The 57,671-nt window shown below is 45.3% G+C and carries 53 protein-coding genes, 3 tRNA genes and 1 pseudogene (1 of these 57 running past the window's edge); 32 read left to right on the forward strand and 25 right to left on the reverse strand.

Annotated elements, in window-relative coordinates:
- Positions 1-739 precede the first annotated feature (739 nt).
- Positions 740-1,591, reverse strand: coding sequence for a CDP-diacylglycerol--serine O-phosphatidyltransferase (pssA, locus tag L5L94_RS16715; RefSeq protein ID WP_219235150.1), 852 nt, complete (start codon positions 1,589-1,591; stop codon positions 740-742).
- 94 nt (positions 1,592-1,685) lie between these two features.
- Between pssA and L5L94_RS16720 the strand changes: the two genes are divergently transcribed.
- Entirely contained in the window at positions 1,686-2,153 is a 468-nt protein-coding gene (locus tag L5L94_RS16720) for a DUF4124 domain-containing protein (RefSeq protein ID WP_263164165.1), read from the forward strand.
- 277 nt (positions 2,154-2,430) lie between these two features.
- Here the strand turns inward: L5L94_RS16720 and clpB are convergent, their stop codons facing one another.
- The 3 genes from clpB to rluD all read right to left on the reverse strand — a co-directional run bounded on the left by clpB (position 2,431) and on the right by rluD (position 6,913).
- Positions 2,431-5,004 carry an ATP-dependent chaperone ClpB gene (clpB, locus tag L5L94_RS16725; protein WP_173246329.1) on the reverse strand — a complete coding sequence of 858 codons (2,574 nt, stop codon included), beginning with the start codon at positions 5,002-5,004 and terminating at the stop codon, positions 2,431-2,433.
- A 199-nt stretch (positions 5,005-5,203) separates the two neighbouring features.
- Entirely contained in the window at positions 5,204-5,938 is a 735-nt protein-coding gene (gene pgeF / locus L5L94_RS16730) for a peptidoglycan editing factor PgeF (RefSeq protein WP_263164166.1), read from the reverse strand.
- Positions 5,939-6,913, reverse strand: coding sequence for a 23S rRNA pseudouridine(1911/1915/1917) synthase RluD (gene rluD, locus L5L94_RS16735; RefSeq protein ID WP_105249966.1), 975 nt, complete (start codon positions 6,911-6,913; stop codon positions 5,939-5,941).
- 122 nt (positions 6,914-7,035) lie between these two features.
- On the opposite strand from rluD, the gene L5L94_RS16740 reads away from it, so the two are divergent.
- From L5L94_RS16740 to hmpA, 6 genes are all read left to right on the forward strand, one after another.
- Positions 7,036-7,797, forward strand: a complete 762-nt coding sequence (locus tag L5L94_RS16740; RefSeq protein ID WP_105249967.1) for an outer membrane protein assembly factor BamD — start codon at positions 7,036-7,038, stop codon at positions 7,795-7,797.
- Positions 7,798-8,026: 229 nt separating this feature from the next.
- Positions 8,027-8,102 (forward strand) — tRNA-Phe (locus L5L94_RS16745).
- A 54-nt stretch (positions 8,103-8,156) separates the two neighbouring features.
- Positions 8,157-8,243 (forward strand) — tRNA-Leu (locus L5L94_RS16750).
- 68 nt (positions 8,244-8,311) lie between these two features.
- Positions 8,312-8,398: transfer RNA gene (locus tag L5L94_RS16755), tRNA-Leu, on the forward strand.
- A gap of 165 nt (positions 8,399-8,563) precedes the next feature.
- A complete protein-coding gene (locus tag L5L94_RS16760; RefSeq protein WP_173496965.1) occupies positions 8,564-10,189 on the forward strand; it encodes a methyl-accepting chemotaxis protein in 1,626 nt (541 codons plus the stop codon).
- A gap of 250 nt (positions 10,190-10,439) precedes the next feature.
- Positions 10,440-11,633: an NO-inducible flavohemoprotein gene (gene hmpA, locus L5L94_RS16765; protein WP_263164168.1), complete on the forward strand. Its 1,194-nt coding sequence runs from the start codon at positions 10,440-10,442 to the stop codon at positions 11,631-11,633.
- Positions 11,634-11,729: 96 nt separating this feature from the next.
- On the opposite strand, the gene L5L94_RS16770 is transcribed toward hmpA, so the two are convergent.
- On the reverse strand, positions 11,730-12,452 hold the full coding sequence (locus L5L94_RS16770) for a pseudouridine synthase (RefSeq protein WP_263164169.1): 723 nt from the start codon (positions 12,450-12,452) through the stop codon (positions 11,730-11,732).
- A 160-nt stretch (positions 12,453-12,612) separates the two neighbouring features.
- On the opposite strand from L5L94_RS16770, the gene L5L94_RS16775 reads away from it, so the two are divergent.
- Positions 12,613-13,539, forward strand: coding sequence for a TPR end-of-group domain-containing protein (locus L5L94_RS16775; RefSeq protein WP_212601711.1), 927 nt, complete (start codon positions 12,613-12,615; stop codon positions 13,537-13,539).
- A gap of 106 nt (positions 13,540-13,645) precedes the next feature.
- Here the strand turns inward: L5L94_RS16775 and L5L94_RS16780 are convergent, their stop codons facing one another.
- Positions 13,646-14,281: a helix-turn-helix transcriptional regulator gene (locus tag L5L94_RS16780; protein ID WP_113939922.1), complete on the reverse strand. Its 636-nt coding sequence runs from the start codon at positions 14,279-14,281 to the stop codon at positions 13,646-13,648.
- Positions 14,282-14,428: 147 nt separating this feature from the next.
- On the opposite strand from L5L94_RS16780, the gene L5L94_RS16785 reads away from it, so the two are divergent.
- Complete coding sequence (locus L5L94_RS16785) at positions 14,429-15,043, forward strand: NADPH-dependent FMN reductase (protein ID WP_028759265.1); 615 nt, start codon at positions 14,429-14,431, stop codon at positions 15,041-15,043.
- Between the two features lie 56 nt (positions 15,044-15,099).
- Positions 15,100-15,516, forward strand: coding sequence for a VOC family protein (locus tag L5L94_RS16790; RefSeq protein WP_113939921.1), 417 nt, complete (start codon positions 15,100-15,102; stop codon positions 15,514-15,516).
- Positions 15,517-15,583: 67 nt separating this feature from the next.
- Here the strand turns inward: L5L94_RS16790 and L5L94_RS16795 are convergent, their stop codons facing one another.
- Positions 15,584-15,922: a DUF1971 domain-containing protein gene (locus tag L5L94_RS16795; protein WP_168825047.1), complete on the reverse strand. Its 339-nt coding sequence runs from the start codon at positions 15,920-15,922 to the stop codon at positions 15,584-15,586.
- A gap of 241 nt (positions 15,923-16,163) precedes the next feature.
- Here L5L94_RS16795 and L5L94_RS16800 point away from each other — a divergent pair, with 241 nt between their 5' ends.
- Positions 16,164-16,634, forward strand: coding sequence for a YcxB family protein (locus L5L94_RS16800; RefSeq protein ID WP_219250433.1), 471 nt, complete (start codon positions 16,164-16,166; stop codon positions 16,632-16,634).
- Positions 16,635-16,705: 71 nt separating this feature from the next.
- On the opposite strand, the gene L5L94_RS16805 is transcribed toward L5L94_RS16800, so the two are convergent.
- The gene (locus tag L5L94_RS16805; RefSeq protein WP_113939919.1) at positions 16,706-17,269 is read right to left on the reverse strand and encodes an acetate uptake transporter; all 564 of its coding nucleotides are present in this window, start codon (positions 17,267-17,269) and stop codon (positions 16,706-16,708) included.
- An 806-nt stretch (positions 17,270-18,075) separates the two neighbouring features.
- On the opposite strand from L5L94_RS16805, the gene L5L94_RS16810 reads away from it, so the two are divergent.
- The 5 genes from L5L94_RS16810 to L5L94_RS16830 all read left to right on the forward strand — a co-directional run bounded on the left by L5L94_RS16810 (position 18,076) and on the right by L5L94_RS16830 (position 21,947).
- The gene (locus tag L5L94_RS16810) at positions 18,076-18,312 is read left to right on the forward strand and encodes a hypothetical protein (protein ID WP_028759260.1); all 237 of its coding nucleotides are present in this window, start codon (positions 18,076-18,078) and stop codon (positions 18,310-18,312) included.
- Positions 18,313-18,674: 362 nt separating this feature from the next.
- On the forward strand, positions 18,675-19,538 hold the full coding sequence (locus L5L94_RS16815) for a MipA/OmpV family protein (protein WP_263164172.1): 864 nt from the start codon (positions 18,675-18,677) through the stop codon (positions 19,536-19,538).
- Positions 19,539-19,543: 5 nt separating this feature from the next.
- Positions 19,544-19,954 carry a DUF3019 domain-containing protein gene (locus L5L94_RS16820; RefSeq protein ID WP_263164174.1) on the forward strand — a complete coding sequence of 137 codons (411 nt, stop codon included), beginning with the start codon at positions 19,544-19,546 and terminating at the stop codon, positions 19,952-19,954.
- Positions 19,954-20,667, forward strand: a complete 714-nt coding sequence (locus L5L94_RS16825; RefSeq protein WP_006080570.1) for a response regulator — start codon at positions 19,954-19,956, stop codon at positions 20,665-20,667. The genes L5L94_RS16820 and L5L94_RS16825 overlap by 1 nt, the downstream gene beginning before the upstream one ends.
- Before the next feature lie 11 nt (positions 20,668-20,678).
- On the forward strand, positions 20,679-21,947 hold the full coding sequence (locus tag L5L94_RS16830; RefSeq protein WP_263164175.1) for an ATP-binding protein: 1,269 nt from the start codon (positions 20,679-20,681) through the stop codon (positions 21,945-21,947).
- An 86-nt stretch (positions 21,948-22,033) separates the two neighbouring features.
- Here the strand turns inward: L5L94_RS16830 and L5L94_RS16835 are convergent, their stop codons facing one another.
- Entirely contained in the window at positions 22,034-22,339 is a 306-nt protein-coding gene (locus L5L94_RS16835) for a DUF1289 domain-containing protein (RefSeq protein WP_028759256.1), read from the reverse strand.
- Positions 22,340-22,515: 176 nt separating this feature from the next.
- Between L5L94_RS16835 and L5L94_RS16840 the strand changes: the two genes are divergently transcribed.
- Positions 22,516-23,052 (forward strand): DUF4136 domain-containing protein, encoded by a 537-nt coding sequence (locus L5L94_RS16840; RefSeq protein ID WP_198573002.1) that lies wholly within the window; start codon positions 22,516-22,518, stop codon positions 23,050-23,052.
- Positions 23,053-23,146: 94 nt separating this feature from the next.
- Here L5L94_RS16840 and cysM read toward each other — a convergent pair whose 3' ends face one another.
- Positions 23,147-24,025: a cysteine synthase CysM gene (gene cysM, locus L5L94_RS16845; RefSeq protein WP_263164178.1), complete on the reverse strand. Its 879-nt coding sequence runs from the start codon at positions 24,023-24,025 to the stop codon at positions 23,147-23,149.
- Between the two features lie 212 nt (positions 24,026-24,237).
- Here cysM and cysP point away from each other — a divergent pair, with 212 nt between their 5' ends.
- The 4 genes from cysP to L5L94_RS16865 all read left to right on the forward strand — a co-directional run bounded on the left by cysP (position 24,238) and on the right by L5L94_RS16865 (position 28,268).
- On the forward strand, positions 24,238-25,245 hold the full coding sequence (gene cysP, locus L5L94_RS16850) for a thiosulfate ABC transporter substrate-binding protein CysP (RefSeq protein WP_263164180.1): 1,008 nt from the start codon (positions 24,238-24,240) through the stop codon (positions 25,243-25,245).
- Positions 25,246-25,419: 174 nt separating this feature from the next.
- Positions 25,420-26,265 (forward strand): sulfate/thiosulfate ABC transporter permease CysT, encoded by an 846-nt coding sequence (gene cysT / locus L5L94_RS16855; protein ID WP_105249982.1) that lies wholly within the window; start codon positions 25,420-25,422, stop codon positions 26,263-26,265.
- A 9-nt stretch (positions 26,266-26,274) separates the two neighbouring features.
- Positions 26,275-27,141, forward strand: coding sequence for a sulfate ABC transporter permease subunit CysW (cysW, locus tag L5L94_RS16860; protein ID WP_263164181.1), 867 nt, complete (start codon positions 26,275-26,277; stop codon positions 27,139-27,141).
- Positions 27,138-28,268 (forward strand): sulfate/molybdate ABC transporter ATP-binding protein, encoded by a 1,131-nt coding sequence (locus L5L94_RS16865; RefSeq protein WP_131523841.1) that lies wholly within the window; start codon positions 27,138-27,140, stop codon positions 28,266-28,268. The genes cysW and L5L94_RS16865 overlap by 4 nt, the downstream gene beginning before the upstream one ends.
- Positions 28,269-28,869: 601 nt before the next feature.
- On the opposite strand, the gene L5L94_RS16870 is transcribed toward L5L94_RS16865, so the two are convergent.
- The 4 genes and pseudogenes from L5L94_RS16870 to L5L94_RS16890 form a co-directional block, all read right to left on the reverse strand.
- On the reverse strand, positions 28,870-29,505 hold the full coding sequence (locus tag L5L94_RS16870) for a DUF2625 domain-containing protein (RefSeq protein ID WP_263141545.1): 636 nt from the start codon (positions 29,503-29,505) through the stop codon (positions 28,870-28,872).
- 135 nt (positions 29,506-29,640) lie between these two features.
- Positions 29,641-31,150 (reverse strand): annotated as a pseudogene (locus L5L94_RS21835) (AAA family ATPase).
- Between the two features lie 95 nt (positions 31,151-31,245).
- Complete coding sequence (locus L5L94_RS16885; RefSeq protein ID WP_263164186.1) at positions 31,246-32,391, reverse strand: HlyD family secretion protein; 1,146 nt, start codon at positions 32,389-32,391, stop codon at positions 31,246-31,248.
- A 1-nt stretch (position 32,392) separates the two neighbouring features.
- The gene (locus tag L5L94_RS16890; protein WP_028759246.1) at positions 32,393-32,785 is read right to left on the reverse strand and encodes a DUF3302 domain-containing protein; all 393 of its coding nucleotides are present in this window, start codon (positions 32,783-32,785) and stop codon (positions 32,393-32,395) included.
- Positions 32,786-33,066: 281 nt separating this feature from the next.
- On the opposite strand from L5L94_RS16890, the gene purT reads away from it, so the two are divergent.
- The 4 genes from purT (at position 33,067) to L5L94_RS16910 (ending at position 40,059) form a co-directional block, all read left to right on the forward strand.
- Complete coding sequence (purT, locus tag L5L94_RS16895; protein ID WP_263164187.1) at positions 33,067-34,242, forward strand: formate-dependent phosphoribosylglycinamide formyltransferase; 1,176 nt, start codon at positions 33,067-33,069, stop codon at positions 34,240-34,242.
- 210 nt (positions 34,243-34,452) lie between these two features.
- Entirely contained in the window at positions 34,453-36,177 is a 1,725-nt protein-coding gene (locus tag L5L94_RS16900) for an RluA family pseudouridine synthase (protein WP_263164189.1), read from the forward strand.
- A 143-nt stretch (positions 36,178-36,320) separates the two neighbouring features.
- Positions 36,321-37,787, forward strand: coding sequence for a DUF3142 domain-containing protein (locus L5L94_RS16905; protein ID WP_263164190.1), 1,467 nt, complete (start codon positions 36,321-36,323; stop codon positions 37,785-37,787).
- Complete coding sequence (locus L5L94_RS16910; RefSeq protein ID WP_263164191.1) at positions 37,777-40,059, forward strand: hypothetical protein; 2,283 nt, start codon at positions 37,777-37,779, stop codon at positions 40,057-40,059. Before L5L94_RS16905 ends, L5L94_RS16910 begins: the two co-directional genes overlap by 11 nt.
- A gap of 68 nt (positions 40,060-40,127) precedes the next feature.
- Here L5L94_RS16910 and L5L94_RS16915 read toward each other — a convergent pair whose 3' ends face one another.
- From L5L94_RS16915 to L5L94_RS16935, 5 genes are all read right to left on the reverse strand, one after another.
- Complete coding sequence (locus L5L94_RS16915) at positions 40,128-41,081, reverse strand: D-2-hydroxyacid dehydrogenase (RefSeq protein ID WP_219250290.1); 954 nt, start codon at positions 41,079-41,081, stop codon at positions 40,128-40,130.
- A gap of 35 nt (positions 41,082-41,116) precedes the next feature.
- Complete coding sequence (locus tag L5L94_RS16920; RefSeq protein WP_198572993.1) at positions 41,117-41,749, reverse strand: outer membrane beta-barrel protein; 633 nt, start codon at positions 41,747-41,749, stop codon at positions 41,117-41,119.
- A 41-nt stretch (positions 41,750-41,790) separates the two neighbouring features.
- Positions 41,791-42,579 carry a co-chaperone DjlA gene (gene djlA, locus L5L94_RS16925; protein WP_113939902.1) on the reverse strand — a complete coding sequence of 263 codons (789 nt, stop codon included), beginning with the start codon at positions 42,577-42,579 and terminating at the stop codon, positions 41,791-41,793.
- A gap of 69 nt (positions 42,580-42,648) precedes the next feature.
- A complete protein-coding gene (murU, locus tag L5L94_RS16930) occupies positions 42,649-43,326 on the reverse strand; it encodes an N-acetylmuramate alpha-1-phosphate uridylyltransferase MurU (protein ID WP_219250291.1) in 678 nt (225 codons plus the stop codon).
- Positions 43,323-44,408, reverse strand: a complete 1,086-nt coding sequence (locus L5L94_RS16935; protein ID WP_263164196.1) for an aminoglycoside phosphotransferase family protein — start codon at positions 44,406-44,408, stop codon at positions 43,323-43,325. The genes murU and L5L94_RS16935 overlap by 4 nt, the downstream gene beginning before the upstream one ends.
- 117 nt (positions 44,409-44,525) lie before the next feature.
- Between L5L94_RS16935 and lptD the strand changes: the two genes are divergently transcribed.
- The 7 genes from lptD (at position 44,526) to L5L94_RS16970 (ending at position 53,579) form a co-directional block, all read left to right on the forward strand.
- Positions 44,526-46,823 (forward strand): LPS assembly protein LptD, encoded by a 2,298-nt coding sequence (gene lptD, locus L5L94_RS16940; RefSeq protein ID WP_263164198.1) that lies wholly within the window; start codon positions 44,526-44,528, stop codon positions 46,821-46,823.
- Positions 46,824-47,065: 242 nt separating this feature from the next.
- Complete coding sequence (gene surA / locus L5L94_RS16945; protein ID WP_105249993.1) at positions 47,066-48,370, forward strand: peptidylprolyl isomerase SurA; 1,305 nt, start codon at positions 47,066-47,068, stop codon at positions 48,368-48,370.
- Between the two features lie 6 nt (positions 48,371-48,376).
- Entirely contained in the window at positions 48,377-49,363 is a 987-nt protein-coding gene (gene pdxA / locus L5L94_RS16950) for a 4-hydroxythreonine-4-phosphate dehydrogenase PdxA (RefSeq protein WP_105249994.1), read from the forward strand.
- 15 nt (positions 49,364-49,378) lie between these two features.
- Complete coding sequence (gene rsmA / locus L5L94_RS16955) at positions 49,379-50,185, forward strand: 16S rRNA (adenine(1518)-N(6)/adenine(1519)-N(6))-dimethyltransferase RsmA (RefSeq protein ID WP_263164199.1); 807 nt, start codon at positions 49,379-49,381, stop codon at positions 50,183-50,185.
- 48 nt (positions 50,186-50,233) lie between these two features.
- Entirely contained in the window at positions 50,234-50,614 is a 381-nt protein-coding gene (apaG, locus tag L5L94_RS16960; protein ID WP_263164201.1) for a Co2+/Mg2+ efflux protein ApaG, read from the forward strand.
- A 21-nt stretch (positions 50,615-50,635) separates the two neighbouring features.
- Positions 50,636-51,460, forward strand: coding sequence for a symmetrical bis(5'-nucleosyl)-tetraphosphatase (locus L5L94_RS16965; protein ID WP_263164203.1), 825 nt, complete (start codon positions 50,636-50,638; stop codon positions 51,458-51,460).
- A 97-nt stretch (positions 51,461-51,557) separates the two neighbouring features.
- Positions 51,558-53,579, forward strand: a complete 2,022-nt coding sequence (locus L5L94_RS16970; protein ID WP_263164205.1) for a methyl-accepting chemotaxis protein — start codon at positions 51,558-51,560, stop codon at positions 53,577-53,579.
- A 235-nt stretch (positions 53,580-53,814) separates the two neighbouring features.
- On the opposite strand, the gene L5L94_RS16975 is transcribed toward L5L94_RS16970, so the two are convergent.
- The 6 genes from L5L94_RS16975 to rpmA all read right to left on the reverse strand — a co-directional run.
- Entirely contained in the window at positions 53,815-54,228 is a 414-nt protein-coding gene (locus L5L94_RS16975) for a DUF3718 domain-containing protein (RefSeq protein ID WP_105249997.1), read from the reverse strand.
- A 219-nt stretch (positions 54,229-54,447) separates the two neighbouring features.
- Positions 54,448-54,930, reverse strand: coding sequence for a type 3 dihydrofolate reductase (folA, locus tag L5L94_RS16980; protein ID WP_028761532.1), 483 nt, complete (start codon positions 54,928-54,930; stop codon positions 54,448-54,450).
- A 27-nt stretch (positions 54,931-54,957) separates the two neighbouring features.
- Complete coding sequence (locus L5L94_RS16985) at positions 54,958-55,431, reverse strand: threonine/serine exporter family protein (RefSeq protein ID WP_113939894.1); 474 nt, start codon at positions 55,429-55,431, stop codon at positions 54,958-54,960.
- A complete protein-coding gene (locus L5L94_RS16990) occupies positions 55,428-56,189 on the reverse strand; it encodes a threonine/serine exporter family protein (RefSeq protein ID WP_113939893.1) in 762 nt (253 codons plus the stop codon). Before L5L94_RS16990 ends, L5L94_RS16985 begins: the two co-directional genes overlap by 4 nt.
- A 27-nt stretch (positions 56,190-56,216) precedes the next feature.
- Complete coding sequence (gene cgtA / locus L5L94_RS16995; RefSeq protein WP_105250000.1) at positions 56,217-57,386, reverse strand: Obg family GTPase CgtA; 1,170 nt, start codon at positions 57,384-57,386, stop codon at positions 56,217-56,219.
- Positions 57,387-57,600: 214 nt separating this feature from the next.
- Positions 57,601-57,671, reverse strand: partial view of a 50S ribosomal protein L27 gene (gene rpmA / locus L5L94_RS17000; RefSeq protein WP_006080527.1) — the final stretch only. 184 nt of this gene lie beyond the right edge of the window; the window shows 71 of its 255 coding nt (coding positions 185-255); the start codon falls outside the window, past its right edge; the stop codon is at positions 57,601-57,603.

Raw genomic sequence — 57,671 nt, forward strand, 5'->3', positions numbered from 1 at the left:
GAGCCATGATCAAACTCTTCAATTAAAGTTTTGTTGCTTCCGTCTTGCGACTTCAGCGGCTCAATGAATTCTGATTTTTTTGTTTCTCGCTAAAGAAACAAACTGTACATATTGCTATGAACACTCATTGTTACATTGATTTAAATTTTTGACTGCCAACCCGAAGGCTAAGCAGTTTCGATTAACTCAACACCTGTGAGTGTCCACACAGATTTCTTGTTTTATCTTGTTAAAGAGCAACTCAACCTCATAAGAGAAGGTGAGTACCACACTGAGCGTCGAACGCTTCCAGTTGGCTAGGGCTGCGTATTCTACGCATTTTCCGTTTCACGTCAAGGAGTTTTTGCAAACTTTCTTAACACTCATCAATCAGTAAACTTATCGATGAACTGTCACACCAGGCTGCTTAACGCTGTCTGCCGTGTCAGTGGATGCGCATTATAGGCAGCAGAGGATTTTGTGCAAGGGCTTTTTTAACAATCTCCGCCAAGCGAATAAATAACCACCAAACTGCAGAAATATACTGCAATACTGAGCAATATCGCAGTTTGGGTTGATAAGTTTGGCAAAAGAAATCGCCTATTGCAGGGATTTTAATAGATTGAATGGGCATAAACAGAAGTTGATAGCTATTTTTCGCTATATCTATCAGCAAACCTCTAAAAACGTTATGCCCTGTGTGATGTCTTACTCTTATTTACACCTAGCTAATGATAAGCAATGCTCAAAAGAACGAGCCCTAAGATTTATGCTCTTCTTGTTTCTCTTTCTCGAGATCTGTAACGACTTGAGTTTGTGCAGCGGCTTGGGCCGAGGGAACCGTTTCGACATTCGCCACGACATCATCTCCTACAACATGTGCGACTTTGAGTTTTCTCACGGTTCGAATCGTAATGATTGGGCCTGAAATCGCATATAAGTAGAAGCCGACACATAAGATCAATGCAGGTTGAACTGACACCACCACAAATACACCAACGACCAGTAAGATCACGATAAAGTTAACCTTGCCACGCCAGTCAATTTCTTTAAAGGAGTGATAGCGGAAATTGCTGACCATCAGTAAACCGGTTGCTGCAGTAACAAGGGCCGCAATCCAACTGATGTTTCTTCCATCGAGACTGTATTGATTACCAAGCCAAATACTGCCAGCAATAACAGCGGCGGCGGCCGGACTAGCGAGACCTTGAAAGTAACGCTTATCGGCGACGCCAACTTGCGTATTAAATCGAGCGAGCCTGAGTGCCGCACCTGCACAATAAATAAATGCCGCCAACCAACCAATTTTACCTAAGTCCGCTAATGCCCAATTGTAGGCGAGTAGTGCTGGCGCCATTCCGAAGGACACCATATCGGCCATACTGTCGTATTCGGCACCAAAATCACTTTGGGTATTAGTCAGTCTTGCCACTCGGCCATCGAGCCCATCACAAATCATGGCAATAAAAATGGCTATTGCAGCAGCTTCAAAGTTAGCATTCATGGAAGCTATCACAGCATAAAAGCCAGAAAACAATCCTGCTGTCGTAAAAAGATTAGGCAGTAAATAGATACCTTTATTCTTTACTGTTTGATTTGAAGAATTTTGCATACACTTATTACGCTAGTTCAGTGAAGAGAAGTTAGCTTTCAAGATAACATATTTTATTATCATGTCGATGAGAGACCAGTTAGGGATAATTTCGATGTTAAAAGTGAACATGTTCAGAATAATACTGTATCGATGGCTCTGGCTCGGCCTTTTCATTGGCCCCGTTTCTGCGGGCGTTATCTATACTTGGGTCGACGAAAATGGGGTGACGCATTACAGCCAACAAGCCCCGCAACAAGAAAACATCAAAGCAGAAAAGCTCTACAGTGAAGATTTAGAGCAGGCGAAAGTGGGTTTTATCGCACCGGTAAAGAAAGCGGAAGCCACTTCTGAAGCCAATGAATTAGAAAAGTCAGCGGCGCAGATCAAAGAAAAAGACGCCAAACAGGCTAAATCCATTTGTGAGAGTGCAAAACACAATTTAGAAATACTCACAACGCATACTAAGCTTATCCGCCAAACTTCCGATTCGGATGAATCTGTCGCTATGACTGAAGAAGATCGCCAAGCCTCGATTGCCCAGCAGCAGGAAAGAATCAAACTCTTCTGTGATAAGAAGTAGCCAAATTCACTATGCCACTACATTAATGAAGAACGATTAAGCTGATGCAATAAAAAAGGAGCCGAGTTAAAAACTCGGCTCCTTTCGTTTTAGTGCTTGAAGCGGGAGAGATACTGACTAAGGAAGCGCTATCTCTTATTGCAAGATAGTTTATTTCAAGCTCGTTCATTCAAGAACGCTTATTTCAGTTCGCCTATTTCAACATATCCAACTTCAAGCTTGCGATTAACGTATCGCATTCAAACAACACACTAAGTTACTAGCTACTGGTCACAGGTTATTGCTCGAACACTAACTCGCCACCCGCACAGCTGACCTTGATCGGTTTACCCGGTAACAAGTCACCACGCAGTAATTTCTGCGCCAGCGGGTTTTCGACTTCTTGCTGCAATGCCCGTTTCAACGGTCTTGCACCATACACAGGATCGAAACCAATTTCCGCAATCAGTGATAATGCGTCGTCGGTGATCTCCAATGTATAGTCCTTTTCAGCCAAACGTTGGCGTAAGGAAGCAATTTGTATCGAAGCAATACGCTTGATATTGGCAGCATCCAATGGATGGAACACCACAGATTCATCGATACGGTTTAAAAACTCGGGTCTGAAACTGTGAGTGACCACATTCATTACCGCCGCTTTCATCTCTGCATAGGTCACTTGACCAAATCCTTCTTGGATAATGTCGGAGCCTAAGTTCGAGGTCATGATGATCACTGTATTTCTAAAATCGACAGTACGACCTTGACCATCGGTTAAGCGTCCATCATCAAGCACTTGCAGTAAAATGTTAAACACATCGGGATGCGCTTTCTCGACTTCGTCGAGCAATATCACCGAATAAGGTTTACGACGAACGGCTTCCGTTAAATAACCGCCCTCTTCATAACCCACGTATCCTGGAGGCGCACCCACTAAACGCGATACTGAGTGTTTCTCCATAAACTCAGACATATCAATGCGCACTAAAGCCGATTCGGTATCAAATAAGAACCTCGCCAGTGATTTACACAGCTCAGTTTTACCTACACCCGTTGGGCCTAAGAACAGGAACGAGCCAATCGGGCGATTTGGATCCGCCAGACCCGCGCGGCTACGACGAATCGCATTCGCGACCGCATCGACGGCTTCGTTTTGGCCGATCACTCGTTCATGCAGCGCCACTTCCATTTGCAGTAATTTTTCGCGCTCGCCTTCAAGCATTTTCGATACGGGTATTCCCGTCGCTTTTGACAATACTTCGGCGATTTCGAACTCAGTAACCTTGTTACGCAATAACGTCATGTCCTGCATTTCGGCTTGCGATGCCAAATCGAGCTGTTTTTCAAGCTCAGGTATACGACCGTATTGCAGCTCAGACATCCGAGTTAAATCACCCGCACGACGCGCCACTTCTAAGTCCATTCGAGCCTGTTCGAGATCGGCTTTTATGTGCTGAGTGCCCGCTAATGCGGCTTTTTCAGTACGCCAGATTTCGTTCAACTCTGAAGCTTTCGCTTCAACGTCACGTAATTCCTCTTGCAGATGGTCAAGCCTGCGACGACTCGCCTCATCATTTTCTTTGGCTAACGCCTGCTCCTCCAGTTTGAGCTGGATAGCACGACGTTCGAGCCTGTCGAGTGACTCAGGTTTTGAATCCATCTGCATACGGATGCTTGATGCCGCTTCGTCAATCAAATCGATCGCTTTATCGGGCAACTTACGATCCGACACATAACGGTGCGACATGGTCGCTGCCGCCACTATCGCCGGATCGGTAATTTCCACATGGTGATGCAGCTCGTAACGTTCTTTCAGTCCACGCAAAATGGCGATGGTATCTTCAACGCTTGGTTCATCCACCAGCACTTTTTGGAAACGACGTTCAAGCGCCGCATCTTTTTCAATATACTGACGATACTCATCAAGTGTGGTCGCGCCCACACAGTGCAAGTCACCACGCGCTAACGCAGGTTTGAGCATGTTACCCGCATCCATTGCGCCTTCACCTTTACCGGCGCCGACCATAGTATGCAGTTCGTCGATGAAGAGGATCACTTGACCTTCTTCCTGCGCTAACTCATTCAATACCGCTTTTAAACGTTCTTCGAACTCACCGCGATATTTAGCGCCCGCAATCAATGAGCCCATATCGAGGGATAAGACACGCTTATTTTTAATGCCCTCGGGGACTTCACCATTAACGATACGCTGGGCAAGTCCTTCAACAATCGCCGTTTTACCCACACCCGGTTCACCGATAAGGACGGGGTTGTTTTTACTGCGACGTTGTAATACTTGGATCGTGCGGCGAATTTCATCGTCACGGCCGATCACAGGATCTAACTTGCCTTGTTCAGCTCGCTCGGTGAGATCGATAGTAAACTTCTTCAACGCTTGGCGTTGATCTTCAGCGTTCGGATCATCCACTTTTTGGCCGCCACGCATTTGTTCAATGGTTTGCTCCATCAACTCTTTGGTCGCGCCGGCTTTTTTCAACGCTTGCGCAAGAGCATCGACACCTTCTAACGCAGCTAATACAAATAATTCACTAGAGATATATTTGTCTTTACGCTTTTGCGCCAATTTATCGCACAGATTTAATAAACGGATTAAACCTTGGGATAATTGTACATCGCCGCCCGTACCTTCGACTTGAGGTAAGCGTTCCAGCTCTTGACTCAAGAGCGATCGCAGCGCACTCACTCGAATGCCAGCTTGGGTCAATAAGGGATGGATTGAACCTGAATCTTGGTTCAACAATGCCATCATCAAATGCAGCGGTTCAATAAACTGATGATCACGCCCAAGTGCGAGTGACTGGGCATCAGAGATGGCAAGCTGAAATTTATTGGTCATACGATCGAGTCGCATACAGCCTCCTAACACTCATATAGTAGAGATATGCCAATCCATAAGACATCTTGCCAATTTAGTGGCTTTAAAATCAGTACCGCTAATGAAGAGATCTAAATAGGATTGGTATTACATTTCGTTAGTTAAAAGATGGGGGCTATTTAGCCAAATTCAAGAGAATAACGCGCAAATAAATACAAACTGTAGGGGAATTAGCTTAAGACTTAAGCCAGATCAATGAAGCCATGCGTCCCGTCACCTTATCGCGACGATAAGAGAAGTAATCCGTGTCGCTGACTGTGCAGATATCTGCGCTATAAATATGGTTTATACCGAGTAAACTCAAGCGTAATTTAGCCAAGCCAATAATATCGGCAAGATACTTGTTACCACTTGGAATAAAACACGCTGCCGACTGCGGATGTAAAGTACAAAAGGCTTGCTGTACTTCAACACCGACTTCAAATTTTTGTGGACCAATAGCCGGGCCGAGGTAGGCAATCAACTCATCCATAGGTGAACTAAACTGCGCCGCGGTGGCCTCAATCACGCCATCACATAAACCACGCCAACCGGCATGGGCTGCAGCCACTTCGGTTCCCGCTTGATTACACAACAACACAGGTAAACAATCGGCAGTCATTATAGCGCAAACTAGGCTCGCGGTTCGGCTGTAACAGGCATCGGCAATCGGTGTATCCACAGCAGGAGCTAAGCTCAGCGCATCTAAATTAAGCACATGAGTACCATGCACTTGCTCGAGCCAGACAGGCTCAGCGGTTAACGCTAATTGTTTGCAGAGTAATTCACGATTAGCCATCACCAACTCTGGCGCATCACCGACATGCAGTCCAAGATTCAGACTGTCATAAGGATGCACGCTCACACCGCCATGACGATTTGTCATAGCGATGCTGACATTAGCGGGAACAGGCCAATCGTGATGAAACACTTACAAATACTCGATCGGATGCTCGACTGTGTCTTGACGCAGTGCTTTCGTCAAAATCACCATGTCTTCAGGAATTGGCGCGTGCCAGCTCATGATTTCACAACTCACAGGGTGCGCTAATTCAAGACGCACAGCGTGCAGCGCTTGGCGCTTGAAGTTTTTCAGAATATCAAAAAACTCTGGGCTGGCCCATTTCGGCGGTTTTGGACGACCACCATACACAGGATCGCCCACTAATACGTGGCCTATGTATTCCATGTGCACACGAATTTGGTGAGTACGACCAGATTCAAGGCGCAATCTTAGACGAGTGTGGTTACGAAATTTTTCCGCCACACGATAATGCGTCACTGCAGGTTTACCTGAGTGATGCACCGCCATATGAGTACGTTTCGTTGGATGACGACCAATCGGCTCATCAACAGTACCGCCACCTGTCATAGTCCCCATCACAATCGCTTCGTATTCACGAGTGATTTCACGGGCCTGCAAGGCGGCCACTAAATGGGTTTGCGCTTCAACGGTTTTGGCTACAACCATTAAACCTGTAGTATCCTTGTCCAGACGGTGCACAATACCAGCACGTGGTACATGCTCAATATCAGGACAATGGTGCAACAGAGCATTCATCAAAGTGCCATCGGCATTGCCAGCACCAGGGTGAACCACGAGTCCCGCTTGCTTGTTGATCACAATAATGTCGTCATCTTCATAGACGATATCCAGATCAATGGCCTGTGCCGCTGCGTGAACTTCTTCTTCAAGAGTGGCATCTATGAGTATCTGTTGCAGCTCATAAACTTTCTCTCGGGGCTTATTAACGACAACGCCGTCAACATAAACTGCATCAGATAGGATCCATTCCTTGATGCGCGTGCGCGAGTAATCTGGGAACAACTCTGCTAGGGCCTGATCTAATCTCAGTCCAGTTTGTGTTGCCGAAATCTCGCTTTTTAGATTAATCTCTTGTGTCATAGGAACCGTATCCCCATTTAGGGGTCAAAAAATGTGTGCTATCTGTTACAATCGGATGTTTTCTATTTTATAGTGAAATGGAAAAATTCTTAACTACAACTTAAAAAGAATTGAATTCAAGTATGTATAAATTTTCCAAAGGCGTTACCTTAGTCCTATTTTCACTAGCGTTATCAGCCTGTAGCAGCAGCCCTGATGATAACGATATTGCCGCCAAAACGTCACCTGATGTACTTTATACTCAGGCAAGAACCTCTATGGAGCTTGGCAATTACTCTAAAGCTGTCCGTTCTTTGGAAGCGTTAGACTCACGCTTCCCCTTCGGACCTCACAAAACTCAAGTCCAGTTAGACCTGATATATGCTTACTATAAAATGGACGATGTCGCTTCTGGTATTGCGAACATAGACAGATTTATCCGTCTTAATCCAACTCATCCAGATGTAGACTATGTGTTCTATATGCGCGGTTTAGTGAACATGCAAGCCGACAATTACATGTTCCACGACATGCTTAATATCGACCGAACCGATCGTGACCCTAAAAATGCTCAAGATGCTTTCAAAGATTTTGATCGTCTAATCAAAACCTACCCTAACAGCAAATATGCCGCCGATGCGCAAAAACGCATGTTAGCGTTGAAGAATCGCTTAGCAAAATATTCAATTCAAGTTGCCGAGTATTATCTCAAGATGAATGCATGGAGCGCCGCAGCAATCCGAGCACAATCTGTAATGGAAACATACCCTGGCACCCCTTCAAATGAACGGGCATTAGAGATAATGATAGAAGCTTATGGCGAATTAGGTCAGAGCAAGCTGAAGCAAAACGTGCTCATGGTAATGCAAGCTAACTTCCCAAACAATGAAATCTTATCAAACTAACCGAGAATGCCCCTTTAATAGGGGCATTTTTTTGCTTGGTGACCCTAGATAAGCCATAAATAGATAACGCTAAGTTCTCAGTGTGGATAGTGGTTTGGCTATTTTTACATTCTCAATACCAACACAAATGACACTTTCGTGTAAATCTTATCCAACTGAGTCACTTTTTCCGTTATTTAGTAAAAATCTATTGACTCAAAACCCGAAAAGCCTTTAAATTGCGCCCGTCGCCCGAATAGCTCAGTCGGTAGAGCAGAGGATTGAAAATCCTCGTGTCCCTGGTTCGATTCCGGGTTCGGGCACCATCTTTAAATGGGTTGCGATAGCGACTTATTTTAGAGAACTGCGATAGGTACAGTGCAGGTGTGGTGGAATTGGTAGACACGCCAGCTTCAGGTGCTGGTGCTCGCAAGGGCGTGGAGGTTCAAGTCCTCTCACCTGTACCAAATTGCAGTTCAAAAGTTAAGATTCACAGTGTTAAGATTGTCAATTCGATGAAATATCGAATAGCCATGCAGATGTGGTGGAATTGGTAGACACGCCAGCTTCAGGTGCTGGTGCTCGCAAGGGCGTGGAGGTTCAAGTCCTCTCATCTGTACCAACATTTAAACCTCGCCAAGCGAGGTTTTTTTGTATCTAAAGCAAAATAAATTTTCTGTAACTCTCCCCTCTTTCCTCAGATTTGCTATACCTATTGTTACAGACTCATCATAGGGATAGATAGAGTTCTGCCTAAAGGACTCTTTAGTTCACTGAGGCTATCCATATGAACGGTTTACAAATAAAACAAAAAATGTTTATCGGCATTCTGGTTCCCCTTGTAATGCTAATGACGATTGGCTTTCTCGCCATTAATATGATGGGTAAAATTGAATCGGGTGTTGAACGTATCTATGGCGATAGAGTTGTGCCACTAGACGATTTAAAAGTGATTGCTGATAAATACGCGGTCGATGTTATCGATGCGGTCAATAAGGCGAACGCGGGTGGTTTCACCGCCTCTCAAGCAGCTGAAGCGCTAGACAGTGCCAAATCTACCATTACCCAGCATTGGCAAAAATACTTAGCCACTGAACTTACCTCAGAAGAATCCCGACTCGTAAAACAAGCCGAAGTGCTGTTCTCACCCGCAAATCAACAGATTGACACTCTGGTCTCACGCTTAAGAGGATTAAATGGTGATGTATCAAGCCAATTATCGGCCAATATCCTGCCGCTTTACCAAGTCATAGACCCCATCAGTAACCAAATATCTGAACTGATTGCACTGCAAATTCGCGTGGCAGGCGAAGAAAAAGATCGTGTGAATGCCATTTACCAATCTTCAATCACTATTTTTGTAGCATTAGCCTGTGCCGCCATGATTATCAGTATTGTGATTGGGCTCTGGGTCAATCGCAGCGTGATGAATCCTATTAATGACATTCTCAGTAAACTTAAGCTGATCCATCAAGACTCTGATCTTACCGTCAAATTCACTACTTTTAATCACGATGAACTAGGACAAATATCCACTAGCCTCACCCAAGTTATTGAACACTTGCGGGGCATTCTTCATTCGATTGCCGAAGCGGCAAATACCGTTAATAGTTCAGCAAATGAGTTAAGTAGCTTCACGCAGGCAACCAATAAACGTATGCAACAGCAGCAAGCCGAAACGGAGCAAACTGCAACGGCCATGAATGAGATGACGGCAACGGTCGCAGAAGTCGCCCAAAGCGCATCTGCAGCGGCAGATTCAGCCAAAGATGCCGATACCTATGCCGCCAATGGCAATAATATTGTGATGCAATCGATTAGCAGTATGTCGCAATTATCTGATCAAATTCAAAAAACGGCACAAGTCATTGGATTTCTGTCTAATGAAAGCCAAAATATCGGCCGCGTACTCGATGTGATAAAAAGCATTGCCGAGCAAACCAATCTATTGGCATTAAATGCCGCCATTGAAGCGGCCCGCGCGGGGGAACAAGGCCGCGGCTTTGCAGTCGTTGCGGATGAAGTGCGGACCCTTGCGCAGCGCACCCAAAAGTCTACCCAAGAAATTGAGGCCATGATTGCCACACTACAACAAGGCGTTAAAGAAGCAGTTAACGCTATGGAAATAGGTATAAATCAAGTAGATGATGCTAATGATAAAGCGAATCAAGCAGGCCAAGCACTGAAAGAAATCGTCTCCTCAGTAGATAGCATCACAGAACTTAATACTCATATTGCGACCGCTGCCGAAGAACAAAGTAGCGTTGCCGAAAGCATTAATCGCAGTATTATTGCCATCAGCGATATTGCCGAACATTCCACCGCATCGGCGGCTGAATTAAGTGAATCTGTGGTTAATTTAACTAAACTCGCCAACAGTATGCGCAATCAAGTGAGTGCATTTAAACTCTAAGTCAAAAAACCACACTATGACTGCAATAAGCTTTGCTGTTGCAGTTAACCTCCCTTAAACCATCTGTAATGTATTGAAATAATACGTTTATTTACCCCCCCCCTATCTCGTACCCGCTTTGATAAAGCACTTCAAATGACCTTAATCACGCTTATCGGTAGCACGAATTGCGATCATCACTATTGATCCAAATCAAATAGATCTTTAAACTCATTTAACATTCATAATATTTGCACGTTAAGGATTTTCTATGTTGGACAGCCGTACAATCCAAGTTATCAAGAGCACTATCCCCTTACTCGAATCCGCAGGCCCTGCGCTGACGACCCATTTTTATGAACGTATGTTCAAACATAATCCTGAATTAAAAGATGTATTTAACTTGGCACACCAGCATTCTGGTGGCCAGCCTGTTGCCCTGTTCAACGCCGTCGCGGCTTATGCTAAAAATATTGAAAACTTAGCGGTGCTAAGTTCGACTGTCGAGCGCATTGCCCAAAAACATACAGGATTTCTGATCAAGCCTGAGCAATATGCGATCGTCGGCAGCCACTTATTAGCCACCCTTAAAGAGTTAGGCGGTGATGCAGTAACAGAAGAAGTATTAGAAGCTTGGGCGCAGGCCTATGGATTTTTAGCAGATATCTTTATTCAACGAGAAGCTCAAATTTATCAGGCACATGCAGAACAAGATGGCGGTTGGTTGGGTGAGCGTCAGTTTATCATTAGCGCGAAAAAGACTGAGTCCACAGTCATTACCTCCTTCATATTGACGCCCGAAGATGGTAAACCAGTTAAAGATTTCATTCCCGGTCAGTACTTAAGTTTGAAGCTAAAACATCCCAATTTAGCATATGAAGAAATCCGCCAATATTCCCTATCCGATGCACCGAATGGCAACAGCTACCGCATCAGTGTGAAACGTGAATTAGGTGGCCAAGTATCTAATCTGCTACACGATACCATGCATATCGGTGACAAAATTGCAGTTATGCCGCCGGCGGGAGATTTTATCTTAGAAGTTGGGGCGGACATCCCCGTAGTGCTCATTTCGGCAGGAGTGGGTCAAACACCGATGAAAAGCATGTTGAATCAATTGATCAAGTTGCAACATCCAAGTGCTATTACTTGGCTACATGCCTGTGAGCAAGGTGATGTACATGGTTTCAAACAGGCTATTCACACCAAGCGCCAGCAACATCATAATCTGAAGAGCCATGTTTGGTATCGCAAGCCGAGTTCAACCGATGTGGTGGGTACAGATTATGATTTTGAAGGACAAATGGAATTAAGCAAAGTCGCAGAGCAACTGCTTCCCCATGCACGTTACTATTTCTGCGGACCTATTGGATTCATGTCAGCCATCAAGCAACAATTACTCGTTCTGGGTGTCTCAGCTGAAAACATGCACTATGAAGTATTCGGCCCCCACGCCGATCTCTAATCCCATATCACGGGCTTGGGACACCTGATTCTCAAGTCCATTTTTATATTTAGAATACGCAGAATAATGGCTGATAAATTGAATTGCCCTATGTCTCTAAGCTACCGGTTTGCAGCGGATACAAGCCACTTCTGCGGCAGTCAGCACACGACTTTCGCCCGACGCCAGAGCTTCATCCAACACAATATCACCTATTGATAATCTATGTAGACCAACAACTGGGTTTCGAAAGCGGCCAAACATCCGCTTAATTTGATGGTACTTACCTTCCTTTAAAGTCACTTCAGCAACATGGTCAGCAATGATCACCAATTTAGCGGGCTGAGTCATTATATCTTCAAAGCTGAAATACATGCCTTCGGCAAATGCGGCTATATATTCTTCAGTTAATGGATTAGCTAAGGTGACGCGATACACTTTATCGACCTTATGCGTCGGTGACATTAGTGCATCAGACCAGCGGCTGTCATTGGTCAGTAATAACAAACCCGAAGAATTTAAATCTAGCCTACCCGCGATATGTAACTCATCACGGGCTTCGCAATCGAGCAAATCAATCACAGTTTTATGCTGAGTATCTTTAGTCGCGCTCACCACGCCAATCGGCTTATGCAACATCAAGTAAACTGGCGTGTTGGCCTGTAATATTTGCCCATCGAGTTGGATGTGAGAAAACTCATCCACTTGCCTATCCATGTCCTTCACTATCAATCCATCGACACGAACTCGGCCCAAGAGTAACAGTTCACGCACCGCTTTACGGTGAGTGTGTAACTGGGTACAAAGATAACGATCGAGTCGGCCGCGCTTAGACTGCATAACACCACAAATGACGAAATATGAATGGGATAGCCATTCTAGCAGGATGCGAGTTCAGGTCATAGCGAGCCAATACAGTAAGCATCACAGAGGTTATTTAGAGCAAAATTAGATCAAACTAAGCAAAATTTGTTAAGCTAGGCGTTCAATTCATCTTATTGTGAGTGGTTACCGCATCAAAAACTTATCTGCAAGTCCCGTTATGATACGTTCGAACCTGCTATTTTTAGCCTTGTTTTTAGTGATACTCGCGAGCTCATTCTTCACTCAAGCGAGCGATGCAGTAAATCCCCCTGAAGCGCCTCAACCTTTCGCCATCCATGATAAACCGCTGATAGAGCGCTACGTCTTCGATGAACTCAAATCTCTCAGATACGATCAACAGGATCTTGAGCGGCGCCTCACCATAGATATCACAGATCGCGAACTGGCCGTTGCCGACAAGTCGATGAATTACGCCAATGTCACTGTCACTTACTTCTTTTATATGATCGCCGGCGTCGCCTCTTTAGTCGCCTTTATCGGCTGGCAATCCCTACGGGAAATCAAGACACATACCGCCAAACTGGCCGCGAATCAGCTACAGAGTATTGCCGAACAATACGAAGAAAAGTTCAAATTACTCGAGCAAGAACTCAAGCATAAGAGTCGTACTATCACAGACAATAATCGTGAAATAGAAGTGATTAATGAAATTCATAATCTGTGGCTACGTGCCCAAAGTGCCCAGACTCCCGAACAAAAAATTGAAGTCTACGATGAAATCCTCACGATTCGACCTGGAGACTTGGAAGCGCTGACCTATAAGGCCGATGCCGCAATGGAAATGCGCGAATTTAATTGGGCACAAAGCCTATGTAATCGTGTTTTGGAAGTTGACCCAACTAACGCCCATGCTTTTTATCAAAGAGCCTGCGCCTTTGCGTGTTTAGGTGTTGAAGATAGGGCAATTTCTGATTTGGAACGCGCCATCCATAACAGCGCATCCTTCAAAGAGCTAGCGTTGGATGAAGCTGATTTCTCACAACTTAAAGGGCATCCTCGTTTCGAAACCTTATTGGCCTATCACGAACCTGATAAGCCCTAAGCTCCGAGGTTTAAGCCCAGAACGAATGCTTAATATATAGCGTTAGCTTTCAGTGACGTTTTATCCCACAGATAAAACGCCTCAAGCGAACAACTTAAGTGCACTACTAAACTATCGTCGCAACTTTAATTGCCGCAATCTTATATGCACAGCGGCGAGCACCTTCGATGATATGTTCTTCGCGGCTCACCACGGCAATATCAGCGAATAACTGCTGGAAAAGTTGCAACTCAGAGCGGCAAAAGTTCAAACACTTAGTCGCTGCAGCGCAGATTGGACAATGATTTTCGAGTAAAAAATACACGCCATCGATGTGTTCCATGGTCGCCATATAACCTTCGTTCGAGCGTAATTTCGCAAGGATGGCCAAACGTGTCGGAATATCAGTAGCACCTTCCATTGCCGCACGATATTGGACTAACGCACTTTGCTCCCTGTGACCGATAAGCTTATCCAAGCCTTGGTCGCCAAAGATCATTTTTACCGAGTCAATCAGCTGTACCGTCAATTCCTCATGGCGATCGGCAAAGTGAGTACGGCTTTGTTCAGTCAATCCCCAGTAACGTGTTGGGCGACCGCGGCCTTCAACTCGATCCTCAATATCCACATCGCCCATATCTTCCAAAGCTTGCAGATGTTGACGCACCCCCATAGTCGTTAACGCCAATTCCTCCGCTAAGGTTTTAGCAGTAAGCGGGCCATGCAACTTGAGTAATTGAATAATCTTATCAGTAGTTTTCATTGAGTCTCCCCGATTTCAGCCGAAGCATTATCTCCCAATCTCCGCTGCTTTAACAGATTAAATAAACTTTTTTATTTACTTTATCCTTTACAATATTAAATAAAGCAATTACCTTACAAATAATTTATAAACAAATAGGTTTACTTAATGAAATTACTCATCATCAGCACCAGCCAAAGACCCGATTCACAAAGTGCTAAAGTCGGTCGTTATATCGCGGAAAGCAGTTTCTCATCTCCCCACAACATGGGTTACGACACGATACATCACTTAGAACTATGCCTGTTTAATCTGCCCTTTTGGGATGGAGAAGAAGACAACAAAGGTGAACACTGGCCCGAAATAGAACACAGAGTCGATGAAGCCGATGCGCTAGTGCTGATCACCCCGGAATGGGGCGGCATGGCATCACCATTACTGAAGAACTTTTTGTTGATGTGTACTCGCGAAGAAACCGCCCATAAACCCGCCTTATTAGTTTCAATATCGGATGGTATTAGCGGTACCTACCCTATCGTTGAAGTGAAGATGAATGCCCTTAAAAACAATAAATTAGTGCCCATACCCGATCACTTAATCATCCGAAATGTCAGCCATGTACTCAATGCAATCCCTGAGAGTGCCCGCGATATCGCGCTTAGGGAAAGAGTGCAATACAGCTTATATATGCTGCATCAATACGCCCAAGCATTAGCCCCCATTCGTGAACAACATGCCAATCAAGCGTACCCAAAACAGCAGGAGTACTGTTACGGTATGTAAGCGGCTTGAGATTTTAACCACCAGCAACAGACTAAAATCATTACAAGGAACGCATTATGATTCATTTAGAGCATATCAATTTAGTGGTAGACGACATCCCCGCAGCACTGCGCTTTTATCAAGCGGCTTTCCCCCATTGGCGTGTTCGCGGTGGCGATAAAGGCACTTGGTACGGCAAACCCCGTAATTGGATTCATTTTGGTGATGATTATCAATACATTGCTTTTAGTGACAATGGTGAAGGTGAAAACCGCGATTTGGCTGGTCATCAAATTGGACTGGCGCATTTTGCCTTTGTGACCGACAACTTAGATGCTGTGATAGCAAGACTGACCCAAGCAGGTTTCCCTATTGCCAAAGATGGCATGGACGATCCCTATCGACGCAATATTTACTTCTTCGATGCCCATGGTTTTGAAGTGGAATTTGTGGAGTATTTAACTGATATTCCAACGGAACGAAATCGCTATTAGCGTAAATCGTTATTAAAAAGAAGTAGCCAAGAACCGCATGTAGTGAATAGGGTATAGGAGCCAGGTACTATTCGCTTCGCTCGGATTGTTGCTGCGCCACTATGGCCGAATCCTTATGGGCATAAAAGTGGAGTCTAAACTGAGTATCTTCGGTCAGTAGCTCCACTTTATGCCAATATTCAGGATGTGAAATGGCGGTTTCACCTGCGCGAATAATAATTTCTTTATCTAATTCGCCCCTGCTACCCGTATAGCCATAAAACTTTAAGCTGCCCGTTAACACTTGGATCTGCCCATATACGCCAGCCTTAGTATTGTGCATGTGCAGCAACATTTTAGGAACGTTGTCATGGTTGAAAACCGGCGTTGATTTGTAATTTACAAAATCTTTGGGGACTAAGGCCATGATGTTTTGCACTCCTTGTGTCAAATCACGAAAATCGAGTAATGCTTACGGCAAGACTAATATAGCCGTTGCCGTATTTCTGTCCAACTCATATCTTGACCTGTATTAACGAGCGGGTTTGAACGTCGAATTTGAAAACACCAAAGTGCTCATTCATGCTTGCAATAGCAAGGTTAGTTACTTTCATCACTGTAATCGCTACACTAGCCCGCATTAAGTGCCACCTCAATTAGATGACATGATGCCAACGCCCTATTCATATTCCACAACGTATATTTTAGATAAAGCCCATTTCGATGAATGCTATACGCAATCAGTGGTACCAGATCCCACGCTCAAACCTTACTACAAAGCCATTGGATTAACCCTGATAGGTATCGCGCTTATTTTCACCGATATTAGCCTTTATTTAGCTTACTTTTTTGTTGGGTTAGGTGTTATAGAAGCGCTAAATGTGAAGTATCACAAAGCATGGTGGTTGATGCGTCAGATGATGAGTAAAGCGGCCAGCAATGAGGTCACACTCACCATTGATGAGCAAGGGATTCACACTCAATCCATGTCTGTGACCAGCCAAATTTTATGGACCGACATTTACCGGATTAAAGAAACTGAAAAAGGCTTCTTGATCACCCACAAAGCAGGCACGAGTTATGTTTCTCTCCGTAGCTTAGATGAAGCAGCTGTGGCCTATATTAAAACTAAAATCTAGTACAGCTAAAAACACCCATAAAAAAGGCTGATCTTCATCAGCCTTTTTTACAACTCTGCATTGCTGAATCGTTACTTTTTCAATTCACCAACCGGTAAAATCGTACGGCCATACTCATTATTAAGCACCTGCGCCATCGCAAAATAAATCGCACTCGCACCGCAAAGTATCCCTTCAAAGCCCGCAATAGTGCCAATCAAGGCGCTACCCGTAAAATCACGCGCCGCCAGCAGGAAAAATAAGATAGTTAAAGAAGCAAACACAAACTGTTTGGCTCTTGGATAACGCAAAGAACCCACAAACATGAATGCCGTGAATATGCCCCAAAGCGTTAAATACCAGCCCATAAAATACGTTGGACTCGCCGCAATGCCAGCATTAGGCATTAAAATGAGGCCCACTAGCGTTAACCAAAACAAACCGTATGAGGTAAATGCCGTCGTACCGAAAGTATCGCCGCGCATGAAACACATAATCCCCACAATCACTTGACCAATGCCACCGTAAAAAATCCCCATGGCTAAGATCATAGAATCAATAGGGAAATATCCCGCATTATGAATGTTTAACAAAATTGTTGTCATACCAAAGCCCATTAAACCTAATGGCGCTGGATTAGCCAGTTTTGTAGACACAGAGTTCCCCTAGAGAAAAATCAACAATTCAATAAAAATCAATAGCATTTGCCATTAATCTTATGCACGCGCACCTGCGAGAGCGGCGCATTCTAGAGGATAGCTATAATCTTAGCAATGTAATCATCAAAAACAAACGAACACATAAAAATAAACAATAAAAACATAAAGTTAAAATAATAAACTGTAAAATAAAATTTAAACTAAAAAACACATAAAAATTAATTCTTTTTAATTCAATATTCTAGAAAAAAACGGCCTACAACATGCGTCATATCTCATTTTATATGACTTCTTATAACTACCGCATAATTCAGTTAACAGCGGCGATTAAACCTTCATTAAAAATCGACCATAAACAGTGATAATAATGCACTTTATCGCAAATAAGTCCTTAAAGTGATGTAAGCAGCATTTTTGAAAGAAATCCAAGTTCTACTGTACACACAATTAAGCGCATAAGTTAAGCACATAAGTTTATGTGCAGAGTTTCATCAATTAATTTCAAGCACAAGTTCAGAAGAGCCAACTTAGCACGCATGAGTTCAGAGGGGGGGGTGTGAACCTAACTCAAGCAGCAAAAGATGCTGAGAATGAATCAAACTAGAGCAAATAAAGTACACTCAGCCAGCCCATTTACTTGAAGCGAATCAAGGGAAAACAAGGTAAAAAACCTTAATCAAGAAAGGTAAAAATTATTTATATCTAAAACAGAATAGCAGTGATAAATTGCTGATGTTGGCACAGTGGAATTAAGAGAATGCATCTTAATCTGTGGTTAACAATACATAACTAAAGGAAATAAAATGAATAAGTTATCAGCTGTTTTTACTCTATTGGCATTAGTAAGTTTCACTTCCTTTGCTGACGACTCCTCTTTACCGCCTGCACCAGCAGCCGATCTCGCTCAGCTGAAAGAAGTGTGCCAGCAGATGGCCTCTGAAGATCAAGTCGAAAATGCTGAGCTAAAACAATATGTGCTTGATTGTGTAAACGATCAATTGACAGAAATGGGCTACAAGTCAGTTACTGAGGTCAATTAATCTTCATTCTAATCTCTGTGTTATTACCGCAAAGTAGGTTATTCGGCTTCAGTCTGTGCCATTCACACTTGCGAATGGCATTATTATTTCCAAGCAACACAGCTTTTACATCATAATTAACATCATTTCAGTTACACTCGAAACTTATAAAACACAAAATTTAACATCCACAATTAACCGTACGAAAGCTGCCAAGATAAGCTTTTAGCATGACTATCAACATATTGTGCAATCCATAAATTTATTATTTAATTGATAGCTGTATCATTTTGCATCTCCGTGAATGAAACCACTGTTGAATTGAGCATAAAATGCTAATCTGTTTTCCTGTATTGTTAACCTCAGCCCTTAATCGTTAAATCATGTATCGTATTCTTTTTGTCCTCATTACAAGTTTAAGTATTTTGCCTGCAATCGGAATGGCGAAAGAAGCCTGTGCACCAGAAAATCAATGTATTGAGATGAACAACTGGGATCTAGGCATCGCCATAGGCTGGGGACAAAAAAGCAATCCACTCAGGGATTTTGACGATATTCCATTGTTCTTTATTCCAACAGTGGCCTATTACGGCGAACACTGGTTCTTCGACAATGGTAATTTAGGTTATACCTTAGCCGAGCAAGAAAGCTTTACAATTAACTTAGTAACAAGTTATAGCTTAGATAGAGCCTACTTCTATCAATGGGACCCATCAAATATCTTTTTGAATCGTGGCACTCAAGTTGAAGCCAAAGCCATAAATAGTATGTATTTATCGACTGAGCCCGAGCCTGAGTTTAATTCCTTAGAGACTCGGAACTTCACCTTACTTGGCGGTGCCGAAGCATTCATCTATACGCGGCTCGGTATTATTAGATTGGCGTACACTCATGATATGTTTAATGTGCATCAAGGTTCAGAAGCACAAATAAAATGGACCTATGGTTGGGATTACGATCGTTTCATTTTTGAGTTTGCGCTGGTATTTGATTGGAAGAGCCAAGCCGTAGTGGATTATTATTACAGCGTTAGACCCAGTGAAAACGCCTATTGGAGCGAAAAATATCAAGCAAAATCAGGTTGGGATAAAGGTGCGGAAATGACGGCCCGTTACATATTAACTGACAATTGGGATCTACTGTTGGCAGTTCGTTACACTCTAATTGCCGATGAGATTGCCGCCAGTCCCTTGTTAGACCAAGACTATAGCAGCACCTACTTTATCGGCGCTGCCTATAGGTTCTAACGTTAGTGACACTGCCTCAGTTAAGCTTGTTTTGCTTTATAGGTCTAAGCCTCGGCTTGATGGGCCAAAGTTCAGCACAAGCCAAAACTCGCGACTCGGCACTCAAACTCACACCCGAAATTTGCATCACAAGTTCAGAAACTGAGGCCTGTGACGTCTATATAGAACTACAGTGGGAACTCGCTAAAGATGAGCTTATCTGTATCTTGTCCGACAACGCCGCCTATCCCAAATGGTGCAGTGATTCAGTTTCAACCCATACGTTAAGCATGAAAATCCACACTATGACGGATATTCAATTTGTCATGGTGAGTAAAGACAGTAACCAAACTTTGGCTGGTGCCAAACTTAAAATCACTTCTGCATCACAACCTCAGGTTCGCAGACGTTACCGCAACCCTTGGAGTTTATTTTAATGACAAGCCCACAATCGAACCACAGAGTATTATTGGTTGAAGACGACGTTCGCCTAGCAAACTTGATTGTAGATTACCTAAAATCCCATGGTATGCATGTTGAAGTTGAACGCCGTGGCGATACAGTGCTAACACGATTAATCAATTACAAGCCAGATATCATACTGTTAGACATTATGCTACCGGGCATGGATGGTCTCACTCTGTGTGAGAAACTGCCCGATTATTTCGCAGGTCCAATCCTATTGATGAGCGCACTTGGCTCAAGCGAAGATCAAATCAAAGGACTAGAACTCGGTGCCGATGACTACGTGGTCAAGCCCGTCGATCCTGCTCTGTTAGTTGCGCGGATCAACAACTTACTTCGCCGTCAGAATCAGCCACCACAGGCAGAATCACATTGTCTAACCTTCGGTAAATTGAGTATCGACCCGCATACCCATGCGATTCGTCTTAATGAAACTGAAATCGATCTCACCAGCCATGAATTCGAATTGCTGTGGTTACTGGCCTCGCAAGCGGGCCAAGTGCTCAGCCGTCAGTATATTTATCAGTTGTTACTCAATATTGATTTCGATGGTAAAGATCGAAAAATTGACGTGCGGATCTCTAGATTACGTAAAAAACTCAACGATAATATCGAGACACCTTTCAGAATTAAAACCGTTTGGGGACAAGGTTATCTCTTTGCTCCTGAAGCTTGGAATAACTAAGCACAAATACAGTGAAACGTCTCTTTATCAGTTTATATCTGCTACTCAGTCTCAGCGTGCTTGGGATTGGCTGGACACTCGACAGCCTGTGGCAGAAGAATGTTGATGACAATAATGCCCTCGATGCGCCGTTAGTGGCATTAGCGCAATTATTAGCGGAATTACCTCCCGATGCCCGCCAACGGTATCTGGAGGCGATCCCTGCGAACCCTGTGATGCCACTGCAATTACTCAATGCAGATCAAGTCGCACTGGCAGATAATCAAGCTTTAAGCACAAGCAAGGTGTTCACCACCACGGCCAATGATGATAGCTTGCTGCAATTTATTCGAGTAGACGATCAAGTCTTAATGGCGGGGCCGCTGGACATAGATCCCAGAGCCAACCTTCGCAGCCTGTTCACCCTGTTCTTTTATTTATCACTCGCCCTTGTTGCGCTAATTTGGGTCGGCCCGCTTTCACGGGATTTGAGCATACTGCGTAAGGCCACCAAAGAATTTGGCGAAGCCAAATGGGACACGCGGATTACCCTGTCAAATCGCTCCCAAGTTAAGCCCTTAGCCAATACGTTTAACGAAATGGCGCGACATATCAGCGCCTTGATTGAGAACCAGAAACACCTTTCTAATGCGGTATCCCATGAGATCCGCACGCCACTGGCGAGGCTCAAATTCGCTCTTGCACTTATGCCTATGTATTGTCAGCCAGATTCGGACGAACAGAAGCGACAAGACTTTCTCGATGAAATGCAGCTCGACATCAAAGAAATGGAAGACTTACTTCAAGAACTGCTGACCTACGCCAGCTTAGAGTCACAGCGAGAAGGTATCCAGTTGGATGAGTACGATTTAATTAATCTCATCAATCAAAGTATTAAGCGCCTAGAAACCTTAAGTCCAACGCCTATAACGCTCAAGGCCGAAGTCGAAAAACTGCCCTTATTCGGAGAACCCGCATTAATCGAACGGGCGCTACAGAATTTACTGACCAATGCTCAACGCTTTGCTCGCACTGAAATCATCATTGAAGTTAAGCAGACCCAGCACAGGATCAATTTAAGTGTGACTAACGACGGCGAACCTATCCCTGCGGTGGATTTACCGAAAGTGTTCGAGCCATTTTATCGCAGCCAATCGGTACAGAATGGCAATAAAGGACATGGTTTAGGCCTTGCGATCATCAAACGGATTATGCAACGACATCAAGGGAATGTGAGTGTTACAAGTGATGCACAACATACTCGATTTAGTTTAATCTGGCCGAAAAAACGTAAGCTGTAATAGGAATCGAGATGAGACTATTACAAGTCAGTCATGAATCCCACTCGCGAATACAAAAAACGAGTTAAACAAGTCAATTCAACCTATTAGTCTAGCTCGAAGCCACCAAAATCCAGATCGGCTTCAGGCTCAGGCTCAAAATTCAACTGTGGGTTTAACGCTGCCCTTTCTTGCTCTATTTGCGCTTGCCGTGCTTTCATCATCGCTAACTGGCGACGGCGTTTACGTTGAGTGCACAGCCGAATGACATCGTACTTTTGCGCATCTGAAAACGTTAACCAATTGAATCTTTCGTCACGGCTTCGCAGGCAACCATTACAGTAACCACGCGCATCGGTAACACACACACCGATACAAGGACTCGGGATATCAAAAAAGGCTAACTGTTCCATAACCCGCCGCTATTCCTATCTAAAAATGAACCATACTCAAAACGACCCGCGCTAAAAAAGATACCGTTGGATTGCATTCAAAGCGATTCAAATACAACACACTTATCTAAAGTACTTGCAGAAACAACCTTAATCAAGGCACATTGAACAGAGTTTGTACAACTTGGAGCACTATCATGGGATACCGTCACTTTGCCAGTCTGCTCGTCGCTGTTGCCTTATTAAGCGCTTGCAGCAGTAAACCGAAAAACGATTATGATCTCAATTACGACTTCACCGCACTACGCAGCTTTACCCAGTTAACACCACAGCCGACGGATGACCCGTTAAGCGCCCAGCGTATTCAAGTAGAAATTAACAACCAATTGACTCAAAAAGGGTTTGTAGAAAATACAGCGTCGCCCGACTTTAACGTCGCCTACGCCTTACTCACCCAAGATAAGCCCAAAGATTCAGGGCTATCCATTGGATTAGGCACAGGCACATTCGGAAATTCGGGCGGGATTGGCATAGGCACCAGTGTTGGCGTGCCGCTGGGGAGTGATACCGCTAAAATTCAAACCATTCAGATAGATATTGTCGATCCTAAGACCAAAGCTCTTATTTGGCGTGGCAGCGACAGCTATGATTTCGATGCAGGCGGTAACGAGAAAGCCCAAGATACCGCCAAAGCCGTCAACCGAATTTTGACGCAATTCCCACCGAAAAAATGATCACGTTTTAAAGGGTAAAAATGGGCGCGTCTCGCCCATTTTCACCCATCAAACATTCATATCGCTCAATATGCTTAGAGTAAAAATCTAGGACTCAGGAAAAAAGCCCTGACGAAAGGTAACGATCGCCCCTATCACAGACAATCGCCACGACCACAGAACCCGGATATTGTTTAGCAATCTCCAGCGCAGCAAACACGGCACCGCCCGAACTGACTCCAGCACAAATCCCTTCCTCTCGCGCTAAGGTTCTCGCCATGGCTTTTGCATCTTGCTCTTCAATATCCATAACTAAATCAACCCAAGAAGCATCAAAAATACCAGGCAAATATGCCTGCGGCCAACGCCGAATCCCTGGAATAGCACTGCCATCGGCGGGCTGAAGACCGACGATAGTGATGTCGGGATTACAAGTTTTAAGGTATTTGGACACACCCATTATGGTACCTGTCGTCCCCATACTTGACACAAAGTGGGTAATTTTGCCTAGACTCTGTTGCCAGATCTCAGGGCCTGTCGTGAGGAAATGGGCATTAGCGTTATCTTGGTTATTAAATTGATCCAGCACCTTACCTTTGCCTTCGCTTTGTAACTGCAGCGCCAAATCCCGCGCAGTCTCCATGTTATCCACTAGCATGAGCTCTGCGCCATAGGCTTGCATCGCATCCTTACGCTCTTGAGTCGAATTATTCGGCATAATCAGGATCATCTTGTATCCTTTGATTGCCGCCGCCATCGCCAGCGCAATCCCAGTATTGCCACTCGTTGCCTCAATAAGCGTATCACCAGGGCTTATTTCTTGGCGAAGTTCGGCCTGAATAATCATATTGAGTGCAGGACGATCTTTTACTGAACCCGCGGGGTTATTGCCTTCCAATTTTAATAGTACAGTGGAAGTACCACAGTTAAGCCGCTGCAAGCGAACCAGCGGAGTTTGCCCGATGCAGGCTTCAATTGTCGGAAAGTCAGACACTAGGATTATCCTTTACTTGATAAAAACAACTAAGCGATAGCCTATTCTAAGTCGGTTACCACTGACAAACACGGTGAATACTGCTTATAACATAAAATAAATCGCTCATAGTTATTCAAAAAAGTTCTATTCAACTGGCTTTTTATAAACAATTAATTCTATTACTCTAGGTGCCATAACGCTGACAAAATTGCCAGATTAAGGAGTTAAAAATGTCCGTAAAATTGATAAAGGCCCTGCTAGGAACCCTCATTCTGGGAACCTCACTCAATGTGACTGCCGCAGATCAAACCCTGCTTAATTCCTCTTATGATATCGCACGGGAATTATTCAATGCCTACAACCCCGTTTTTGCCAAACATTGGGAAGAGAAAACAGGTAAAACCGTCGAAATTAAACAATCCCATGCAGGATCATCTGCACAGGCACGCTCGATTCTGCAGGGATTACCCGCAGATGTGGTAACGTTTAATCAAGTGACAGACGTACAAGTTCTGCACGATCGCGGTAAATTGATCCCAGAAAATTGGCAACAATTACTGCCTAACGCCAGTTCGCCTTACTATTCCACCATTGCATTTTTGGTGCGTAAGGGTAACCCAAAGCAAATCAGCGACTGGGGCGATTTAGCGAGAGATGACGTTAAACTGGTCTTTCCTAACCCAAAAACCTCTGGTAATGCTCGCTACACTTATTTAGCCGCATTAGGTTATGCTCAGAAAAACTATGGTAAGGATAATCAGGCTAAACTGGATCAATTCCTGAAAAAATTCCTCGGTAATGTCGCAGTATTTGATACAGGCGGCCGCGGTGCGACCACCTCCTTTGTTGAACGTGGGATCGGTGATGTATTAATTACCTTTGAATCGGAAGTGAACAATATCCGCCAGCAGTATGGTACGGACGATTACCAAGTGGTTGTACCAAAAACCTCGATTCTGGCAGAGTTCCCCGTCGCTGTGGTTGAGAAAAATGCTAAGCGTAACGGTACACAGGAACTCGCAACTGAGTATTTGAATTATCTCTACAGCGAAGAAGCGCAACGTCTACTGGCAGGATTCAGCTATCGTGTACACAACGAAAAGGTAAAAGCTGAGTTTGCTAAGCAGTTCCCTACCGTTGACCTGCTAACTGTTGAGCAAATCATCGGTGGTTGGGATAATGCCATGAAAACGCAGTTTGCTAACGGTACAAAACTCGATGAGCTATTAAAGCGCTGATATCGTCCTTAATGTAGTAAGATATCAACATTGAACCCGAGCAAAGTCTCGGGTTTATCGCTAATTGGCATTTATCAATCAAGATTGCATCCAACAAATGGCTTGAGCCAACAACGAGCGAACCGTATAAATAGTATTGGTTTAACGCAATTAACCTGATCGGGTGATTATTCTGTGATTTTTAATAACGGGCGTTTACGCCATAAGCGGGTTCTTCCCGGTTTTACCATCAGCTTAGGTGTGTCCCTACTGTTTGTCAGCCTAATCCTATTATTGCCAACCACAGGCCTAATCATGCAGACCAGTTCAATGAGCTGGTCCGAATACTGGGGCGTGATTGCCGATCCCAGAGTGGTTGCCAGTTACCGAGTCACCATACTATCGGCGCTCGCGGCATCATTATTTAACTGCCTTTTCGGATTATTACTCGCATGGGTACTCGTGCGTTATGAATTTCCCGGCAAACGCATTTTAGATGCCTTGGTAGATTTACCCTTTGCCTTGCCGACCGCCGTTGCCGGTATCACCTTAGCCACCCTTTATGCGGAAAACGGCCAAATCGGTAGTCTATTAGCTGAATGGGGCATAAAAGTCGCCTACACCCCGCTAGGCATAGTGGTCGCGATGATTTTCACCAGTATTCCCTTTGTGGTTCGTACGGTACAACCCGTTCTCGAAGAGTTATCCCACGAGGAAGAAGAAGCGGGAATGACACTTGGCGCCTCGGATCGTTCGGTATTCTGGCGGGTTATTTTGCCCTCCCTTTGGCCAGCATTAATGATTGGAACGGCACTGTCTTTTACCCGCAGTCTGGGTGAGTTTGGTGCAGTGATCTTTATCGCTGGCAATATGCCCTATATCAGTGAAATCACTTCGTTAATGATCTTTGTCCGCCTGCAAGAATTTGATTTTGCAGGTGCCAGCGCCATTGCCTCAGTGGTTCTGATGACCTCGTTACTGCTATTACTGCTGATAAACCTGTGGCAGGCGCGTTATCTGCGCCGCATTCATGGACGATAAGGAGCAAATATGAACTCATTTAAACCCTTAAGAGTCGGTGAAGCACCCCTGATCAAATGGAGCCTTATTACCCTCGCCGTGTTCTTAGGCTTGCTCTTGTTGCTATTGCCGCTAGTGAGTATTTTTCAGCAGGCGTTTGTCGGAGGTTGGGAGCGTTATATTGGGCACCTAACTCAACCGGATTCGCTGCATGCGATTGGTTTAACACTGATGGTGGCAGCACTCACAGTACCAATCAATTTAGTGTTCGGAATCATGCTGGCATGGAGCGTGACTCGTTTTGAATTCCCCGGTCGCAAATTACTGATCACGCTAATTGATATTCCATTTGCGGTCTCCCCTGTCGTCGCAGGTTTGCTCTATTTACTGCTCTATGGCAACAGTGGCTGGCTGGGCGAATGGCTATATGAGCACGATCTGCAGATCATGTTTGCTTGGCCGGGAATACTATTAGTGACCATTTTTGTCACTTGCCCCTTTGTAGCCAGAGAACTGATCCCATTGATGCAACAACAGGGCGCATCGGAAGAAGAAGCTGCAGTGATCCTCGGAGCGTCATGGTGGCAACTTTTTCGCCGCGTGACCCTACCCAACATCAAATGGGCACTGATTTACGGTGTAATCCTCACCAATGCCAGAGCCGTAGGAGAATTTGGTGCCGTTGCTGTCGTGTCTGGCAATATTCGCGGCGAAACCAATACCTTACCTTTACATGTGCAATTATTGTACGAAGATTATCAGGCCGAAGCCGCCTTCGCGAGCGCGTCATTACTGGCCCTGATCGCCCTATTTACCCTAATGCTAAAAGCCGTAGTGGAATGGCGGCAACAACGCAGTTTAACCGCCAATGACAATAAAGAGCAGAGCCAACTATGAGTATTCGTCTTACTAATATTTCCAAGAAATTTGGCCAATTTCAGGCGCTTTCCCCACTTAATCTCGATATTCAAGAAGGGGAAATGATTGGTCTGCTAGGACCATCAGGTTCAGGCAAAACCACACTGCTGCGGATTATTGCCGGTCTTGAAGGAGCCGATAGCGGCCAAATTCAATTCGGCAACCGAGATGTCACTCAAGTGCATGTGCGTGAAAGACGCGTAGGTTTTGTGTTTCAAAACTACGCGCTGTTTCGCCATATGACGGTCGCCGATAACGTCGCCTTTGGACTCGAAGTCATGCCGAAAAAACAAAGGCCTTCGGCGGCAGAAATTCATAAGCGAGTGACACAGCTGCTAGAAACAGTACAACTAGGCCATCTAGCACAGCGCTATCCTGAACAACTCTCGGGAGGACAAAAACAGCGCATTGCGTTGGCCCGTGCACTCGCAACCCAACCAGAAGTCTTGCTACTGGATGAACCCTTTGGCGCCTTAGATGCTAAAGTGCGTAAAGAACTACGCCGCTGGCTACGCAGCCTGCATGATGAATTGAAATTCACCAGCGTGTTTGTGACCCACGATCAGGATGAGGCGCTTGAGCTCTCAGATAGAGTGGTAGTGATGAGCAATGGTCATATAGAGCAGATTAATACACCTGCTGAGCTATACTCACACCCCAATAGTCGCTTTGTGTTTGATTTTCTTGGTAACGTCAATGTCTTTGAAGCCAGTTGGCAACAAAAACGTTGGGAAAATGGTCAAGCATTTTTAACACCCCCAGAACAGCAAACACTGCAGCAAGATGGTGTTCTCTATGTACGCAGTCACGAATTAGCGCTGTCAAATAAGCCCAATAGTCAGGCCAATTTGCCGTTCAATATTGTCGCCATGACCCCCATTGGCGCCGAAGTAAGACTGGAATTAGCCCCACACGGCTGGCATAGCGAAGAACTGTGGGAAGCCAAATTTACCCACCATAATCTGCAGGAACTCGGGTTGCAAAAAGGCAGTGTGGTTTACGCCACCCCAAGAACAGCTTACTTCTTTGGTGCGCAGGGTGAGAGTTCACCGACGCGTCTAAGTTGGCCATTCCTGACTCCGGGCAGTCTCGCCTTTGATATCTAACCTGAGCTCGGGATAAGCAGAGCCGCTGAATAGGCATCTTTTCGGGCCTCTCTGCGTTGCTCTGTCTAACCATAGCTAGCTATGGCGTACGACAGAGCGCCTTGATATGCGCAAAAATCTGCGCATTCAGTCAGAAAATAGATTTTTCTTTTCAAACCAATAATTTATATCATTGATTTAATTTGTTAAATTTAGATTTTTCGACACTCATTATCCCGAGTTCAGGTTATCTAATGTCATCATGATAGGAATAAGCAGCATTAGCGGTACCACAGGGAGTGGATACCGCTAAGATTCAAACCAATTGTCACGCCAACACTAAAGCACTCATTAGGCATTGCCGCGACAGCTTTTGGTGATAGCGACAGCTTTGATTTTTGATGCAAGCGGTAACGAGAAATCCCAAGATACCGCCAAAAACGTCAGCTAGATCTTGGTGCTGTCCCCTCCGAAGAAGTGATTAATCATGGATGGCATATACAGCCCATCCATGTTGAATCAATAGAGCTGATAAGCAGATTTACATCTAACAATCAATATATTAGATGTTTATAACAAATAATTATTGCAGAAGTACTCATAAAATCAGCGGGTAAACGAATTAACTAACCGAGGTTAATAATTCCAATTTCAGCCTATACATTTCATCAACTGACACCACTTTCACGCTGCTTATTTCAATAGAACCTTCTTTCGCCCATAAAAATGGATAAAAACTCAGGCATTTATCTGTAGCTATCTGTGAATAGGTTTTTTGAAAGCGCTCTTTACCTAAACTCGCATAAAACTCATTGATTCTCTTTGTAGCTGACCATTGAAAAAAATCTGCGAACCCGATTTCTAACCCTTCCCAATGAATTGAGTCTGGCGACCAATAGTATATATTCCCAACATCTGCGCCTAAACCGCCGCCGTTGATAGCAAAAAATCCACCAACTACGTCATTCGCCACTAAAAGATAATGTGCACTTCTATTCCAATCAGTAAGGTTTCTAGACAATCTTTCATGTCCAGAGCCGAAAAAACGAATCCATCCATTGTCGATCAAAATCCCACCGGTTTCGTAGGCAATTGCCCCTAATACCGAACGAGTCGATACCTGAAGTGATTCAAGTACTTCAACCCGATCCTTTGAAGGCGGCAGTATCTCTACACAATGCTCAGCACCAGCAACCATTTCATTGACTACTTTTATGCCAGAGTCTTCGATATCAATCAGTTCATATATACTTTTCAATCTCTTATCCTTGTATCACTAATATCCAGTAAAACGACTCATCATTCATAACTGTACCTTGGGAATCTCGAAAATAACTAAGCCAATATAGCGTTTAAAAATGCTAGTTAGCACTCATGGAACCAAGCAAAAATCTTACTCATGGGCATTCACGGTTCGGCCTGCAGCCCATTGTCGTAGCGCATTGATTTTATCGCTCATGACCACAGATAAAGGCCGTGTCTTACTAAGTTCTTCAAGTAATAACACTTGGTCGACACTGCACTCGACACTTCTTGCGGTATACATGGCAGCAATAACCGCTTGTTCGATTTCGGCGCCGGAAAATCCTTTGCTGCGAGCCGATAATTGGGCGAGATCTAAGCTCGCCACATCGATTCCACGGCGCTTACAGTGGATTAAGAAGATGGCTTTGCGTATAGCTTCGTCGGGTAAATCGACAAAAAAGATTTCATCCATCCTGCCCTTTCGCATCAACTCTGGCGGCAGAACTTGAATATCATTAGCGGTAGCCACCACAAACACTTCAGATTTACGCTCCGCCATCCAAGTGAGTAAGGTGCCGAGGATCCGCGTCGATGTTCCCTCATCACTGCTACTCCCGCTTAAGCCTTTTTCAATTTCATCTATCCAAAGCACACAGGGCGACATCATGTCAGCCAGATCCAGTGCATTACGCAGGTTCTTCTCAGTTTCACCTATGTATTTGTTATATAAGGCTGCCATATCGAGTCTGAGCAAAGGTCGTTGCCAGACGCCCGCAACTGCCTTAGCCGCGAGGCTCTTACCACTGCCCTGAACGCCGAGCAGCAAAATCCCCTTGGGCGCATCGAGCGCCTTGGTGTGTTGAACAGAAATCGGCTTATCGCCTTGGTCAAGGGTGCTGACAGCCGCTATGGGCGCGCTGCTTGAGCCATTTTTTAAGATTATGCAGGCCAGCGACCTGCGAGAAATCACTGGTGTCGTATTCAAATTGCAACACGCCATTTAAGTCGAGTAACTGAAACTTAGCTTTATTGATAGCATCAATATCTGACAAGGTAACAGCACCATCATCGACTATGGCTTTACGCACCAGACGGCGGGCATCGTCTAAGGTCACGCCCCGCAGATTCTCCGCTAATTTGACCACTGCGATATCATCGACCAGTAACGGCGTGCCTTGTTGACGAATTTTATCGACCTCAAGGTAGATCAGGTTTTGCAATTGCACTGTGCTTGGTAAGGTTAATTGAAAATAGGCGCAATAACGTTTGATTTCGGGCGGGATATCAAAGGCATGGCTCACCAGCACTAATGTGTGTTGCAGCGTCTCGTACTCGAGGGCGATTTCTTTGAGTAAACGGACATTCTTTGGCGCATCGATCACAAAGGGATGAAAGTCGCACAGTACATAAATCCCCTGCTGCGAGGTTGATTTAATTTGCCCAAGCAAATCTGTGGGTTCACTATTAAACTTTTGCGCCGCCATAGGTTTATCGACCCGTGCTAAACCTTGGGTAATGCTCCAAGTAAACACAGGTTGATAAAGCACACTGGCGACCCGTTTAAGTAACTCGACCACGCGATATTCTTCATAGGTTTCAATCACTACGATTGGCGTATTGGAGCGCAGCACTGAGGTTAAATCGTGAATATCTTGCATGCTTTCAAATTCCTTTTTATTCACCCAAAAATGTGTCACAAAAAAGTCCAGCGAACTGGACTTGATACAACAGACAAAAGTTAACCGATTAAGGGTTAATGTCCATCAAAAAACAAGTAATTCAGCCAACCTTGCATCCTCAGCAATACTTTACGCATCACAGCGACATGATGGAAATGTTCAGTATAAATTGCAACCTGCCCAGAAACACCCGCAGGAAATTGCGTACGGATAGCATCATCTTCGATATCAATCAGCACAATAACGCGACCATTTTGAAATAAACGAGCCGATGACTGCAGCGCGCCGCCCATTTGAACTTCACCTTCAGCCATAGCGGGTAATATTTTCGCCACTTTTCCCTTAAAGATTTGTCCTGGAGCGGCATCCAATATCACTTCAGCTTCATCACCTTCCTGCAAACGCATTAACGAGTTTTGCCAGAATGCCCCCGCAAAGTAGCGCTGCTCGTCGGGAATAAAGCTCATTACGGGACGTAATGGTAAAGGCACTGCCATCGCTCCCGCACGAAGTGCCATTTGCGTCACCACACCATCTGCAGGTGCCCGCACGACGGTCTGTTCTAAATCGTAGAGTGCACTGGCTACATCAGCTTGCAAGCCAGCTACTTTGGTATTAACACCATCAATATTAGATTCATAGGCCAGCCGGACACGCAGTTCTTCAGCATTCGCGACAGTCAGTTGTGCCTCTGAGGCTAAGTACAATTGACGCCTATTATCGAGTTCCAGTTCAGTAAAAGGCGAATTCGCGCCCCCTTTCTTGCGGCCTAACTCATAACGCTCGAAGGCAGATTTATTACGGTCTTTATCGGCCCTAGCGCGCTCTACATTAGCCTTAGCAGACTCCCACGCCGCGGCGAGTTGTGGCACTTGGAGCTCTGCTTCCATCAAAGCTGCGCGTTTACGTTTAACAACGGCCTCGAAGGGAATAGGATCGAGACGAAATAACACATCCCCTTGTTTAACTGGCACATTAGGCAGCACTTCCACCGAAGTCACTAAGCCTTTTACTGCGGGGGTGATAGGGATAGTGACAAAATATTCACGGGCAAAACGAGAATAAGGATGGTTGTAATTCATCACGAGCAATAAGGTACCAATAATGAACACTCCACCCAGCACTGCGGTGGGAACAGTCCATTTATTCATCGGAATTTTAAAGACTTTAAAGATAGCAATACACACGGCCGCATAGGTGAGTATGAGTAATAAATCCATGTTATACCTCAACTTTGTCTGTTTTTATCGCATCCACAGCAGGCGCTATATTCATGGGAGTTATTTGCTCTAACTGTTCAAGCCGAGTCTGAAGCCCTCTGACCGTCTCGCGCAATGAATTCACATCCTCCTCTAAAACTAATTCTCGCTTCATTACAGTATTGAACCCCCAACCGCGATCTTCACGGTATAAAGTCGCCCAGATCCATAAAAATGGCCAAATTGCATGTAGGGTGAATAGACTCACCCACCCGGCGATATGTAATGCATCTTGCTGGGGATGATTACGCTTTTTGGCTATTTCATAGGGGATATCATGAATGGCAATGACACCATAAAACATAATAATGATGACAAAAAACAAAATACCTAACGCAAAGTAATCTAAGAACATCTGCATCTCCTTGTATTAATAATATGTATTCCATCCCAAAGATTAGTGGATGGTCTCCAAACATGCTACCAACATGACATTAACATTTGAGTTTACTCTCAACCTCAGCCCCAATATTAACCAAAGATATGCTGTTTCGTTTTTGCCCCCAGTGATCCGGGACACACTTGTCGATTTACTCCATGATCCTAAAGCCTGTTCAGGCTAAACTAGCCACATCATTGCGGCATAGAACGCAAGCATAAAACTCATCATCCCTACAATCTCAAAGGTACCCACACATGATAGGCACTCCCTACACTGAGGGCGCACGACGCGCCATGTTGCTCGGCTGCGGTGAACTTGGCAAAGAAGTTGCCATTGAACTACAACGCTTAGGCGTTGAAGTGATTGGCGTTGACCGTTACGCCAACGCCCCCGCCATGCAAGTCGCGCATCGCTCCCATGTGATCAATATGCTCGATGCCAACGCCCTGCGTGCGGTTATCGAGTTAGAAAAACCGCACTTAGTCATCCCAGAGATTGAAGCCATCGCCACCCAAACCTTAGTGGACATGGAAGCCGAAGGGGTAAATATTATCCCGACTGCTCGGGCAACAAAGCTCACTATGGACAGGGAAGGTATTCGTCGCCTCGCCGCTGAAACCTTAGGTTTACCAACCTCGCCATATTTTTTCTGTGATACCGAAACCGAATTTAATCAAGCGATTAGTGAAATTGGCGTGCCCTGTGTGGTGAAGCCAGTCATGAGTTCCTCGGGCAAAGGCCAAAGCGTTATTCGCGATATCGCCCTCAGCCATAAAGCATGGCAATACGCCCAAGAAGGCGGACGCGCCGGCAGCGGTCGCGTGATAGTCGAAGGCTTTATTCCCTTCGATTATGAAATCACCCTGTTAACCATCAGCGCAGTCAACGGCATACACTTTTGTGCGCCTATTGGCCACAGGCAAGAAGATGGCGATTATCGCGAGTCATGGCAGCCACAAGTCATGTCCGATGAAGTGCTAGCAAAATCCCAAGCGATTGCGAGCAAAGTCGTCGAAGCCCTTGGCGGTTATGGACTATTTGGCGTAGAACTGTTTGTTAAAGCCAATGAAGTGTATTTCTCTGAAGTCTCGCCAAGACCCCACGACACAGGCTTAGTCACACTCATCAGCCAAGACTTATCGGAATTTGCCCTGCATGTTAGAGCGATTCTCGGCCTGCCTATTCCCAATATCCATCAGCATGGTCCAAGTGCCTCGGCGGTGATTTTGGCCGAAGGCATCTCAAGCAATATCCGCTATCAAGGGATTGGTGCGGCATTAGAAGCGGTCAATACTCAGCTTAGATTATTCGCCAAACCCGATATTGATGGTCGCCGCCGTTTAGGTGTCGCGCTTGCCCGTGATATCGATATCGACAGCGCAATCAGCAAAGCACTCGATAGCGCCAGTAAAGTGAATGTCATCTTTTAAGCGGGTTTAGCCGTTTAAAATTGGCTTTAAGCACAAGCAACACATCAAAGGGAAATGCGCTTTAATGCCATTTCCCTTTTTCAACACAGAGCCGCACCAATAAAAAGTGACCGTCTCCAATAGGCGGAGTAAACTAGCGCCCTTTCTTGCTAGCCCTCATCTTAAGTTGCGGCTTAACCCAGATAAGTAAAACCAACAGTAGACCCCAATATGCATCTTCAGCCTTCTTGCTTTACCTCTTTCACACAAGCCATTGATGCCTATGCCCTGCCGCAACATTTTACCTTTCCTTTCTATTACGAACCGCATCCATTGTGCGTGATCGCAGCCAACGAATTACAACGCCACCTTGAGACTCAAAACGATTGGCAACATAACTTTGGCCTCACGGGGGAGTTAACCGGTGCCATTGGTAAAATGTTTGGTGTGCTTTTAGTGCAAGATCCGCAGGGAGAAGTGGGCTATTTGTCGGCATTTTCGGGCAAGTTAGCTGAGCAGAACCATTGGCCACGCTTCGTTCCACCTGTGTTTGATATGCTGGCTAAGGACAATTTTTTCCACGCCGAAAATCTGCAAATCAACCAAATTAACGAGCAGCTACTTGCAGTAGAAAATCACCCCGATATTCCTCGGCTATCGAACGAACTCAACGCTGAGCAAGCTCAAGCACAAGCCAAGCTTGCCGCCCACAGGCAAGTGATGATCGACGGCCGTCAATCCCGCAAGACGCAGCGCAATCAACTCGCAGTGCAATGGGCTGCCAATCCAACTGATGAGACTTTACGTGAAAATACTGCAATCGAAGCTAAACTCAGCCAAGAAAGTATTAATGAAAAGAATCAGTTAAGAGATATTAAACGCTATTGGGATGAGCGTATCCATGCCATCAGCCAAGCGTTAACTCTGCTCACTGATAAGCGTGACGCGTTAAGACTACAGCGTAAACAGCTCTCGGCGGCGCTGCAGCAAAAGCTGTTTGAGCAGTATCGTTTTTTGAATATTCGCGGCTCAGAAAAAAGCCTTAACGGCATATTTAACGGGACGGTTGAGTTAACACCGCCCGCAGGCTCGGGAGAATGTGCCGCCCCTAAGTTGCTACATTACGCCTTTAAACACGGTCTTAAACCATTGGCGATTGCCGAATTTTGGTGGGGGGCGCCGCCAAAATCAGAAATTCGCCAACATAAGCAGTTTTATCCTGCCTGTCTGCGTAAATGCCAACCTATCTTGGGGCATATGCTCGAAGGGCTTGTTGTCGATGAAAATCCGCTGCTGACGAACCCCGCCGAAGGCAAAACCTTAAGCATCCTCTACCAAGACGAGGCGATGGCGATTGTGAACAAACCCGCCGAATTTTTATCAGTGCCCGGCAAAGAAATTGAAGACTCAGTGTATTCGCGCATGCGGCAAACGTTTCCCAATTCCACTGGGCCACTCATCGTCCACAGGCTCGATATGTCGACCTCGGGATTAATGGTGATCGCATTGACAAAAGACGCCCATAAACAGCTGCAAAAACAGTTTATCCAGCGCACAGTGACTAAACGTTATGTGGCACTTTTAGCAGGGATCCCTACAGCAATGGCAGATAAACAGGCAGCGGGACAAATCTCTTTACCTCTGCGTGGCGATTTAGACGATAGACCGAGGCAACTCGTTTGCCATGAGTTTGGCAAAGCGGCCCAAACCTATTGGGAATTAAGCCATATCGATGAAATGGCACGTACAGCCCGCGTATATCTATCCCCCAAAACGGGCCGAACCCATCAACTCAGAGTTCACTGCGCCCACTCAGAAGGGCTAAATACGCCCATTTTGGGTGACGATCTGTACGGCACTCGCGCCAATCGCCTGCATCTGCATGCAGATTTATTGATACTTCAACATCCCGTCACCCGTGAACAGATGCGCTTTCAAGTCGATCCTGATTTTTGAGATCTGAGTTCTGATATTGATTAACAAGGCACCAAAAGGAAAACCAAGCTTAGTGGGCATTATCAGAAGTTTGACCGCGATGTATAAGTGGCATTTTTCGGGCATAGTAATGCCTCACTCAAAACGGAATCGACAGCGGTAGTATGGGCATAGGCAATCTGGTTAAAAACATAAACCGAAATCAATGGTTCTTATTTGCTTTGTTGAGCGCCACCGTATTTATGAGCGCCTGTCAGCCAGCATCGAACGCTAATGAAACCACGGCTAGCCCAAATACCAGTGTCGCAGTAAAAGCCGCTACAGAAGCAACAACGCTTCGAGCGCCACTTTCGCAGGAAGTCTATATCTGGCAGCGCCAATGGCGCCCCGCCAATCAAACGGCATTAGTGCAAAGCCAAGGTGCATTCCAAGGATTACGTATTTTAGCGCTGCAAGCGCATCCAAAACCCAATGGCGCAGACATTTGGTTTGAAGTTGCGGTCAATCATGCTTGGTTGCAGGCGGATCCTAGGCCAAAAATTGCCGTGATTCGCTTAGATGGTCAGTTCGTGCATTTAAATGATGAACAAGTGATCAATAAAATCAACCAAGTACTAGCAACTTGGCAGGCAAAAGGCACGCACATCGCGGGGGTTGAAATCGACCACGACAGTGCCAACAGTAAACTGCCAGCCTATCGGGATTTTCTTACAAAGCTTAAAGCGCAGTTACCCACAGAACTCAAACTCAGCATTACTGCACTGCCCGCTTGGCTCAATAGTGCCGATTTCCCCGCATTACTCACCAGTATTGATGAACTCGTGCTACAAATTCACAGCGTAAGCGATCCACGCCTCGGGCTATTCGATGCGACTCAAGGTTGGCAGTGGGTGCAGCAACTTTCAAATATCAGCACTGTGCCTTACCTTATTGCACTCCCCGCCTATGGTTCGGCGGTCATCAGTACAGCTTCAGATTATAAAGTTGAAAGTGAAACACCGCTGCGCGATCAACTCAAATCAGTCAATGTAGTACAGGAACTGATGGCCGATCCTCTAGTATTACAAGCCTTTGTGCAAAAACTACACACTCAAAAAGATGCCAAACTCAGAGGCATTATCTGGTTTCGGCTGCCGCTGGAAGGGGATAAAAGGGTTTGGCCACTCGACACCTTAATCGCCGTTGCACAGCAAGGTGAACTTGCCGCTAAGATTGAATTAGTGATCTCAAGCGATAACAAGGCCACAACTCAAACGATATTAGCCGCTGAAAATAAGCCAAAAAATCTGGAAATCCACAAGCAACAGCTATTCCAACTGAGCTTAATGAATCACGGTAATATTGCAGGTGAAATTCCTCCTATTTTGTCGCTAGCGGGACAAGCTTGCAGCGGGTATGATGCGCAAAATGGCTATAGCGTAATACAAAAAGATGGGCTGTTAACGTGGCAATGGCGAGCTGAGAATACAGCAGCGTTGACACCAACCAAAACAGTTTCACGCACTGCAATCATGCCTATGCCGCAATCAAACAGAGACATTCAAACACACATGCTCAACCCTGGCGGCCAAAAAGTGATAGGCTGGGCACGTTGTGAGTCATTATATTTACAGGGAATTTATGCGCCATAAGCCAAAACTATCATTTATCATGGCAACACCCAATCGGGCTTTTATGCTTAAAAAGACCACGCTCATTTGTTTAAGCTTATTTTCCCCTATGCTATTGGCCTGCGGCCCCGATTTTCCTTTGCAACTCACTCAGGATAGGCAGAGCAATCTCAGTTATTTACCGCAAACCTCTTTCAGCCAGCAGCTCACCGCCCTCGCAAAACCTTTGCCTTGGCAGTATCAAGATGCACCCGCTGCACAGGAATATCTCTGGGATGAAGTGCATAGCCGTTATCTTTCACAAACTCGCGCCTTTGAAAACAGCGAGTTAAGTGACGCCCATTTAGCTTTAGTGAACACTTTGCGGGATGCAACGGGCCCCATTGAAGCCGAGCAAATGGCCGCTAAGTTAGACAAAGATCTACCACAAGCGCTAACTTGGTACACTTTAGGTGCCGTAGCGTTTGAAGCAAAAGATTATGAGAGGGCGAGTAACTATTTCAGCAAAATCATTAAATTACCACAAAACGAACGCGCATCTCGTAGCCTGTGGGCACTCTATTCGCTGTCGCGTATTGAGCTTATCTTAAGCAAGACTTCGGCTGATCCTGAACATTTTAATCGTGCCAATGCTTACCTGACACAATTACAAACCGAAGTCGCACAAGGCGCCGCCGATCCCCTGCGTTTGAGTTTAGCGAGCTTAGGTGAACAAGCCTATATCCTGCTACACCAAGGCCAGCCGCTCCCGCAATTGGCCAATCAAGCTACAGGTGAAACTGAGTCAGAGCTGCAAATGACTCTCACCCCTGATGCACTGAATAAAGCTATTGAGCTCTATGCCACCCAATCGGTACAGGGCGATAGCGGCGGTTATGATTCCTTATTGATGTTAAGCCGCACTTTGATGGGTAAAGAGATTGCTGAACTTAAGCCGCTACTGCAACAGGCGAGCGTGCAGCAGTTATTGATTGCCTATTGGCAAAGCAGCACTAATGAATTCGCCTACAATGGCCAGCTTTCAGAAATGGGATTAAAGGTTGCTGAGCTCCTTAAAGTATTTCCAACCGATGGCTTACAGCTCAACCATGGCGATAAATTAGCGGCGATTTATTACCAGTTAGGGGATTATGCCAGTGCTGAGCGCCTATTAACGCTAGCGAAACCGAGCGGCCTCACTTGGTGGCTCAACGCAAAATTAATGCTACAAAAGGGCGATCAAGCAGAAGCTGCCAAGGCCTATGCTCAGGCAGCGCGTCACTTCCCAGAGCAACTCAATAAGATCTCGACCACAGTTGACGCTAAAGAAACTCAGCAACAAGCCATTAATGCCGATGAAGATACAGCCACTTACTGTCGTATTCGTGCAGAGCAAGGGGTGTTGTCACTAGAGCGTGGCGAATATGTCGATGCGCTCAGTCACTTACTCGCCAGCGGTGATGAGTACTGGCAAGACATCGCCTATGTGGCGGAGCGCGTGCTCACCACGGCTGAACTTAAGTTATTTGTCGACGAACATGTGCCATTTATCGCCTTTGAATACCCTAAAGACAGCGACTGGTACGATAATATTGAGCCAATTAACAACCGCTTGCGCTACTTGCTAGGTCGCAGGCTATTACGCGAAGGCGCGATAGCTGAAGCGCCAGTTTACTTCCCTAATCCTAAACTGAATGCCAGCGCCCTTGCCTACGGCACAGAGTTGAATGCAGCGAAAAAAACAAAAGGCATTGATAGCGCGAAAGCCTATTGGGCTGTTGCCGAACTTGCCCGCCACCAAGGCATGGAACTCTTAGGATTTGAATTAGCCCCGGATTACACTATTTACCAAGGTGTGTTCGATCTAAGTGATTGGAATGAGCCGAGCAAACTGGCTGAGAAAGAACAACTGCGGATCAGCGCCAGCCAAGCAATTCCCGATAAACGCTTCCATTATCGCTACACGGCAGCAGAACTAGCCAACAAGGCATCGGATCATGTGCCCCACAACAGCCAAGCCTATGCAGCGCTACTCTGCCAAGCCACAGGTTGGGTATTGTATCGAGATCAAGAGCTTGCCCTGCGTTACTACAAAAAATACGTCGCCAACGGCCCCTTTGTGCCTTGGGCCGAGAACTTTGGTTTGCAATGTGAAGCGCCCGATTTTGACAGTGCAGTAAAACGAGCGCAGGCGAATGAAATGGCAGAATGGAACGCCCTGTACCACAAGCTGAAAAAGCCCGTCGTATTTGGCATATTAGCCATCACAGGCTTATTGGGTGTGTGGTGGATGCGTAGAAGAAAGACTCAATAATAAATAACCATTTACGTCTTTCTCTCTCAACGTCGATATGATGAAAAGAGAGGAAGACGCATACCGCTTTACTTGTTCACGCAGTTAATCACTTCCCCCTTCAAATAACCGTTCAAATTCGCCACTGCGATATTGAGTAGACTTTGCCTTGCTTCCTTCGTCGCCCACGCATTATGGGGGCTGATGCTGATATTAGGCGCACGCAATAAGGGATTATCTGCAGTGGGCGGCTCAGTCGATAACACATCCACGCCGGCAAATAACTTGCCTTGAGCCAGCGCAGCAGCAAGCGCGGCTTCATCAATTAATCCACCGCGCGCTGTATTAATCAGCAACGCATTAGGCTTCATCAAGGCGAGGGTTTGTTGATTGATAAATTGCTCAGTTTCTGGAGTAAGCGGACAATGGAGCGAAATAATATCTGATTCGCTAAGCACAGTATCACGTTGCGCCCACGTCACGCCTTGGGGTAAATCCTTGATAACTGAGCGAGTATTGACAAGAACTTTCATCCCGAATGCGAGGGCGAGTGTTCCCACCTGCTGACCGATATCGCCATAACCTATTAAGCCTAAAGTCTTGCCTTTTAAAGATTGCAACGGCATTAAAGTAAAACAAAAATCTTGGCAGTTCACCCACAGACCATCGACCACAGCTTGATGATGGGCGGCCACGGCTTGGGTGTGATGCAGAATATGGGCAAACACCATTTGCGCAACGGCATCAGGAGCATAAGCGGGCACATTAGTGACCACTATACCTTGCGCTTTAGCTGCCGCGATATCGACAACGTTCGTGCCCGTAGCCAATACGCCTATGTATTTGAGACTAGGAAGTTGTGCTAGCGTCTTTGCAGTCAACGGCGTTTTATTGGTGAGAATGACTTCAGCACCTTGGGCTCGCGCGACAATATCAGCGCCACTTGTGCGGGAAAAACACGCAAACTCGCCTAATTCATTTAAGGATTGCCAACTGAGATCGCCAGGATTTAAGGTTTCACCATCAAGTACGACTATTTTCATGCCACTAAATCTCCTTTTAAGACGATGCGTTAGATCTAAAAACTGACTTTGAGCCCAAGGTTAGCCTGAGCCTGCCACATCACATCCGACGTAATGTGCCATAGGCATTCATCTTCATTGCAAAACAGCGAAGTGTCACTGTTGATAAACGTCGCATAACCCCGAATATCCGCAAACAAGCCAAAGTGTGGCGTCACTTGATACTCTACCCCGCCACCAATCCCCATGGAGAAACGCGTTTCGCTCGACCAACCGCTGGGCAGCATGCGGGTGATTCCCGCGCTGGCGGTGACATAGGGCTGGATATCGCCACGGGGGAAATATAAAGTGCCACCCAAATGGATATAATCTAAATCTAACGAGGTAAGAAAGTCTGGCGTAAACAAGCCGCCACTTTTCAGTTCAGAGGCTTGATGACTATATAAAAGATAAATATTACCGGGATCATTCGTACCAATACCCACCATCAAACCGTAATGGCTCGACTCCTCGACCTTCACATCGGCCTTATTACCCGTTTGATCTGTGTTGACCTCATATTGATTCACATCAAATTGACCGCCCCCCAGACTATAACCACCAAAAGGAGCGATAAATACCTCGGCCTGCGTAGACATAGCCACAGGTAACAAACTCGCCAACAGCAACAAACGGTAAGTGTTTTTCATAATGAATTCCTTATCTTTTACAAAAACCAATTTAATCAAGGCTAACGCATACCGCGCTCAGACTTGACTCTGTCATAGGCTGCTTGAATATCCTGAGCCTTACGATTAGCTAGCTCCATCATTTCCGGTGGCAACCCTTTCGCCACTAACTTATCGGGATGATGTTCATTCATCAATTTACGGTAAGCCCGTTTAACTTCTTGGTCGCTAGCTTCGTTCGTAATGCCAAGTAAACTGTAGGCATCAGTAATCGATGTTTTATTGCCACTCGATGTTTGATGGAAACGAAACTCCGCCTGCCAGCGTTTAAGTAATTCATCTAACTGCGCTCGACCATAACCTAACTCTTGAGCAATCGTCATCAAGATAGCGTGCTCAGCAGGATCCAATTCACCATCAGACAGTGCCGTTTGGATCTGGATTTCGATGAACATCTGCACTAACTCTTTGCGTCCCATCGTAATAACACGGAAAGCTTGTAAGCTGCTGCGCAAATCAAAATCCGCCGATTTACCCTCACGAAATGCCTGTTGCGCCTCTTTACGGGCTTCCCCCGTTAAACGCATTTGATCCATTAATAAGGTCGCAATGCGAATATCGGTTTCGGTAACATGTCCTGATGCTTTCGCCACATGCCCCATTACTGCAAATGTGGTATTAAAGAAAATGGCTTGGCGATTCTTAGCCTGCCCTAGAATCTGTCGAAAACCCACGCCCGATGCCGCACGCTTATCGTAAAGATGACCGAGCCACAAACCTAGCAGTGCACCAAAAATACGGCCGAACATAAAGCCAATGACAAATCCAAAAAACTTACCCCAAAGCCGCATCTTATTTCCTGATTTCTATTATGTATTTGATGCACTAGCTTAATCCTATGGATATGCCAGCACCGAAATTTACTTGTTACTTTGTAACCTTAGTTCAAGCGCTTGCAATCGTGCAATGGTACCGACATCACACCAAAATCCATTAAACAAGGCACCACTAACTCTGTCTTGAGCCATTTGCGATCGGAGCAACGGCCCCAGTGCAAAGGCGCCCTGCGGCGTGTCATGAAATAACGCTGGGTGATAAATACCCATGCCCGAAAACGTGTGCTTAACATCGCCACGCTCCTGCACTTGATGACCATTCAAAGCAAAATCGCCATTTGGATGCTGCTCAGGATTAGGCACTAACCATAAGTGAGCGAGCCTATCCGCAGCCAGTTGCGTGATTGGCGGTAAAGCATCAATAAACACATCACCATTAATCACTAAAAAAGGTTCGTCGCTTCCGTCCTCACACAATAAAGGCAAAGCGCGTTTAATGCCGCCGCCGGTTTCAAGCGCACTCTCTTCGGCGCTATACCGAATGCGCACCCCAAAAGTGCTGCCATCGCCCAGAGCTTCGACTAACTTATGCCCTAGCCAAGCATGGTTGATGACGATATCGACTATGCCTATCGCGGCAAGTTTTTCAATATGATAAACAATCAGCGGCTTACCTAACACTGGCACCATAGGTTTAGGCAAACTATCCGTTAACGGCCGTAACCTTTCCCCTCGTCCAGCGGCCAAGATCATGGCTTTCATTGCTTAACCTCAGATGAAGACTGACTCACAGTAAACGCAGGTAACACACGACGAGTTAACCAGTGTGCAAATGGCACGAGTTCGGGATACTGCAGCGAGATGTCGACAATATACGTTAATGTCAGTGGAATATCCGCCATATACGCAGGTTTACTATCGCGATAGTTTAACCGTGCAAAAATCCCTACCGCCTTAATGTGACGCTGTAAGCCCATGAGATCAAACCAAGTTTGATATTGCTCAAAAGGAGTCTGTGCAGGAATAAAACCAAGCGCTAATGCTTGCTGATAATGATACCGCATCAAGCCTGCAACTAACGGCTGTGGCCAACGAATATAACAATCGCGTAGTAGTGATACCGCATCGTAAGTCACAGGACCAACGACAGCATCCTGAAAATCAATCACGCACAGCTTGTCCGCTTGCAGCATAAGATTACGGCTATGGAAATCCCTATGCATTCCCACACTAGGTTGAGATAACGCATTGCCGACGAGGCGATCAAAAGTATCATTCAGCAATTGCAACTCTGCCGCGTCCAAAGACAAATTAAGATGTGTTCCTAACAGCCACTCAGTAAAAATGTGTAATTCACGGCGCACAAAGGCTTCATCGTAGTTAGGTAATGCCTGTACTAAACCACTATCAAGATTCTTGCACTCAATTACAGCGGCCACTTGCGGTAATAAATCGAGCGCCTGACGGTAAAACCGTTCAACATTTTGTACCGTCAATACAGATAAGAGTTGAGTATCGCCCAAATCACTCATCAACATAAAACCCAGATCGGCATCGGCGTGGATTACTTTTGGAACTGTCAGCCCCACGGCTGAATAAGCATTCGACAGGGCAATAAAGGGGGCGATAGGCACTAGCTGCGGCGGTGAATCGGCGGCGATAAAGGTAGCATCAGGCATCGAAATCCGAAAGTAACGCCTAAAACTTGCGTCTCCGGAAATCAACACAGGCATCACCTCACAGGAAAAATAAGCATTCAGCCACTGATTAAGGGAAAGAAATCTCGGATCGGATAAAGTCATTTCATGGCTCTTAAAGAAAAATTGCTTTATTATAGCTGGCATAGAATTTGGAAACAGCTAAGAAATTGAGAGATTTATTAAGCGATGTTGCGTTTGTCAATTGCAACTTTCCCCATCCATACTTGTCCAGAATAAGAAATCATAATTACTGACCTAAAGATGCAGATCCGATACCTTCTGGCCCTGAGCCTGTTACCGCAATTAGTCCTGGCAGACGACTCTCTAACCGCTTCGGCATCCCAATGCTTAATCGAACCGCCAGTACCCCGTATCGTATCTCAAACCCAAGGGATGAGTGCGGCTGAACTCAACAAAATTCGTATTGCGTCTGATAACACCAATGCCGAAATGGGGAAGCAGGCGATTTTCCGTGGCGATGTGGTTTTTAGCCAAGGCGATAGGCACATAGCAGCCGATGAGGCGATTTTAGATCAAGCTACTGAACAGTTTGATGCCAATGGTAATTTAGTCTTTCAAGACAGTAACTTCACCGTTACAGCCGAATCCTTACAAGCTCAAATGCGGACAAACCGTGCCACCCTTAAAGGCGCACAATATTGGATCCATGGCCAACAAGTTCACGGTGATGCCGAAAAACTGCAAATTACTATCAATAACAATTTAATTTTAACGAATACCAACTTCACTACTTGCCCTCCTGACAATGTGTCTTGGCTACTCGAGGCCGAAAAGATCAAGATCAACAGTGAAGAAGAATGGGGCGAAATTTGGAATGCCAAACTAAGAATTGGTGGTGTACCTGTATTCTATATCCCCTACATGACAGTCCCCGTTTCAGACAAACGTAAATCTGGCTTTCTCTACCCTAGTTTTAGCACTAGCACTACTGATGGTGTCGAAATTTCCGCACCCTATTATTGGAATATTGCCCCAGAGTACGATTTAACATTTACACCTAGCTATATGTCAAACCGTGGTTTATTCACTAAAACAGAGTTTGGTTATCTGGCGGGTGAGGCCCAAAATGGCCGAGTCAATTTAGAATATCTAGGCAATGACAAATTGATCGATGGTAGCCCGAATCGCTACTTATATAACTGGCAGCATCAAGGAGCGATCGACAAAAATTGGCGCGTATTAGCGAATTTTACCGATGTATCAGATAACAATTATTTCAATGACTTAAAGTCAGATGTTAACCGTGCAACCGATAACCAGTTATCACGCATAGGTGAAATCAGCTACTTCGAAAGTAACTGGGATCTAAGCACCCGAGTACAAGATATTAAAGTACTGGGTGAGGATGAAAAACCATATCAAGTCATGCCTCAGGTTAACTTTAACTATCGCGCTGCTGATTTTTGGAACAATTTAGATTTTGGTTTCAATTCGGAGCTAACGAATTTTGCCCATCAGGACAACAATGTTAATACGGCGACTCGTTTGTACATGTCACCAAGCGTAACTCTGCCAATACATGGGCCTTCAGGCTCGCTCACCAGTCAAGTTAAGTTGATGCAGACCAATTATTGGCAGCATAACGAAGATCCAGACATAGTTGTTGACGACACAGTGAATCGCACCATCCCGCAAGTACGGATTAATGGTCAAATCAACTTCGAACGTTTTACTGAGCTTTTCGATCAAAACTACCGCCAAACGCTCGAGCCACAATTTCAATATCTTTATGTCGGCTACGAAGACCAACGCAACATAGGCATTTATGATACGGCTCAATTACAGGACGACTACTTTGGCCTATTCCGTGATCGTCGCTTCTCGGGTCTGGATCGGATTTCCGATGCAAATCAAGTCACTCTAGGTGTTACCACACGCCTGTTTGATAGTCACAACCAAGAAGCCACTAAATTCAGCCTAGGACAAATTTTTTACCTGCAAGACAGTAAAGTCGGTTACGAAGACAGTATTTTTGAGTCTAATCAATCAACTTCAGTACTTGCTGCAGAGGTAGATACCCGCTTGTCCCATGATTGGTATATGGGGGCTGCGATTCAGTACGATACCAACACCAGTGACAATAAAAAATCCGAAATCACCTTAGATTTCAGACCTGAAGCGAATAAATTGCTGCAATTTAGCTATCGCTATGTCCCAGATTTATTGAACTCAAATACCAATGATACAGTGAACATCTCCCAAGCGGGCGTTCGTGGCGCTTGGCCAATCAGTGATGACCTCTACTTTGTTGGTAATTGGTATTATGACCTTAACGAAAGTCGCAGTATTGAAACTTACACAGGTATCCAGTACGAATCATGCTGTTACGCAGTAAGACTTAGTTATCATTACCGCATTAAAACCAACTATGACGACAATATAGGTTCTGCCACAATTGATCCTCGTGAGCAGTTTGATAGTGGTATCTACCTGAACTTAATCATTAAGGGACTCGGTGGTTCTGGCCCATTAGGCGTATCCGATATGCTCAATGACGGCCTGTTTAACTACAGAAAACCGCTTTATCTGAGGAATTAGCAAAGAATTGTGATAGATTGCTGAACCTCAACAAGGACTCAGAGTCCAAACAGATTAATGAGTGCTTTACCGTTCACCTTTTGCTAAAGCGAATAAAAGCGGATCTTAAGGTCTAACCTTGCACTCAAATGCGTCGCCAAAAAATTACATTAGGGCAACTCACTGTAATTTCGATATAAATGGTAAAGTTATTTCAATTAAGCCGTCGAACCTGACCTTAGAACGTGCCAAGGATTTTGTGGATGAAACCCAGTAAACATCTGATTTTTGCTTTATTTGCACTCGCGATCAGCCAACCTACATTGGCCGCCCCCCAGCCGCTAGACCGCGTTGCAGTCCAAATTAACGACGGCATAGTGCTCGAAAGTGAAATCACTAACATGATTGACACTGTTAAAGCGAATGCCAAAGCAGCAAACCAATCATTACCTTCTGACAGTGCCCTGCGCACTCAGGTGATTGAGCGTTTAATCTTAACTCGCCTACAATTGCAAATGGCCAGTCGTATAGGGCTGAATATTGGTGACTTACAACTAGACCAAGCGATTGAAAACATCGCGCGTGAACAAAAAATGTCTGTCGCGCAGATGCAACAAAAAATTGAAAGCGAAGGTTTAAGTTTCAGCCAATACCGCGAACAATTGCGCGAAGAAATCACTCTAGGTGAAATTCAACGTATTCAGGTACAACGCCGTATTCAAGTATCACCACAGGAAATTACTAGCCTAGTCAAACTCATCCAAGAACAAGGGATGAAAGATGTGGAATACCAAATTGGCCATATCCTGATTGACGTGCCTAATAACCCCACCAGTGAACAACTCGAAGCATCAAGCAAACGCGCCAATATCGTATTAGAACGTTTGAAGAGTGGTGAGGATTTCCGTCGTACCGCTATCGCTTCTTCTTCAGGTCCTAAAGCACTCGAAGGTGGTATTTGGGATTATATGAACATCAACGAAATGCCAACTCTGTTCGCCGAAGTGATCAACGGTGCAAAAATGGGTGACATTATCGGCCCGATTAAGAGTGGTGCAGGTTTCCATATTATTAAGATCATGGATGCTCGCGGCCTACAAACCAAAGAAATCGAAGAAGTTAGAGCGCGCCACATTTTGCTCAAGCCATCGCCGATCCTGTCAGAAGACCGCGCTAAAGCCATGCTTGAGCAATTCCTGAAGCAAATCCGCTCAGGAGAAGCTAAGTTTGAAGACCTAGCGCGTCAGTACTCAGAAGATCCTGGTTCGGCCACAAAAGGTGGTGAATTAGGTTGGGCAGAACCAAGCATTTACGTACCTGAGTTTGCTCAAACGCTCAATAGTTTGAAAAACGACCAAATTAGTGAGCCATTCCGTACGACTCACGGTTGGCATATCACTCAATTAGAAGAACGCAGAAAAACCGACGCCACGGATCAGTTCAATAGCAACCGTGCGCACCAGTTGATCTTCCGTCGCAAATTTAACGAAGAACTGCAAAACTGGCTAGACGAAATGCGTTCAGACGCATACATTGAAATCTTCCAGCCAGAGACCAATCGAGGTTAATTCTAATTGAGCACTAAACGTATTGCCGTTACCCCAGGCGAACCCGCAGGTATTGGCCCCGATTTAGTCGTACAACTCGCTCAGCAGGCTTGGCCTGCTGAGTTAGTCGTTTGTGCGGATCCAGAATTACTTGCGAGCCGTGCGAAACGACTCGGTTTGCAAGTGACTTTCCGCCCTTACCAGCCAAATCAAGCTCCTAAACCGCAAGAAGCTGGCACATTAACCATAGCGCCCTTTAAGTTAGTGAGCGAATCGATTTGTGGTCAGCTCGATGAGCAAAACAGCACTTATGTAGTTGAAACCTTGCGTTATGCGGGCGAAAAAAACATGAGCGGCGAGTTTGATGCTGTCGTGACAGGCCCCGTGCATAAAGGCATTATCAATCAAGCAGGTATTTCCTTTAGTGGCCATACTGAGTTTTTTGCCCATCAAGCAAATTGCCCCGATGTAGTGATGATGCTGGCAACGCCTGGTTTGCAAGTGGCACTCGTGACCACCCATATTCCTCTGGCCTATGTTGCAAAAGCCATAACACGCCAACGCTTACAGCATATTATCAAGATTCTACATGCCGATCTCATCAGCAAATTTGGCATAGTTTCACCGAAAATTTATGTCTGTGGTCTCAATCCACACGCAGGTGAAGACGGCCATTTAGGGCGTGAAGAAATCGACGTGATTATTCCTGCACTCAACGAGTTGCGAGAAGAGTTCCAAATGAATATTGTCGGCCCATTACCGGCCGACACTCTATTCCAACCTAAATATTTACAGGACGCCGATGTCGTCTTGGCCATGTACCATGACCAAGGACTTCCCGTTCTCAAGTCACAAGGATTTGGCAAATCGGTAAACATCACCTTAGGTTTACCTTATATTCGTACCTCGGTTGACCACGGTACGGCGCTCGATCTCGCGGGTACAGGCAAGGCCGATATTGGCAGTTTTGTCTGTGCTCTGAATAAAGCCATTGAGTTATCCTCAAAGAACTAAACGATTACATTATTAATGAGCAACAAAGTACATTTAGGCCACACGGCCAGAAAGCGTTTCGGACAAAACTTCCTTACCGACGGCAATGTGATTGACCGCATTGTGGGTGCAATTGCACCCGATAATCACCATGTGATGGTCGAAATCGGCCCTGGCCTTGGTGCCTTAACAGAACCTGTAGCCGATGCTGTAGATAATCTGACTGTCGTCGAACTCGACCGCGATCTGGTTGAACGCTTACATCAACACCCAGTCCTTAAAAATAAACTGACTATTCACCAAGGTGATGCACTGCAGTTTAATTTTGGCCAACTGAGTGTGCCTGGCAAAAAGATGAAAGTATTTGGTAACTTACCTTACAACATTTCAACGCCGCTGATGTTCCACCTGTTCGAATTTGCCGAACAGATTGAAACCATGCACTTTATGCTACAAAAAGAAGTGGTACTGCGCTTATCGGCAAGCCCAGGCTGTAAAGCCTATGGCCGTTTAACGGTCATGGCACAATACTTCTGCCAAGTGGTCCCGGTTCTCGAAGTGCCGCCCCACAGCTTTACCCCTGCGCCTAAAGTGGACTCAGCAGTCGTACGCTTATTGCCATACGCCGTAAAGCCGTTCCCTTGTAAAGATGTAACCGTACTACGCCACCTTTGTACTACCGCATTCAACATGCGTCGTAAGACTCTGCGTAATAACTTAAAGCACATGTTATCTGACGATGAGTTCGAGCAGTTAGGGATTGACTCAAGTCAACGCCCAGAACAGATTAGCGTGCAGCAGTATGTTGCTATGGCTAACATGGTTTGCGATAAGAAAGCATAAATATGTCAGGGCACTTAGGTGCCCTTAGACCAGAGCCTAGGAACAAGAATGAGCGCATTGGACACCTCCATTCGGGTCGAAGTCAAAACTGAGTATATAGAGCAGCAGTCCTCGCCCGAGGATGAAAAGTACCTCTTCAGTTACACCATCACTATCATCAATTTAGGTGAGCAAGCGGCTAAACTTGAAACTCGTCACTGGATAATCACTGATGCCAATGGCAACACCAGTGAAGTCAAAGGTGCCGGTGTTGTCGGTGAAACGCCAACCATAGCGCCGAATACTGCCTATCAATACACCAGTGGTACTGTGCTCGATACGCCACTTGGCATAATGCACGGCACTTATGGTATGGTCAGCGAATCGGGTGAGCGTTTCCAGGCGACAATCCGTCCCTTCCGTTTAGCGACCCCAGGCTTACTACATTAATATCGTTAGGAAAGGGGTACTGTGGCGCATTATTTTGTTGGTGATATTCAAGGCTGTTTCGCTGAGTTACAAAAATTACTCGCTAAGGTCGATTTTAATCCTTCCCGCGATGAACTCTGGGCTGTAGGTGATCTTGTTGCACGCGGACCTGACTCCTTAGCTACGCTACGGTTTTTTCGCTCCTTAGGTGATTCCGCTAAAACGGTTTTAGGTAACCACGATCTCCATCTAATGGCATTACACGGTAAGCTCAAACGCGCTAAGCCCAGCGATAATCTCACTGAAACTCTAGAATCCCCCGATATCTCAGCCTCAATTGACTGGCTGAGACAACAACCTCTTATGCGTGAATTACCTGAACACCAACTCATTATGAGTCATGCGGGTGTACCACCCCAGTGGTCGCTGGAGGTATTAAGAGAAGAATCCGCACTCGTCAGTCGCGCCCTCAAGCACGATGATTATCTTGAGACATTAATAAGCCAAATGTATTCAGATACCGCCGAACAATGGGATCCAAGTGCAATTGGCATAGAACGCTTACGTTATTGCATCAATGCATTAACACGCATGCGCTATCTTTATGTCGATGGCCGACTTGATTTTGATTGCAAACAACCTCCTGAAAACTGTACTAATCCACAACTCAAACCTTGGTTTGAGTTTGCTTCGCCGCTGCGCCAAAGTCATACCTTAGTATTTGGCCATTGGGCTGCGTTGATGGGCAAGGTCGACGATACTAAATTAAAGGCTTTAGATACAGGCTGTTGTTGGGGTGAGCACTTAACCTTATGGCATCTTGAAAAAGACCAAAAAATTACGCAAAAAAAGTTAAAAAAGAGTTAAACTAAAACAGCTTAAAGTCGATAACAGACTGAGCCGCCTAACCCTGAATATCACCCTGTTTTCATTTGGAAAAATATAATAAAAATCGGAGTATCCTATGAAATTTAATGTAGCCACCAGAGTGATTGGCGGATTTGGTATTGTCACACTTTTACTCGTGTTGCTAGGATTTACATCTTATTTAACCAACAATAGCCTAAAAGCCAGCTCTGCTATGATGCAAGAATTAAGCTTGCCCGCGCTGAAATCGACAAACCACCTTAGTGAAGCATTGAGTGAGCAACAAAGACAAATCCTCATTGCCTATAACACCCCTAGATCGGCAAATATCCCGAATATTCGTAAAGTGTTCGAAGACCATGGGACTCAGTTCAAAAACGAAATTGCCACCCTCACTCAGTTAGTCAAGAGCCAGCAGAATCTATCTTCTTTAATTGCCCAATTAAGCGGCAGCTTTGCCACCTTTGAGCGAGATAGTATTGCCATGATCGCCGAACGTGAGGCCTCATTAAGCAAGCAAGAACAGCTCGTTGAACTAAAGAAAAAGCTCGAAAATGCCGCCGATGATGCCTCATCGGAACTGCTCGATATTGTTGATTTAGAAAGCAGTCAGAATCCCGATGAGCAGAGTCTTGCTGCATCAGCCAGCGCTATTGATACTAGTCTCGGAAATATCATCACCACTATTGCAGATTTAGTAACGAATGACGAAGAGAGTAAGCATGAACTGATCTCAAAGGAACTTGACTACATTATCAGCGAAACCAAGAACAAACTTGAATATGTGAATCGTCACGGTCAAGGTATTGTCGAAGCGGATACCTTAAGCTCAGTCACTAAAGATATTGGAAAAGTATTAGCGCTCGTCACCGGTCCGCAATCTATGTTGCTGCTAAAATCGAGTCAGCTCTCCCACTCCAAAGAAGCTGTGATAAAACTAGGCATTATCGAAAATGATGTGAAAGTCATCAATTCCAACATGAATGATGTCAGCGATAACATCGAACTTGTTGCCGCGAACATGAGCAATGACACCATAGCCAAGATTGACTCTGCCAGCATACAAACCATGATTGTCGTGTTAATAGCAATCGTTGTCGCAGTGATTGTGAGTTTTGCTGTGGTGAATCCGTTAAAACGCTCACTCAGCCAAGTGAACAATGCCCTGAACGTCTTAGCCTCAGGCAACCTTACCCATAAACTAGATGACTCTGGACACGATGAATTTGCCGAACTAGCAAAAAACTGTAATCGTCTCGTCGATAGCTTACGCAGTTTAATCATAGGTATTTTAGATAGGTCAAATCAACTTGCCGCGGCAGCCGAACAAACATCGGCAATCACAGCGCAAACCACCTCAGGCATACAAGAACAAAAAAGCCAAGTTGACCAAGTGGCTACTGCAACAACTGAACTTAGCTCTAGTGCTCAGCAGGTGTCTTTAAGTGCCAATCAAGCCCTTGAGCAAATCAAACAGGCTGATCAAGAAACTCAGCATATGCGTGCCATTGCGCAAGAGAACAAACTGACTATTTTGGCTTTAGCCGATGAAGTGGCTAAAGCGGGTGTTGTGATCAATAAAGTGCAGTCGGACAGCGCCTCTATTGGCTCAATTTTGGATGTGATCCGTGGTATTGCAGAACAGACTAACCTACTCGCCCTTAACGCTGCTATTGAAGCCGCCCGTGCGGGTGAACAAGGTCGTGGTTTTGCGGTAGTTGCCGATGAAGTGCGTAGTTTAGCCTCACGCACTCAAGTGTCGACCCGAGAGATCCAACAGATGATCGAAGTGTTGCAGCAAGGTGCAGAGCAAGCCGTTGCCGCCATGGATATGGGACGCGCTCAAGCCAACGCCTGTGTTGAAAAAACGGAGCAAGCCAACATTGCCCTCGAAACCATCAGCCAATCTGTGCATAAGGCCTATGATTCTGGCACCCATATCGCCCATGCTGCGCAGGAACAGAATTTAGTAAGCCAGCAAGTTTCTGAAAAACTAGAGCATATTGCAGCAATTTCAGAAGAAACCGCTATCGGTGCAGATCAAACGGCTCAGTCTAGCCATCAAGTCGCCAAATTAGCCGAAGAACTCCAAGCTTCGGTCGGTGAATTTAGAGTCTAATGTTTATCACCACTAAAACCTAGGGTCGCTTAGCGGCCCTTTCTTTTGAGACGAATTCACTTGCCTATCTTACTGACGACTCGAACTGTCCGGCCTTTGCACAAATTAAGGCCATAAAAAATGCCAAACTTAAGTTTGGCATTTTTATCTAGCTTAATGCTAGATACTTGATATTAGACGCTTAATATAACGTAGCAGCAAATAGAGCTAAAGTGCCGCTAAGTTCAAATCCGCATTACTCTTCTTCGCCGCCCGCAGCAGCGCCAAGACGCTCTTTCACTGCAGCGGTAATTGGGCTAGCACCATGACCGTTTGCTTCAGCCCAAGCTTGGATAGTCATCCCATCAGCTTCAGCAACACTCAATTCAGTCGCCGACAAACGCTTAGCCACAAACTCACCGGTATCGTTCGCACTCGCACCGTAAGCGGTGCGCAATAGACTTGCACCATCGCAACTGATACCACTGTAAATCTGACGTAACTTAACGCGGCTTTCTTTTAACTTTTTACGTAAGCGGTTTTTGTCGTTAGCTTTTACATAATCACAAAGACTCGCTACGAGTGGATCTTCCCCCGCAACAGCAGAGGTTGGTACAGCAATAGAACTAAATCCAATCAACGCAGCCAAGGCCACAGGCATAAGACGCATCCGATACTCCTTAATACTTTCTTATAGTTTTATTATCAATTCTGTATGGGCCACATTTATTGTCTAAATAATATTGACCTCTTGGCTTTAGCTCTCGTTCGAAATCTAGGATAACGAAATAGGCTATCTCTTTCCGTGAAAACTAAATGTCCGATATGATGCAATACGTTAGATAAACTGACGTCCCATACACACAGGGTACACAACAGAAGCTGCAATTTAACATTTTTTTACCAAATTGATAAAGCGATATTCCAAACCAGCAGCATTTATACTCGCCAAAGATTCAGTTTCCTTCCAAGTCCCATCGTCCCAGTGGGGGAAAAATGTATCGCCTTCCACCTCAAGATTGATTTGCGTCAAATATAAGATATCGGCGCAGGGCAATAACTCGGCATAAAGCTGGCCACCACCTATAACCACTAACTCTTCACACTCACCAGCAGCTTGTTTGGCTGCATCAAACGAGGTCACACAGGTCACGCCCTCAATCACAAGATCCGTTTGGCGTGAAATCACTATGTTATGTCGACCAGGAAGGGGCCTACCGATTGACTCAAAGGTCTTACGTCCCATCACAACAGGCTTGCCTAGGGTCATCGCTTTAAAGTGACGTAAATCTTCTGGAAGATGCCATGGCATTTTATTATCTTTTCCGATGACTCGATTGTTTGCCATCGCGGCTATCATAGCAATGCGCATGCTCACTCCTGTTTTATAGAAATAGAATTATTGAATGACGGGGCGGGTCCTGAAATACAGCAAACTCGGCATGGCCAAACCCACGGCTAACGCCCCTAGAATAAAGACGGTTTTGAGGCCATTACTAATCACTTGCCCCGTCAGTTCAGGACTGACTTGAGATTGAGCGGTCAATTGCACTAAGGCAATCACAGTATTAAATGCATAAGTGCCTGGGATCATAGGAATAATCGCAGCGACAGCATACATTAAAGGTGGCGCTAAGTGGCGCTTACCAAACCCTATGGTAATAATCCCTACTAATGCCGCGGCGGCGAAGGTTGCCCACTCGATTGGCAGACCAAACTGTAACATTAAAGTACGGGAACTATGGCCAATGGCTCCCGCTAAAGCGCAGTAAGGAAGAAATCGTTTAGGAACATTAAATACCATAGCAAATCCTACGGCGGGAATTGCTGAGAAAAAAGCATCGTGCAGCAGCGTTATCAGTAATTCCATCATAGGAAAATTCCGCCGATCTGCATCGCAATCGTAATGCCAATCACAGAAGAAACGGTCAGTAAAGTAGCATGACCCCAGCGGGATATACCGACATTCATATGCCCTTTTACCATGTCGGAAATCGCATTAATCATCGGAAAACCCGGCACTAACATCAGCACACTCGCGGCCATTGCAGCCTTAGGAGTTTCACTTAACTCAAACAAATAACCCGTTTGAGCCAGCATACTGGTGACGAAAGCAGTGATGGCAAAATTGACTAATAAATTAAAATGCCGCTTAGCAATTGCTAAACGGACCGACATACCTACTGCCGCGGCAAAAAAAGTAATCACGCATGCAGTGAGATCGCCATTAAATAAATGACAGAAGCTAGCGCACGACAGGCCAATCATGAATACCACTAAGCTAGGAGGATAGGTTTTAGGTTCAATCCGCGCCAAGCGTTTACGCACTTCATTTGGGCCATACAGCCCCTTTTCAGCGAGTAAACAGATACGTTGTAATTCACAGACGACTGTCATGTTAATGCCATGCTCACGAATACGACGAGTAGTTGTGATACAGCGACCATGAACCAAACTGGTTAACACGAGGGAATTAGAGGAAATAGAGAGTTCTACGCTGGCAAGACCTAAAGCCTGACCTAGACGCTGGCTGATTTCTTCAACTAAATCAGATTCCGCGCCGTAGGCCAGTAGCAATTGTGCAGCACGCACAACTTGCCGAGTAATATCATTTTGAGTATCAGCGTACACAGAACTCTCAAAACTCAAAGATTACTATTATCTTTGGTAAATAACTTCTACGTCGTAGTCGTCATCATCAAAGTCATCATCATCATCTTCATCAACATAGTCTTCATTCAATGAATCAAGGTTTGCTTGATGATAATTATCCCACTTGAACTCAACTTCACTATCTGGGTCGACTTCATTGTCTTCAGGTGGAAGACTCGCAATGTAATCGAGGAGTTTTAATGCCAACTCACTGGTACCGTCGCGGTTATAGGCGGAGATAGTATAAACATCGCCTTCCCAACCCATTTCTTTAACGATACGATCAACCTTCTCTTGCAGCTCTTCTTCAAGCAGCAGATCGGTTTTGTTAAAGACTAACCAACGCGGCTTACTCGCCAACTTTGGAGAATATTTCTCAAGCTCACCTACGATAGCGCGCGCAGACTCAACCGGATCGGTTCCGTCAATCGGCTCAATATCTATGATGTGCAGCAGAATACGACAACGCTCAAGATGCTTTAAGAAGCGAATACCTAAACCCGCACCATCGGCAGCGCCTTCGATGAGACCAGGAATGTCCGCAATCACAAAGCTTTGCCCAGGACGTGGATTAACCACACCTAAGTTAGGCACCAGTGTTGTAAACGGATAATCAGCCACTTTCGGCGTTGCACGGGAAACCGCACGAATGAATGTCGACTTACCCGCGTTAGGCATGCCAAGCAAACCAACGTCAGCCAGCAGTAACAACTCTAATTTAAGGCTACGAACTTCACCAGGTGTCCCTAACGTCTTTTGACGTGGAGCACGGTTAGTACTGCTCTTAAAACGGGTGTTACCTAAACCATGGAAACCACCTTTGGCAACCAATAGCTTTTGACCGTGGGTTGTTAAATCCCCAAGGACTTCTTCAGTATCATGATCGACCGCGCGAGTACCAACAGGAACTTTTAAGATCAGATCTTTACCGCTATGACCAGTACAATCACGGCCACGACCATTTTCGCCACGTTCAGCCATGTGAAAACGTTCAAAACGGAACTCGATCAAAGTGTTGAAGTTTTCGTCAGCTTGCAGGAAAACACTGCCACCGTCGCCACCATCACCACCATCAGGACCACCATCAGGTACATACTTTTCGCGCCTAAAGCTAACACAACCGCTACCGCCGTCGCCTGCTTCGACCCTAATTACTGCCTCATCGACAAACTTCATACTTACTCCTGGCACCACTGAATGAAGCAATTATACCGTCTAACTTCATTGGTCGCCAAAAAACTCGAGATACTTTGCTCCCAATCTTACCTGTCAATGCTCATTCTTGGTAATCATTTACCAACTCAAGCATCTACACGGCGTAAATAGAAGCACAAAAAACAGAAAGCCCCACCAATGGCGGGGCTTTAACAGTATAAGCTAGGTTCGAAAGTTAAGCTTCGATGCTAATAAACTTACGGTTATTAGCGCCTTTAACTTCGAATTTAACTTTACCGTCAGTCA

The organism is Shewanella sp. SM21 (genome assembly GCF_025654335.1).
GTDB lineage: Bacteria > Pseudomonadota > Gammaproteobacteria > Enterobacterales > Shewanellaceae > Shewanella > Shewanella oncorhynchi.

What these genes read in the sequence shown, in the direction of transcription:
- pssA (WP_219235150.1), bottom strand. Translation starts at nt 1,591, where the DNA reads ATGCAAAATTCTTCAAATCAAACAGTAAAGAATAAAGGTATCTATTTA.
- L5L94_RS16720 (WP_263164165.1), top strand. Translation starts at nt 1,686, where the DNA reads ATGTTAAAAGTGAACATGTTCAGAATAATACTGTATCGATGGCTCTGG.
- clpB (WP_173246329.1), bottom strand. Translation starts at nt 5,004, where the DNA reads ATGCGACTCGATCGTATGACCAATAAATTTCAGCTTGCCATCTCTGAT.
- rluD (WP_105249966.1), bottom strand. Translation starts at nt 6,913, where the DNA reads ATGACACAAGAGATTAATCTAAAAAGCGAGATTTCGGCAACACAAACT.
- L5L94_RS16740 (WP_105249967.1), top strand. Translation starts at nt 7,036, where the DNA reads ATGTATAAATTTTCCAAAGGCGTTACCTTAGTCCTATTTTCACTAGCG.
- L5L94_RS16760 (WP_173496965.1), top strand. Translation starts at nt 8,564, where the DNA reads ATGAACGGTTTACAAATAAAACAAAAAATGTTTATCGGCATTCTGGTT.
- hmpA (WP_263164168.1), top strand. Translation starts at nt 10,440, where the DNA reads ATGTTGGACAGCCGTACAATCCAAGTTATCAAGAGCACTATCCCCTTA.
- L5L94_RS16770 (WP_263164169.1), bottom strand. Translation starts at nt 12,452, where the DNA reads ATGCAGTCTAAGCGCGGCCGACTCGATCGTTATCTTTGTACCCAGTTA.
- L5L94_RS16780 (WP_113939922.1), bottom strand. Translation starts at nt 14,281, where the DNA reads ATGAAAACTACTGATAAGATTATTCAATTACTCAAGTTGCATGGCCCG.
- L5L94_RS16785 (WP_028759265.1), top strand. Translation starts at nt 14,429, where the DNA reads ATGAAATTACTCATCATCAGCACCAGCCAAAGACCCGATTCACAAAGT.
- L5L94_RS16790 (WP_113939921.1), top strand. Translation starts at nt 15,100, where the DNA reads ATGATTCATTTAGAGCATATCAATTTAGTGGTAGACGACATCCCCGCA.
- L5L94_RS16795 (WP_168825047.1), bottom strand. Translation starts at nt 15,922, where the DNA reads ATGGCCTTAGTCCCCAAAGATTTTGTAAATTACAAATCAACGCCGGTT.
- L5L94_RS16800 (WP_219250433.1), top strand. Translation starts at nt 16,164, where the DNA reads ATGCCAACGCCCTATTCATATTCCACAACGTATATTTTAGATAAAGCC.
- L5L94_RS16810 (WP_028759260.1), top strand. Translation starts at nt 18,076, where the DNA reads ATGAATAAGTTATCAGCTGTTTTTACTCTATTGGCATTAGTAAGTTTC.
- L5L94_RS16815 (WP_263164172.1), top strand. Translation starts at nt 18,675, where the DNA reads ATGTATCGTATTCTTTTTGTCCTCATTACAAGTTTAAGTATTTTGCCT.
- L5L94_RS16825 (WP_006080570.1), top strand. Translation starts at nt 19,954, where the DNA reads ATGACAAGCCCACAATCGAACCACAGAGTATTATTGGTTGAAGACGAC.
- L5L94_RS16835 (WP_028759256.1), bottom strand. Translation starts at nt 22,339, where the DNA reads ATGGAACAGTTAGCCTTTTTTGATATCCCGAGTCCTTGTATCGGTGTG.
- L5L94_RS16840 (WP_198573002.1), top strand. Translation starts at nt 22,516, where the DNA reads ATGGGATACCGTCACTTTGCCAGTCTGCTCGTCGCTGTTGCCTTATTA.
- cysP (WP_263164180.1), top strand. Translation starts at nt 24,238, where the DNA reads ATGTCCGTAAAATTGATAAAGGCCCTGCTAGGAACCCTCATTCTGGGA.
- cysW (WP_263164181.1), top strand. Translation starts at nt 26,275, where the DNA reads ATGAACTCATTTAAACCCTTAAGAGTCGGTGAAGCACCCCTGATCAAA.
- L5L94_RS16865 (WP_131523841.1), top strand. Translation starts at nt 27,138, where the DNA reads ATGAGTATTCGTCTTACTAATATTTCCAAGAAATTTGGCCAATTTCAG.
- L5L94_RS16885 (WP_263164186.1), bottom strand. Translation starts at nt 32,391, where the DNA reads ATGGATTTATTACTCATACTCACCTATGCGGCCGTGTGTATTGCTATC.
- L5L94_RS16890 (WP_028759246.1), bottom strand. Translation starts at nt 32,785, where the DNA reads ATGTTCTTAGATTACTTTGCGTTAGGTATTTTGTTTTTTGTCATCATT.
- purT (WP_263164187.1), top strand. Translation starts at nt 33,067, where the DNA reads ATGATAGGCACTCCCTACACTGAGGGCGCACGACGCGCCATGTTGCTC.
- L5L94_RS16900 (WP_263164189.1), top strand. Translation starts at nt 34,453, where the DNA reads ATGCATCTTCAGCCTTCTTGCTTTACCTCTTTCACACAAGCCATTGAT.
- L5L94_RS16905 (WP_263164190.1), top strand. Translation starts at nt 36,321, where the DNA reads ATGGGCATAGGCAATCTGGTTAAAAACATAAACCGAAATCAATGGTTC.
- L5L94_RS16910 (WP_263164191.1), top strand. Translation starts at nt 37,777, where the DNA reads ATGCGCCATAAGCCAAAACTATCATTTATCATGGCAACACCCAATCGG.
- L5L94_RS16915 (WP_219250290.1), bottom strand. Translation starts at nt 41,081, where the DNA reads ATGAAAATAGTCGTACTTGATGGTGAAACCTTAAATCCTGGCGATCTC.
- L5L94_RS16920 (WP_198572993.1), bottom strand. Translation starts at nt 41,749, where the DNA reads ATGAAAAACACTTACCGTTTGTTGCTGTTGGCGAGTTTGTTACCTGTG.
- djlA (WP_113939902.1), bottom strand. Translation starts at nt 42,579, where the DNA reads ATGCGGCTTTGGGGTAAGTTTTTTGGATTTGTCATTGGCTTTATGTTC.
- murU (WP_219250291.1), bottom strand. Translation starts at nt 43,326, where the DNA reads ATGAAAGCCATGATCTTGGCCGCTGGACGAGGGGAAAGGTTACGGCCG.
- L5L94_RS16935 (WP_263164196.1), bottom strand. Translation starts at nt 44,408, where the DNA reads ATGCCAGCTATAATAAAGCAATTTTTCTTTAAGAGCCATGAAATGACT.
- lptD (WP_263164198.1), top strand. Translation starts at nt 44,526, where the DNA reads ATGCAGATCCGATACCTTCTGGCCCTGAGCCTGTTACCGCAATTAGTC.
- surA (WP_105249993.1), top strand. Translation starts at nt 47,066, where the DNA reads ATGAAACCCAGTAAACATCTGATTTTTGCTTTATTTGCACTCGCGATC.
- rsmA (WP_263164199.1), top strand. Translation starts at nt 49,379, where the DNA reads ATGAGCAACAAAGTACATTTAGGCCACACGGCCAGAAAGCGTTTCGGA.
- apaG (WP_263164201.1), top strand. Translation starts at nt 50,234, where the DNA reads ATGAGCGCATTGGACACCTCCATTCGGGTCGAAGTCAAAACTGAGTAT.
- L5L94_RS16970 (WP_263164205.1), top strand. Translation starts at nt 51,558, where the DNA reads ATGAAATTTAATGTAGCCACCAGAGTGATTGGCGGATTTGGTATTGTC.
- L5L94_RS16975 (WP_105249997.1), bottom strand. Translation starts at nt 54,228, where the DNA reads ATGCGTCTTATGCCTGTGGCCTTGGCTGCGTTGATTGGATTTAGTTCT.
- folA (WP_028761532.1), bottom strand. Translation starts at nt 54,930, where the DNA reads ATGCGCATTGCTATGATAGCCGCGATGGCAAACAATCGAGTCATCGGA.
- L5L94_RS16985 (WP_113939894.1), bottom strand. Translation starts at nt 55,431, where the DNA reads ATGATGGAATTACTGATAACGCTGCTGCACGATGCTTTTTTCTCAGCA.
- cgtA (WP_105250000.1), bottom strand. Translation starts at nt 57,386, where the DNA reads ATGAAGTTTGTCGATGAGGCAGTAATTAGGGTCGAAGCAGGCGACGGC.